Source organism: Comamonas trifloxystrobinivorans (assembly GCF_043359985.1).
Taxonomy (GTDB): domain Bacteria; phylum Pseudomonadota; class Gammaproteobacteria; order Burkholderiales; family Burkholderiaceae_C; genus Comamonas; species Comamonas trifloxystrobinivorans.
Genome location: NZ_JBHZGV010000010.1, coordinates 52,507 through 109,596, shown reverse-complemented (window position 1 = coordinate 109,596; position 57,090 = coordinate 52,507). Strand labels below are relative to the sequence as shown.

Below are 57,090 nucleotides of genomic sequence, written 5' to 3'. Positions count from 1 at the left end.
ATGCCAGTGGCGGCAAAGAGCTGGACAAAGTTGTCGTTGATGTAGCCACCGAAATAAGCCGGGTCGTCCGAATTGACGGTGGCTACCAGGCCCGCCGCCAGCAACTGCGGCATGTTGTGGTCTGCCAGATCGGGGAAAACCTGCAGCTTCTGGTTCGACAAGGGGCAGACGGTGAGCGGCACGCGCTCGTCTTTCAAACGCTGCATCAGCGCGGTATCGTGCACCGCCTGTACACCGTGGTCTATGCGCTCGGCGTGCAGCAAGTCCAACGCACCCCAAATGTAGGCGGGCGGCCCTTCTTCGCCTGCGTGCGCCACGCGGCGCAGGCCCAAGTCTTTGCAATGCGCAAACACGCGGGCAAATTTTTCGGGCGGGTTGCCCACTTCGCTGCTGTCCAGACCGACGCCGCTGAAGTAATCGCGGTACGGCAGCGCTTGCTCCAGCGTGGCCCAGGCATCGGCCTCGCTCAAATGGCGCAGAAAGTTCAGGATGAGTTGCGAGCTGATGCCCCAGCGCTTTTGCGCATCTTGGCAAGCGCGGTGCAGGCCCAGAATCACATGCTTGATGTGAACGCCGCGCGCAGTATGGGTTTGCGGGTCGAAAAAGATCTCGGTATGCACCACATGGTCGGCCACCGCTTTTTCCAGGTAAGCCATGGCCATGTCGTAAAAATCTTGCTCGTGCAAGAGCACGCTGGCACCGGCGTAGTAGATGTCGAGAAAGCTCTGCAGATTGGTAAATGCGTAGGCGGCACGCAGGCTTTCCACATCGGCATAGGGCAAGGCCACCCCGTTGCGCTGCGCCAGCGCAAAGATCAGCTCGGGCTCCAGCGAGCCTTCGATGTGCATGTGCAGCTCGGCCTTGGGCATGGCGCGCAGCAGCGCCGGCAGGCGCTCGGCGGGCAGTTGGTAATCGTGGGGCAAGGCCGTCATGGTGGGCTTTCTGGTAAGGGATGGTTGCCAGGCAGTGCTGCCGAGGCTACCAGCGCTGCGCACAGAGTCAAGTGCGCATCAGTGAATGAAAAAGGGCCGCAGCTGCGGCCCTGGTTTACGCGAGTTTGGCGATGTCGCTTTTGCGCTTATTTCGCGCCGGGCACCTTGCCATCCACGCCCTTGACGTAGAAGTTGATGCCACGCAGGAAGTCGTCATCGGCCGTCTTGCCCTCTTCCACCACGGCCTTGCCGTCCTGGCCGAGGATAGGGCCCTTCCAGATGCTGAAGGTTCCGTCTTTCAGGCCCTTCTTGACTTCTTCGACCTTGGCCTTGGCGTTGTCAGGCACGTCGGCGGCGAGCGACACGATGTCGATCGCGTTTTCCTTCACGCCCCACCAGGTGTGCTGGCTGGTCCACTTGTTGCCCAGCACGTCGTTCACGACCTTGCTGTAGTAAGGCGTCCAGTTGATGATGGCCGAACCCAGGTGGGCCTTGGGGCCGTAGGCGGTCATGTCCGAATCCCAGCCGAAGGCGCGCTTGCCGTTTTCCTCGGCGGTTTTCAGCACGGCGGGCGAGTCGGTGTTTTGGAACAGAATGTCCGCGCCGCCATTGATCAGGCTGGTGGCAGCTTCGGTTTCCTTGGGCGGAGCAAACCATTCGTTCACCCAGACCACCTTGGTGGTGATGTTGGGGTTCATCGATTGGGCGCCCAGCGTGAAGCTGTTGATGTTGCGCAGCACTTCAGGGATTGGCACCGAGCCCACCACGCCCAGCGTGTTGGACTTGGTCATCGCGCCAGCGATGATGCCTGCCAGGTAAGCGCCTTCGTAGGTGCGGCTGTCGTAGGTGGCAACGTTGGTACCTTGCTTGTAGCCAGTAGCGTGCTCGAACTTCACGTTCGGGAAATCGGGCGCAATGCGCTGGATCGGCTCCATGTAGCCGAAGCTGGTGGCGAACACCAGCTTGTTGCCGTTGGCAGCCATGTCGCGGAAAACGCGCTCAGCGTCGGCGCCTTCGGGGATGCTTTCAACAAACGAGGTCTGGATCTTGTCGCCAAATTCCTTCTCGATGGCCTTGCGCGCCTGGTCGTGCGCGAAGGAATAGCCACCGTCACCCACCGGGCCGACGTAGCCGAAGGCGATCTTCAGGGGCTCGGCAGCGGGAGCCGCGGCGGGAGCGGGCGCAGGCGCTGGGGCCGGTGCGGGTTCTTCCTTCTTGCCGCAGCCCACCAGGGCGGCGCTGGCCAGGGCGGACAAGGCTGCGATCTTGAGCAGCGAACGCTTGTGCATGGAGTGCATAGAAAATCCTCGGTTGCGTGGTTGTTATCGGGGAACGGAAAACGGGGAAAACGGAGAGACAGCTGCGTCAAATATAGGCACAAAGCGGGCGGCTGGCTAGCGCAGCTGCGCCGCCCGAGCAAAACAGGCGCCGCAGCGCCTGTGCGTCAGAGCGCTTATTGCGCGCCGGGCACCTTGCCTTCGATGCCGTTGACATAGAAGTTGATGCCACGCAGGAAGGCGTCGTCGGCCACCTTGCCGGCTTCCAGCACTTGCTTGCCGCTGTTGTCGGTGATCGGGCCGGTCCACACGGCAAAGCTGCCGTCCTTCATGCCGTCACGCGCCTTGGCGACCTTGTCCTTGATCTCTTGGGGCACGTCGTCGGCGATCTTCTTGAGGTCGATCGCGCCTTCCTTCACGCCCCACCAGAAGTTGCCGGTCTGCCACTTGCCGGCCAGCGTGTCTTCGACCACCTTGGTGTAGTAAGGCGTCCAGTCGATCACGGCCGAGCCCAGGTGGGCCTTGGGTGCGAAGGCGCTCATGTCGCCATCCTTGCCAAAGGCACGGGCACCGCGCTCTTCGGCGGTCTTGAGCACGGCGGGCGAGTTGGTGTTCTGGTACATCACGTCCACGCCGCCATTGATCAGGCTGGTGGCAGCTTCCGATTCCTTGGGCGGTGCGAACCATTCGTTCACCCACACCACCTTGGCCTTGATCGACGGATCAATGCTTTGCGCGCCCAGCACAAAGCTGTTGATGTTGCGCACCACTTCGGGGATAGGCACCGAGGCCACCACGCCGACGGTCTTGGTCTTGGTCATCGCGCCGGCGACGATACCGGCCAGGTAAGCACCTTCGAAAGTCTTGGTGTCATACACGGCCACGTTGTCGCCGGTCTTGTAGCCGGTGGCGTGTTCAAAGCGCACGTCCTTCAAGTCAGCAGCGGCTTTTTGCACAAACTCCTGGTAGCCAAAGCTGGTGGCGAACACCAGCTTGTTGCCTTGGCCGGCCATGTCGCGCATCACGCGCTCGGAGTCGGCCGATTCGGGCACGCTCTCGACCATCGAGGTTTCGATCTTGTCGCCAAACTTTTCCTGGATCGCCTTGCGGCCCAGCTCGTGCTGGAAAGTCCAGCCGCCGTCGCCAATGGGGCTGACGTAGACAAAGCCGATCTTCAGCTTGTCAGCGGCCGGTGCGGCAGCGGCGGGCGCTGGCGCGGGTGCCGGGGCAGCGACTTCTTCCTTCTTGCCGCAGGCGGTCAGTGCGGCGACGGAGACGGCCGACAGGCCGATCAGCTTGATCAGCGTGCGCTTGCTCGAATGGCTCATTGCAAAATTCCTCATAGTCAAAAATATCAAAAGCGCCGGGCCGTGGTTATGGTGCTTTAGGAGCCCGGATAGAAAGGTTTGCCCAGCGATGCGGGCATGTTGACGCGAATCCAGGTGGGATTGCGCGACATGATCGCCAGCACCACGATGGTTGCCAGGTACGGCAACATCGACAGCAGCTGGCTGGCAACTTGCACGCCGCTGGCCTGCAAATGGAACTGCAGCATGGTCACCCCGCCAAACAGGTAGGCTCCCAGCAAAACGCGTGCCGGGCGCCAGGTGGCAAAGGTGGTGAGCGCCAGCGCAATCCAGCCGCGGCCCGAGACCATGTTCTCCACCCACAGCGGCGTGTACACCACCGAGATGAAGGCACCGGCCAGGCCGCACATGGCGCCGCCAAACACCACCGCCAGCAGGCGGATGCGGCGCACCGGATAACCCAGCGCATGCGCGGACGAAGGCGACTCGCCCACCGAGCGCAGCACCAGGCCGGCGCGCGTGCGGTAGAGAAAATACACCATGGCCACGGCCAGCAGCATGGTGAGATAGACCAGCGGATGCAGGCTGAACAAGGCCTTGCCAACCACGGGCAGGTCTTCGAGCAGCGGAATGCCGTATTTGGGCGATGGCGGCATTTTGGCCTGTACATAGCCGATGCCGACAAAAGCCGAGAAGCCCACGCCAAACAGGCTGAGCGCCAGGCCGGTGGCGTACTGGTTGGTGTTGAGCCAGATCACCAGCCAACCAAACACCAGCGCCAGCAGCGCGCCAGCGGCCATGCCGGCGGCAAAACCCAGCCAGGTGCTGCCGGTGTGCACCACGGTGGCAAAGCCGGCAATGGCGGCGCACAGCATCATGCCTTCAGCGCCCAGGTTGACGATGCCGGCTTTCTCGTTGATCAGCAGGCCAAGCGCGGCCAGCGCCAAAATGGTGCCGGCAGTGAGGGTTGAGCCCAAAAGCAGTGCATAGGCGTCCATCACTGGCCTCCTTTCAGTGCCGCTGCGGGCTTGGCCCAGCGCACGCGGTAGGCGATCAGGGTGTCGCAGGCCAGCAGCGTGAACAGCAGCATGCCCTGGAAAACGCCGGTCAGGGATTTGGGCAGGCCCAGGCGCGATTGCGCCAGCTCACCACCGATATAGAACATGCTCATCAATACCGCCGAAAAAACCATGCCCACCGGGTGCAGGCGGCCGACAAAGGCCACGATGATGGCCGCAAAACCATAGCCCATGGGCACATACGGCGTGAGCTGTCCTACCGGGCCGGCTACTTCCAGCGCGCCGGCGAGGCCCGCGCAACCGCCCGAAATCAGCAGCGCCGTCCACAGCGCGCGGCGCGAGCTGAAGCCCGCATAGCGTGCTGCAGCCGGTGCCAGGCCACCCACTTGCTGGGCAAAGCCGGCCTTGGTGCGAAACAGAAATACCCAAAGCAGCGCCGCACCCACCAGAGCGATGATCACGCCAATGTTCATGCGCATGCCTTGCACGAGCTTGGGGATTTGCGTGACGCGCTCGAACATCTTGGTCTGCGGGAAGTTGTAGCCCATCGGGTCTTTCCAAGGCCCGTAGACCAGGTAGCCCAAGAACAGCGTGGCCACGTAGACCAGCATCAGGCTGACCAGAATCTCGTTGGCATTGAACTTGTCGCGCAACAGTGCCACCACGCCCGCCCAGGCCATGCCGCCCAGCACGCCAGCGAGCAAGACCACGGGAACGATCCAGCCGCCCGTCGTTTTACCTGCCATCAGCGCCACGCCGCCAGCGGCAATGGCGCCCATGACGAACTGGCCCTCTGCGCCAATGTTCCAGACGTTGGAGCGAAAACACACCGCCAGACCCAGCGCAATCAGCAATAGCGGCGTGGCCTTGACGGTGAGCTCGGCCAGCGCGTTGGCCGATTTGATCGGTTCCCAGAAAAACGCCTGCAGGCCGCGCACCGGGTCTTTGCCCAAGAGCGCAAACAAGGCAATGCCCAGCAGCACGGTGATGACCAGCGCCAACAGGGGTGAGCCCAGCGTCCAGGCGCGCGAAGGCTGCGGCCGTGCTTCAAGCTTGAGCATGGGGCACCTCCGCGGCATTCGTTGGCCACAGGCCGCTCATCCATTCGCCGATTTGCGCCACCGAAGCATCGGCCCGCGCCACCGAAGGCGAGAGGCGGCCATGCGCAATCACATGCAGGCGATCACTGATCTCAAACAATTCGTCCAACTCCTCACTGAGCACCAAGACCGCGCAACCGGCATCGCGCAAGGCCAGAATCTCGCCCCGAATCTGCGCCGCAGCGCCCACGTCCACGCCCCAGGTCGGTTGCGAGACGATGAGCAGGCGCGGCTTAGCATCGATCTCCCGGCCCACAATGAATTTCTGCAAATTACCACCCGAGAGCGACTGCGCCGCCGAATGCGGCCCGCCCGCCTTCACGCCAAAACGGCTGATGATGCTGCGCGCCATGCTGTCGAGCTGGCCCATGCGCAACCAGCCGGCGGTGCCGAGCATGTCGTTGCGCGTCAAGATCAGGTTGTGCGCCAGACTCATGCTGGGCACGGCGCCTCGGCCCAAGCGCTCTTCGGGCACAAAGTGCAGTCCCAGCGCACGGCGCTTGCCCGGACCCAAGCGCCCGGCGGCTGTGCTGCCGATCTGCACCATCTGCGGCTCGGCGCGCGTGTCTTCGCCCGACAGCGCGTACAGCAGCTCTTTTTGGCCATTGCCGGACACGCCGGCAATGCCCACCACTTCGCCCGCACGCACTTGCAGCGAGATACCGTCGAGCTCCACACCAAACTGGTCTTGGCGCGGCAGGCGCAGTTGCTGCACGGTCAGCACGGCGGCACCAACCTGGCTGGGGCGCAGCTCCAGCTGCGGCGGCTCGGCGCCGATCATCATGCGCGAGAGCGAGGCATTGCTTTCATGGCTGGGGTTGCATTCGCCCGTGACCTGGCCAGCGCGCAGCACCGTGCAAGCCGTGCACAGGGCGCGGATTTCGTGCAGCTTGTGGCTGATATAGAGAATGCTGCAACCTTCGGCCGCGAGCTTGCGCAGCACGACAAACAGTTTTTCCACGGCCTGCGGTGTGAGCACCGAGGTGGGCTCGTCCAAAATCAGCACACGCGGCTTGGTGAGCAAGCCGCGAATGATTTCCACCCGCTGCATCTCGCCCACGCTGAGCGTGTGCACCGGGCGCAGCGGATCGACTTCGAGGCCATATTCCTGCGCTACCGCACTGATTCGCTCGCTCACTTCTGCCAGCGACAACTGCTTATCTTGGCCCAGCCAAACGTTTTCGGCCACCGTCAAAGTGTCGAACAGGCTGAAATGCTGGAACACCATGCTGATGCCCAGTTGGCGCGCCTCTTGCGGGTTGCGGATGTGGACGGGCTGGCCGTCGACCAGAATCTGGCCTTCATCCGGCTTGACCGAGCCGTAGATGATTTTCATCAGCGTGGACTTGCCCGCGCCGTTTTCGCCGAGCACGGCGTGGATCTCTCCAGCCCGCACGCTCAGCGAGACTTGTTGGTTGGCTACCACCGACGGGTAGCGCTTGGTAATACCGATCAGCTGTAACCGTGGCGCAGCCTCGCCTGCGGTTGTCGGAGTCGGGGTCTGTGCTTTCATGGGCCGCAATTGTCTCTCAGAATGTTACGAAGCTGCCGAGAAAAACTCAGTGAAGTACTCACTCACATGGGTTTCAATCCTGCCTGCGGCAAGCTTCGCAAAGACTGTGCCGTTTTTTTGAGGGTCTCACGCAACCAGCCCACCGCGTCCGAAGCATGGGTACGCGGGTGCCACAACAGGTAGTACTCCAGCGGCGGCAAAGCCAGCGGGCAAGGCAAGATGGTGAGGGGCAAGCTGTCGGTAAAACGCTCGCAGAACTGGCGCCCGGTGGTGAGCACCAACAAGGTGGAAGCCACCATGGCGGGAATGCTGCTGAAATGCGCGCAGCGCGCGCTGATGCGGCGCTGCAGGCCCAACGCGTCAAGCCGCGCATCAATAATGCCGCGCGCGCCGGGGAAAGTGGGCGTGGGCGCAATATGCTCGGCCTCCAGCCAACCGGCCACATCCCAGCCGCGCCGCACCGCCGGATGCGCGTTGCTGACCAGGCTGACCACCTCGTCGCTGAACAGGCTGGCCATGTGCAAATCGTCGGTCGGCTGCAACCAGTTGCCCACCACCAGGTCGATCTCGCCATGCGCCAGTTGCGCGTGGTAATGCGTCTCGGACGAGAGTGGCAATATTTCGACCATGCACAAAGGCGCCTCGGTCTTGATGCGTGCCATCAGCGCAGGCAGAAACAGCGGGTCCAGATAATCGCTGGCGGCAATGCGGAAACTGCGATCGGCGGTGCGCGGGTCAAAACTGCGCACATCGGAGAACAAGCCTTCGGCGGCCCGCAAGATGGCACCGGCCGGCTCCAGCATGCGCTGACCGGCATCAGTCGGCACCATGCCCGCGCCCGAGCGCACCAGCAACGGATCGCCCGCCAATTCGCGCAGACGCTTGAGCGCGGCCGACACTGCCGGCTGGTACATGCCCAGCCGCAATGCAGCCCGCGAAACACTGCGCTCGGTGAGCACGGTGTGCAGCACGCGGATCAGGTGCAGGTCAACTTTGTCAAACAGGTTGTGGTCGCGCATGGAGGCTGACAGTGCGGGCGGGCCCGGCCGGAATGGGTTCGTGGCAATGCAAGCGGCGCAGCTTACCAGCAACCGCTGCGGCCGCCATCCCGGCTTTACCCATGCTCACGCCGGCGCGGTTCGGCATCGGCCGCCTCGTCCGCCCAGCGCCAGCAATTGCCGCCCTGGCGTTTGGCGGCATAACAGGCCAGATCGGCCGCCCGGATGATGTGCTGCGCCTCGCCCCAGGCAGCCTCGATCTGCAGCAGCCCAATGCTGACGGTGACCATGAAGTGCTTGCCGCGCAGCTCGGGCTGCCAGTTCTGCAGCGCCTCGCACAGTTGCTGCGCCAGCTCTTGCGCCTTGTGCCGGCTGCACTGGCGCAGCACCAGCGCAAACTTGTCGCCCGCCACGCGCGCCGCAAAACCTTGAAACGGCTGCAGCAATTGCAACTGGCGCGCCACCTGCTGCAGCACGCTGTCGCCCTGCGCATGGCCGGCCAAGGCGTTGATGGACGACATATTGTCGACATTCACATAGAAAAGCACCGGCGCGCTGGGCGATGAGCCGTCCAGCCCTTCGCGCTGCGCTTGCAGCATGGCCATCAGATGCCGGTGCAAGCCGTCAAAATTGGGCAGCTGGGTGAGCTGGTCCACAGCGCTGACGCGGCTGGCCGCCACACGCGCCTGGCCGGCCCGCACAAAGCACCACAAATAGTCCGGCGCCACGCCGGACACGCGCACCAACTGCACGGTCACCATCAGCGGCGAGCCCGATTGGTGGTGCAGCATGACGCTGGCCTCGGCGCTGCCGTGGCGTTGCAGATCGGGCTCGACCTGGCTCCAGAGCGCGGCCAGATCGCCTTCCTGGCGCGCCAGCAGCTGCACCGACTGGTCCTGCAAATCGGCCCGGCTGTAGCCCAGCAGATGGGCCAGCGCCTGCGACACCAGCACAATGCGCTCGCCCTTCAAGAGCATCAAGGAGAAGCGAGCCTGCTCCAGCACGGCGTCAGACAGCTGGGTTTGCTGGGCCAGCAGCCCTTGCAATTGCTGTTGGTGCTGCTGCAGGTTCTGCAAGTGCAGGCCCAACTGGTCCAGCTCATCGCCACGGGCTTGCGCGGCTTGCGAGCCGTTGGGCCCGTCCAACAACGCAGCTTGCTCGGCCAGCAAACGCAGCTTGCGCGTGTGCTGCCACAACCAGAGGCCAGCGGCCAAGGCCAGCAGCCAGGGCGCGGCCAAAGCCCACCAGGCACCCCGCTCCCAGCCATGCCACCAGGGCATGGCCGAGCGCTCGACCACGCGTACCACCAGCCAGCGCGCCGATGGAATTTCGGCCACGCTGATCAGATGCGGCGCACGCCACCAGGCCTGTACGCTACCGGCCACACTGCCGGCGGGACGCTCGGCCCACAAACGCATGGCTTGCGCCAGCGTCGCCTCGTCCTGCGCCAGGCCCAAAATACGCGTGGGCTCGGGGTGCGAGATGACCAGCCCGCTGGTGCTCAGTACCACCAGTTGCGAATGCGCTTGCGCCGACACGGCTAGCGACAGCGGCAACAGGCTTTGCGATTGCAGGCGCAGCACGCCGGCCATGGCTCCCTGCACCGAGCCATCTTTATTGCGCAATGGCATGCCCAGCGCAATGCTGGGCCCACCCTGGGTGGATTTGAAGGGGTCAGACACCTGGGGCTTGCCGTCGACAATCACCCGCCGCAGCAGATCGCGCTCGGCCGGATCGGCCTGGGTAGCCGCTTCGGAGCCGGTCCGGAAGTTGAGCCGGAAGACCTGGCTGTCCCGGGCGAACACCAGGCTGTCGAAATAGCGGGTGGCGGACAAACCCTGGTCGAGCAGCCATTCCAGCGTGGGCTGCGAATCCAGCGCCCACGGGGCGGCGGCCTCGGCCACCGTGCTGAGCACTTTTTGGCTTTGTTCCAGCTTGCTGCCAATCAGCTTGGCCAGCAGCTCGGTCTCTTCGGCCTGCTGGCTGCGCAACTGCTCCAGCGCAGCGCCCTGGTTGGCGCGCATCACCAGCCAGGCCGACAGACCCGCAGCCAGCAGCACCAGCAGCGGCACTACCAACAAAAGTTGCCAGGCCCAAGGGCCTGGCAAGGCGCGGTGCGGCTCGGCACCGGGCGCCAGAGAGGAGGACAGGCTGTTGCGCACCACGCCGTTATGCGTTCTGTGCCAACAAGTGGAGGCCTGAGAAAGAGTGGCTACAAACAAACATGGCGCAACCTTCATCAAATGAATGCTTGCGCCATGTTGCGGGGTTCAGCCGGTTTCGGCTATCGGGAAAAGGCCGTAAGGAAAAGACCTTGGTTGTAGGACCAGTGCCTGACCTGTGCGTGGTGCAGGCGTGGGGGCGATTGCTTGTTTTTTTGCTGGCCTGAGCAGCGAAACTCAGGCCCGGGCCAGCTGGCGCAGCGATTCAGGCTGCGGCAGGTGCAGGCTTTTGCCCAGGCCACTGAGCAAGCCCTGGTCGCGCAATTGGCGCAGCACGCGCGAGAGGGTTTCTGGCGCAATGCCCAAGGTAGCGGCGATCTGGCGCTTGGACTGGGCCAGTTGCACCATGAGGCCACCATCGGCCGGCTCGGCGTGTTGCAGCAGCCACTGCGCGCAACGCGCCACCGCATCCTGGGCCACGCGGCTGACGGCCAAGCTGGCTTGCTGGCAGTAGCCTTGCGCCATGCTGGCCACCAAACCCTGGGCCGCTTTGGGCCACTGCAGCAAGCTGCTGCGCAACTGATCCACCGGCACGGCACGCCACTGCACCGCCGTTTGCGCCACCATATCTACCGCGCAGGGTTGGCCGGCCAAGGCAGGGGCAGCATCCAGCCAGCAAGGCGCTTCCATCACGCCCAGCAAATGCCTCAACCGCCCCTCTTCCTGCACGCCAAAAGCCACCGTGCCTCTTTCGAGGTACAGCACATCCCGCAGCGCCTGGTGCCGCTGGCGCACCACAGCACCCACCGGTGCACTGGTGCTGACATAGTTATCCAATGAGAGCAAGTCGAGCATGGGCAGAACTGTGCCGCGACTACCGCTTTGTTGCATTGAGCTAAATCAATTCAGCCAGCCGATAAGCCTATGCAGCCAGACAAAGGCACTTCAGTGGTGCTGCTGCATGAACGCCACAGTTCTGCAGTTTTGCACGCAACTTTCTTGTTTTGGCACAGCTTTTGCTGGTCGTAGGCTGGCATTCACTTCATAATTGCCCTCACAAACAAATTCCAACACTTGTAACGAAAGACTGCTATGAACAACAAGAAATTGCTGGCTCTGGCTGCTTTGGCAGCTTGCGCCGCTGGCGCCCACGCACAATCGTCGGTCACCGCCACCGGCCTGGTCGACATGTATGTCGGCTCGATGAAAGCCCCTGGCGACGATGGCCGCAGCAATGTCGTCGGCAGCGGCGGCATGACCACCTCGTGGTTCGGCTTCAAGGGCACGGAAGACCTGGGCGGCGGCCTCAAGGCCAACTTTGCACTGACCGGCTTCATGCGCGCCGACACCGGCACCCCTGGCCGTTTTGGTGGCGACAACTTCTGGTCGCGCGACGCGCTGGTGTCGCTGTCGGGCGGCTTTGGTGCCGTGACGCTGGGCCGCACCGTGGCGCCCAACTTCATCCCCACCATCTCGATGAACCCATTTGGTGATTCGTTCACCTTCTCGCCCCTGGTGCTGCACCAAAACGTGTCGCTGTTCAACAAGAGCGGCTGGCAGTCGTCCAACCCGTCGGACACGGGCTGGAGCAACCAAGTCATCTACAGCACGCCTAACGTGGCCGGCTTCAGCGGCAACCTGCACTACCAGTTTGGCGAACAAGCTGGCAAGGGCGGCAAGAACAACATCGGTCTGAACGCCACCTACGCCAACGGCCCGCTGGCCGTGACCGGCTTCTACGAAAACGTGGACATGTCCAACCCGGTGCCCACCGTGCTGGATGAGAACCACAAGAACTGGATGCTGGGTGCCAGCTACGACCTGACCGTGGCCAAGCTCTACGCCACCTACGGCCAGACCACCGGCAAGGACACCGATTACAAGATCAAGACCGCCAGCCTGGGCGCCACCGTGCCTTTGACCGCCAACAGCCGCATCCTGGCCGCCTACGCCCACAGCAAGCTGCAAGACAGCGAAGCCAAGCGCGATACCGTCTCGGTCGGCTACAACTACGACTTGTCCAAGCGCACCGACGGCTATGCCATCGTGATGTACGACAAGGTCAAGAGCTTTGGCAGTGGCACCAGCTTCGGTGTCGGCATGCGCCACCGCTTCTGATCGGCTGATGGCTCGCTGAGCCATCTCGCCCGCGCTGGCCAAACTGGCGCGGCAAAAAGCAATGCCTCCGTTCGGAGGCATTGCTTTTTGAGCAGTTGCCGCTTTCAGCTCAAGGTGCGGTGGAGGCCCCGCTCTCGAACCAGCGTTTGACCAGCTCACGCTCTTGCGCGTTCAGGCTGTCGGGATTGCCAAAAGGCATTTTCTTGAGCACCACGACCTGTTGGTAGATTTGCTGCGTGTGCTGCGCCACCTCGCCCGCCACATCGAGCTTGACGTTCTTTTGCGCCAGTCCGCTGGAGCTGTGGCAAACCACGCAATGCTGGGCAAACACTTTGGCCACCTGGCTGTACGGCACGGCATCGGCCGATGCCGGCTGCGCCGCCACGGGTGCGGCCGCTGCCGCTTGCGGGCCGGGCTTGAGCCAGGCCATCACCCCCAGCATCACCGCCACGCCAATCACGGCGTAAGGCCAGGGATGCTTGTTGCGCCCGAGCTTGAAGCCATGGCGCAGCACAAAGAACTGGCGGATCGCGGCGCCGGCAAACATCATGAAAATCAGCACCAGCCAGTTGTACTTCTGGTTGTAGAGCCAGCCGTAGTGGTTGGAGAGCATGGCAAACAGCACCGGCAGCGTGAAATAGGTGTTGTGCACGCTGCGCTGCTTGCCGCGCTTGCCGTGGATGGGATCGACCGGGTCACCATTCTTGAGCGCGCGCACCACGGTGCGCTGGCCGGGGATGATCCAGAAGAACACGTTGGCGCTCATCGAAGTGGCGAGCATGGCACCCATCAGCAAAAACGCTGCCTGGCCGGGGAAGATGTGGCAAGCCAGATAGGCTGCAATGCAGACCAGCACCAGCACCAGCGCGCCGACAATGCCATCGCCGTTCTTCTTTTGGCCGAACACGCGGCAAATACCGTCATAGAGCAGCCAGAACACCACCAGAAAGCTCAGCGCCGTGAACACGGCCAGCGGTGCGCTCATGGCATTGGGGTTGGCGGGGTTGACCAGGTAGATATTGGCGTTCCACAGGTACGACACCGTCAGCAGCGCAAAGCCCGACAGCCAGGTGGTGTAGCTCTCCCAGTAGAACCAGTGCAGGTGGTCGGGCAGCTTGGGCGGCGAGACATTGAACTTGACCGGGTGGTAGAAGCCACCGCCGTGCACGGCCCAGAGCTCGCCGCTGACGCCTTGTTTCTTGAGGTCTTCGTCTTCGGGCGGCGTGAGGCTGCTGTCCAGAAACACAAAGTAGAACGACGAACCGACCCAGGCAATCGCAGTGATCACATGCAACCAGCGCAGCAACAGGTTCGCCCAATCGAGGATATAGCCTTCCATCGCACCCATCCTTGGCAGCGTGGGGGCTGCCAGTGCGGGTGGCGCGGCACCCGGCCGCCGCCATCCCGAGCCAGCTGCTCACCACTGCGGGCGCTCTGAGCAGCCAAGCGGTCGCGCTCCACAGCAATCAAGGGCTTGACGCCTGGGCACCGCTGCGACCATTTTGTAGACGCAAAGTGTATGCAATTTTTGCCGACTGCGGGTGGCTGGCACACCACCAATACGCTAGAAAAAACCCTGATGCAGTGCAGCAGAGTGCAGCTTTCGCCTGGGTGCAATGGCCGCGGGCAGTCTATCGCCAGCTCACACCGACCTCATCCTCAGCTCACCGGACTTGCCCACAATCGCCCACATGTTGCGCACTTCGACTTCGCCCATGCGGCTCTGGCCGAGCATGGTTTTTTGGACATTTCTGCTGCTGTATCTGGTTGGCATTTATGTGCTGGCCGCTACCGCCTCCCTGTACGACAACTACCAACCAGGAATCGAGGCTCTCAAACGGTGGCTGCAGCCAGGGCTGTTGCTGACCGCCGCATTGGCGTTTGCTTGTTTCGGCAAATCTTTGGAGACCGCGCAATCGGCCCAACGGCTGGCCTTGGCTGCGTTAGCAGCGTGTGGCTTGCTGCTGCTCGTCATTTCGCAGCATGAAAGCAGTCACCGAATCGGCCATGTATGGCCCGAGCAGCGCACGCTGGGCAGCACCTTGATGCGGGCACTGTTTCAGCCCTCGTTCTCAGGGCGCTCCAAGCTGACGACCACGGTCAGCGGCCTGTGGGCCTTGCTGGTGCTTCTGGTTGCGAGCTGGCGGACCAGACGCTTGCGAAAGCAAGCACAGGAACGCCCACCTGGCCCTGCGGCGCACTGAGCCGCTTTTCATCAACACCGCAAATACTGCAACAACTGCGCCGCCACGGCCACCGCAATCACTTCGGGCGCTTTGCCGGTAATGCCGGGCAGGCCGATCGGGCAGGTGATGCGTGCAAATTCATCGTCGCCAAAGCCGCGTTCGGCCAGGCGGTGCGCAAAGCTGGCGCGCTTGGTGGCGCTGCCGATCAGGCCGACCAGGCCCAGGTCGTTGCTGCTGCGCAAGCGCTGCAAGCAGGCTTGTGTCAGCTGCAGGTCTTGCTGGTGGTTGTGCGTGAGGATGAAAACGCTGCAGCCTGCCGGTAAATCGGCCACCGCTGCCTCGATGGGGTCGGAATGCTCGGCCACCACGTTGGCAGGCAATTGCGCTGGGAACACGGCTTCGCGGCTGTCCACCCAAATCAGCTGCAAGGGCAAAGGCGCCAGCACTTGCACCAGCGCCGCGCCCACATGGCCGGCGCCAAACAGGGCAACGGGTGCCAGCTGTTCAGCCAGTTTGTGCTGCAACTCGGCCCGGTCTGCAGCCTGTACCAGACGCAAGCGCAAATGCACCACGCCACCACAGCACTGGCCCAGCTTGGGGCCCAGCGGATAGCGTTCGCGCTGCTCGGCGGTGCCCGCAGCGAGCATGCGGCGCGCCTGCTCGGCCGCCAGCCATTCGAGCTGACCGCCGCCGATGGTGCCGATCTGGCCACTGGCAAACACGGCCATCCAGGCTCCCGGCTCGCGCGGAGCTGATCCCTGTGTAGACTCTACCTCGACCAGGCAGGCGGTTTCCGCCGCCAGCCGGCCCAGCAGTTGCTGCAACGCACGCATCTCGCCCCCGTTTTATTTGAGCGCAGCGCACCCGCCGCGCTGCATGCTTTCGTTTCTACCATGACTGAACGCCCTACCAACGCCTGGCAACGCTTCTGGCAAAAACTGATTGGTGACAGCGCTGCGCCCGGCACTGCTGCCGAACCATCGCACAGCGAGCAAGCTGCTGAGCCAGCCGCTGCTGCACCACAAGCACCGCTGGTTTTGTCGACGGCTCGCAATGAAGAAGAATACCGCCGCGAATGCGCGCGCCACCTCTACGAGCGCTATGCCAGCCGCATTTACCAAGGCCCGTTGCCGCCCATGCTGTACGCGATTGGCAGCCTGGAGCTGTACCTCGACGCGCAAGGCCAGATCCAGGGCCTGAACTGGTTGCGCGAACCCAGCCATGCGCCGGAGGTGGTGCAGCAGATTGAAGACATGGTGTACGACGCAGCGCCCTTCCCGGCCGCGCTGCGCCTGGCGCAAACCATTTATACCGAGACTTGGCTGTGGGACGAAAGTGGCCAGTTTCAGCTGCATACACTGACCGAAGGCCAGCTCTGAAACAGCGCCAAACGACGCAATGACGCCAATTTACAGCGCCGAAGCGGTAGACCCGTCACCGCGGTAGAGCCAGGGCACATCCATCAATTTGGCGCCCAAGGTACGCAATGCCGTATCGCGGCCCAAAGCCACCAGACCGCGAGCATGGAAGATGTCCCCGTTGCGGATGGCGCGCGCTTGCACGCGGGCATTGCGTTGCCAGCGGTTGAGCGCGTAGCGGCGCAGGCGCAGAGACAAGTCGAGGTCGTGCATGGTCAGGGCGCGTTGCAGCTCGGCCGCGTCTTCGATGGCCATGCCTGCTCCTTGCGCCAGATAAGGGCGCATGGGGTGTGCGGCATCGCCCAGCAAAGCCACCAGGCCGTGTGCCATTTCGTGCGGGCCTGCTACCGGTACGCGGTCTGCCAGCGGCCACAAACGCCACTGCGCGCCTGCGCTGGCCACGGCTTGCACCAGATCGAGCAATTGGCGGTGCGCGCCGGCCAAATGGCGCTGCAGATCGGCGGCATTGGCCTTGTGGTCCCAGGTTTCCAGATCGTCCGGCGCTTGGCCTTCGACAATGATGACCAGATTCTGCAACTCGCCCCGGCGCACCGGGTACTGCACGGCATGGAAGCGCGGCCCCATCCAGGCAGTGATGACCGTGGTGCGCAGCGCCGGCGGCAGTTGGGCCTGCGGCAGCAGGGCGCGGTAGGCCAAATGGCCGGTCACACGCGGCGGCGCATCGTGCAGCATGCGCAAGCGGGTGCGGCTCCAGACGCCGTCCGCGCCAATCAGCGCATCGCCTTCGATTTTTTTGCCGTGCTTGGTGGTGATGGTGACCACCTCGCCGTTGTCCTCGTGGTAGTCGACCGGGTGTTCCAGGTTCAGGTGCACATCAGCGCGCTGTTGCACGGCCTGCAGCAAGAGCTCATGCAGATCGGCACGGTGGATGGTGGCGTAGGCGGCGCCGTAGCGCTCTACCGCGTCGGCACCCAGCTCCAGCTGGGCCAATACTTCGCCATTGCTGGCGTTGCGCGATACCAAGGCTGAAGGAAAAGCCGCCACGTTTTGCAGCGCCTTTTGCAAGCCCCAGGCCTGCAGGCGGCGCACCACGTTCGGCCCCAGTTGCACGCCGGCACCTACTTCGCTGAAGGCGGCAGCACGTTCAAAGAGCCGCACTTCCGAGCCCGCCAGGCTGGTGGCCAACGCGGCGGCCAAGCCGCCGATGCCGCCGCCAGCAATCAGAATCTGTTCTTGCATACCGCCATTGTGCCCAGTTTGCACAGCGACAAAAACCTCAGCAGCAAGTGACTGTCAAATCGCGCCGCAACGCGCAAAGCCGTGCAGGCGCTCGAACTCGCTGATCGGCACCGGGCGGCCGAAGTGGTAGCCCTGAAAGCGCTCGCAGCCGTTGCTGACGAGGAAGTCGACCTGGTCGGAGTTTTCCACGCCCTCGGCCACCACTTCCAGCTCCAGGTTGTGCGCCAGCGCCAGGATGGTGCGCACGATGACGGCATCGTTCACGTCGCTGAGCACGTCATTGACAAAGCTGCGGTCGATCTTGAGCTGGTCGAGCGGCAGGCGCTTGAGGTAGGCCAGCGAGGAATAGCCCACGCCAAAGTCGTCGAGCGAGAAGCCCACGCCGCGCTCCTTGAGCTCGCGCATGCGGCCCACGGTTTCGTTCACATCGCCGAGCAGCAGGTTCTCGGTCAGCTCCAGCTTGAGCTTGGCGGGGTTGGCGCCGGTTTCTTCGACAATCGCCAGCACTTCGTCGACAAAGCCTTTGTTGCGGAACTGGCGCGGGCTGACGTTGACGGCAATCGTCAGGCAGGCCGTCGACGCGCTTTTCGCCCACTGGGCCAGTTGGTGGCAGGCAGTGCGCATGACAAAGCTGCCCAAATCAACAATCAGGCCGGTCTGCTCGGCCAGGTCGATAAACTCGATCGGCATGATCAGCCCGCGCGCCGGGTGGCGCCAGCGCACCAGCGCACCAGCGCCTCGGCGCCCAGCAACTGGCCGCCGCCGTTCATCACCGGCTGGTAGTAGACCTGCAGCTCGCCGCCATGGATGGCGTGGCGCAGATCAGATTCGAGGTGCGCGCGCGCATTGACCAGGGCCTGCATCTGCGGGTCGAAGAAGCGCTGCGTGTTGCGGCCGGCCGATTTGGCCTCGTACATGGCCATGTCGGCACGCTTGAGCAGCTCTTCGGCGCTGTGCACTTCGTCGTCACCAAACACGGTCACGCCGATGCTGGGCGTGCTGTAGTGGGAGCTGCCGTCCAGCGTGAATGGCTGGTTGAAGCGGCTGATCAGGTGCTCGACCACGCCGCGCACATGGCTCTCGGCCTGCTCGCGCACGCCGCCCAGGTGTTCCACCAGGATGACGAACTCGTCGCCACCAAAACGTGCCACCACATCGCCGCTGCGCACGCTGGCAATCAGGCGCTTGCCCACTTCGCACAGCAGGCGGTCGCCTTGCTGGTGGCCGAGCGAATCGTTCACGTCCTTGAAATTGTCCAGGTCGATGAACAGCAGCGCCGCATAGCTGGCGCGCAAACGGCAGGAGCGGATCGACCATTCGAGCCGATCCATCATCATGCGGCGGTTGGGCAGGCCGGTGAGCACATCAAAGAACTCCAGCCGCTCGATCTCTTTGCGCGCCTGGCTGCGCTCGGCCAGATCGCGGCAGATGCACAGCAGGCCGGTGACTTCGCCGCTGGCCGAGCGGATGGCCGATTTGGTGATTTCGAAGCGGCCCTGGTAGCCGTTGTCGGCAAAGCGCAGACTGGCTTCGTAGACCACCGGCGTCATTGAGCTGCGGGCACGCAGATCGGTTTCCACCTCCGACGGCAGGCGGCTGTCCAGCCCCAGATCGGTGGTGGTGCGGCCAATGATTTGTGCGTGGCTCAGGCCTACCAGGCGCTCAAAAGCCTGGTTGCAGTGCAGAAAGCGGCCATCCACGCCCTTGAGCACTACCAGATCGGGGATGGCGCTGACCAGCGATACCAGTTGCGACTGCTGCTCCTGCACGCGGCCCGCCATGAGCTTTTGCATGGAGACATCGTGCGACAGCAGCAAGAAGGCGTGCTCGTCAAAGCCTTGCGGCGCTACCATCAGGTCGGTTTGCAAAAAGCGCTGGCCGTGCGGGGTTTGCAGGCATTGCTCGAAAGCCAGCGATTCGCCAGCGCGCAGGCGCTCCATCCAGTCGGCCGCCTGCTCACGCAGTTGCGGCGCGAGTGCTTGCGTCCAGGGCTGGCCGGTGAGGCTTTTCACGCCCAGCCAATCGAGTTGCGTCTGGTTGGCATGGACGATGGCGCCCGAGCCATCGACCCGCACCATGCCAATCGGCGCCTGCTCCAGCCATTCCGCCCCCTGCAGGCGCTGCGGGTGCGCCGAAGCCCAGCCCACCAAAGTGTGCCGCACCGACGCCATCAACAGCACCAGCGCCACAATCGACAGCGCATAGCACCAAGCCACATGCATGAGCGCCGTGGCCCAGGGCTGCCACGCGGGCGCGGACTGCGCCCATTGCGCCACTGCAGCCAGCGCCAGTGCAGCCACCAGGCTGAGCACCGGCCAGCGGCTCGAGCGCCCCACCAGCCCACGCGCTGCCACCCAGGCCTTGGCGCCGCACAGCAGCATCCAGACCGGCAAACCATAGTGCAGCACCCACTCCAGCTGCACCAAACCACGCGCCACAATGGCCACCACCAGGGCCAGCGCCGCCAGCATCACCAACACACCGGCATTGCTGCGCAGTTGCAGGCTGCTGGAGCGCTCGGTGCTCGAGGCCAGGCCTGCGCGGCCTGCGTGGCTCGCATCTATTGAAATAATCAATAAAGTTATTGAAAACAGTAGATTAACTGCTATCACCGGCCACACCAAGGGCCCGGCGTAGCTGCTTGTGCTTACCGGCAATGCCGCCAGCACGGTGTACAGCGCCAGCACCACCGCGCTGCACACCCACAAGGGACGCCCAACAGGCGCACCGCCAGCCGTGCTTTGCAGCAGCAAGCGCGCGCCCCAGCCAATGGTGGCCAAGGCAGCCAGCAACACCAGCAATTGCAGCCACACGGCCAAAGCAGCAGCAAAGCCGACGCCCTGCGTATCGGCCGCCATCAGCCCGGCCAGCAGCGCGCCACCGCCCAGCAGGCACAGCACCACCCGCGTGTGCGTTTCGCGCAAACGCCGTCCAAGCGATAAAGGGGTGTACGGGCGAGCCATCGGAGCCGTCAGGTAAAAAAAGGTAAACGAGTGTTTCGGTATTTGACCAGCAATTGCCAGCAAAAGCAAACGGGCCCTGCAGAACAGGGCCCGTTGCGGCTGCCAGGCTAGCAGTTGCTTACAGCAGCTGGCGCAGCACAAAAGGAAGTATACCGCCCTCCTTGTAATACTCGACCTCAATCGGCGTGTCGATACGCAACACCAACTCGGTCTCGCTGCGGCTGCCGTCGGCGCGTTGGATCACCAGTTTGGCCTTGCTGCGCGGTGCCAGCGACGGATCGGGAATCACCTCGATCTGCTCGTCGCCCTGCAGCTGGAGCGTTTCCCAGCTCTCGCCCGCCTTGAACTGCAGCGGCAGCACCCCCATGCCCACCAGGTTGGAGCGGTGGATGCGCTCAAAGCTGCGCGCCACCACGGCCTTGATACCCAGCAGCTGCGTGCCCTTGGCCGCCCAGTCGCGACTGGAGCCGGTGCCGTATTCCTCGCCAGCAAACACCACGGTGGGTGTGCCCGCGGCCATGTAGCGCATGGCCGCGTCATAAATGAAGAGCTTGCGGCCCTTGTCCTCGCCCGGGTTTTGGTAGATGGTCAGGCCGCCCTCTTCGCGCGAGCCATCGGGTTTGGCCGGCAGCATCTGGTTTTTGATGCGCACATTGGCGAAGGTGCCGCGCATCATCACCTCGTGGTTGCCACGGCGCGAGCCGTAGCTGTTGAAATCGACCTTTTTCACGCCATGCGCCAGCAGCCACTGGCCAGCGGGCGAGGTCTCTTTGATCGAGCCGGCCGGCGAGATGTGGTCGGTGGTGATCGAATCACCAAACAAGGCCATCACCCGGGCACCGCGCACCGCATAGCCGTCAGCCGCTGCGCTGCTGACATGCTGCTCCAGCGCGAAGTTCTTGAAGAACGGTGGCTCGGCAATATAGGTGCTGGACGGCCAGTTGTAGGTAGCACCGGTCACGCCCTTGATCTTTTCCCAGAGTTTGCCGGGCTCGGCGCTGACCTTTTCGTAGTTGGCGCGGAAGGCTTTGCCGTTCATGGCGTACTTCATGAGCTTTTGCACTTCGTCCGTGCTGGGCCAAATGTCGCCCAGGAACACATCGCGGCCATCCTTGCCCTTGCCCACCGGCTCAGTCATCAAATCCTTGCGCACGTTGCCGGCAATGGCGTAGGCCACCACCAGCGGCGGGCTGGCCAGAAAGTTGGCGCGGATATTGGGGTGGATGCGCGCCTCGAAGTTGCGGTTGCCCGAGAGCACGGCCGCACAGACCAGGTCGTTTTGCTGGATGGCGGCATTGAACTCGGGCAGCAAATCGCCAGCATTACCAATACAGGTGGTGCAGCCATAGCCGGCAATGGCAAAGCCAAGTTGCTCCAGATAAGGCAGCAGGCCCGATTCCGTCAGGTACAGAGTCACCAGGCGCGAGCCTGGGGCCAGCGAGGTTTTAACGTGCGGCTTGACGCTCAGGCCCGCCTGCACTGCCTTTTTGGCCAGCAAGCCCGCGGCCAGCATGACGCTGGGGTTCGAGGTGTTGGTGCAGCTGGTGATGGCGGCAATCAGCACATCGCCATTGTGCAGATCAATATTGCGGCCCTCGATGCGCTCAACCGCATGGTCGGCCGCCTGGATGCTGGCGGCCGGGTCATCAACCGCCGGCTTGTTGGACACCATTTCAACGGCATTGCGCGGCGCACCGGCGGCCACCGGCTTGGAATCGCCCGGCTCGGAGATCTCGCCCGAGCCGTTGATGTGCACGTGCACCGGCTGCCCCAGCTTTTCCAACGGCAGGTTGAAGCCATTCTCTGCTGCGGGCGCGGTGAACAGCTCGGCAAACTTGCCCGCCACCTGGCCAATTTCGATACGGTCTTGCGGACGCTTGGGGCCGGCGAGACTGGGCGCCACGGTAGACAGATCGAGCGACACCACGTGCGAGTAATCGATATCGCCCGCCTGCGGCACGCCAAACAAGTCTTGCGCCTTGAAGTAGGCTTCAAAGGCTTCGATCTCGGTCTTGGTGCGGCCCGTGCCCTCGAAGTAGTCGATGGTTTTCTCATCGACCGGGAAAAAGCCCATGGTGGCACCGTACTCGGGCGCCATATTGCCAATAGTGGCACGGTCGGGCACCGAGAGGCTGCGCGTGCCCTTGCCGAAGAACTCGACAAACTTGCCCACCACTTTTTCGCGGCGCAGGATTTCGGTCACCGTCAGCACCAAGTCGGTGGCGGTCACGCCTTCGCGCAGCTTGCCGGTCAGCTCAAAGCCCACCACATCGGGCGTCAAAAAGTACACCGGCTGGCCCAGCATGGCCGCCTCGGCCTCGATACCGCCGACGCCCCAGGCCACTACACCCACGCCATTGATCATGGTGGTGTGGCTGTCGGTGCCGACCAGCGAGTCGGGGTAGTAGACCGCATCTTTGGTCTTGTGCACGCCGCGCGCCAGGTATTCCAGGTTGACCTGGTGCACGATGCCAAAGCCCGGCGGCACCACGCCAAAGGTGTCAAAGGCCTGCATGCCCCATTTCATGAACTGGTAGCGCTCGTTGTTGCGCTCGAACTCCAGCTTCATGTTCAGATCAAGCGCGTTTTTGCTGCCGTAGTAATCGACCATGATCGAGTGGTCCACCACCAGATCTACTGGTACCAGCGGCTCGATGGCCTTGGGCTTTTTGCCCAGACGGTCAGCCGTGCTGCGCATGGCCGCCAGATCGGCCAGCAAGGGCACGCCGGTAAAGTCTTGCAGCACCACGCGCGAGACAACAAAAGGAATCTCTTCGCTGCGCTCAGCACGCGGCTTCCAGTTGGCCAGTTGCTCCACATGCTCGGGCAGCACGCGCTGGCCATCGCAGTTGCGCAGCACCGATTCGAGCACGATACGCAGCGACACCGGCAAGCGCTTGATATTGGGATATTGCTTGGCCAGGGCCGGCAGCGAATAAAAACTGCCTTTGCCAGCTTTGCCCAGCTGCACAGATTTCAGGGTGGATGCAAAAGCGTGTTTGCCTTGCACGGGGGTACTCGACTTCATCGTAGCTCCTGTTTTCAAACGGCATTACCAACCAGCCATCGGCTTGCGCATGTTCACGAACCACCGTGCAAGAACAAGCTTCGCACGGGGGATTCATCAACATGTTCTCAGTGCAGTCTACTCCGGAGCAGCGCTATTTGTATGTCATCCGGGATAGACAAGCCGCACCCGCCGCCCAAGACCTTGCCAGCAGCGGCCACAGCCATATGCACGCTTTTGGCGCCAGGCATTTGCCTGAGTTTCTGCCTATCTCGATTTAATCAGTAATTAGAGCAATAAGGCTATCGATATATCAATAGTTACCATAGCAACCGACTATGAAAAGCACGAACCTTGTAGCACCCCGCTTGCTCCATATGCTTTTTAGAGGCATAAAAAAACCCGCCGAAGCGGGTTTTTTTGGGGGAAACAGGCATTAGATGGCGAATTTCTCGCGGTCTTGGCCGTCAATCCACTTGGGAGCCTTGCCACGGCCGGTCCAGGTAGCGCCGGTGGCTGGATCGCGGTATTTAGGAGCCACTTTGGCACCCGTGCCAACACCACGGCCGCCACGTGCAGGAGGAAACACGTCTTGCTCGCTCAGGCCATATTCGGCCACCAGGCTACGCACCTTGTCCACCACGTTCTTGAGTTCGTTCTTGCGAATCTCTTCACGCTGGGCTTGCAGGGCGGCCAACTGGGCGTCGATTTCCTTCAAAGTAGTCATGTTTGCGAATCCATTTAATGTTTTTGACCGCTGCAGTATAACCAAAATCTGAAATCAGCCAATGCCCGAGACACTATAGACACATAAAGAAAAAGTAAATTTGTATTTAGTTGATACAACGTGCCGGTTCCGAGCCTTTAGTAATCGGCGTCGCCCAAATCAGGGCGTGCAATTACCTTGTCGACGCGTTTACCCTCCAGCGCCGTCACCTCAAAAACCCAGCCAGCGCAATATATCTTCTCGCCCACCGGTGGCATATGGCCCGATTCCGCCATCAACATACCCGCCAAGGTGTTGTAACGGCCCTTGTCTTCGTCAGGTAATTCCTTGATCTCCAGGCGCGACTTCAGCTCTGATACCGGCATCAAACCATCGAGATACCAGGATCCGTCTTCGTTCTGCACAGCCCAGGCTTCGCTGGCGGCGCCGGGTTTAAGCTCGCCTGTAATGGCTTCGAGCAAATCGCGCGGCGTGATAATGCCTTGCACCACGCCATATTCGTCCACCACAAATATCATGCGGCCGGCACGGGCACGGAACTGCTCCAGCAATTCAAAGCCGCTGAGAGTTTCTGGCACATAGTTAGCCGCCACCGCCAGATCAGCCACCAAGGTGCTCTTGGGATCGGCCACATCCAGCATGTGCGCCACGCGAACCAGGCCCACCACGTTGTCCAGCGACTCGCGGCACACCGGGTACCAGGAGTGCGCGCCCTTGCCGCCGGCGGCACGCACCTCGTGCAAGGCTTCAGCCACCGTCAGGTGCGCATCGAGCCACTGCACATCGCCACGCGGCACCATCATCGAGATCAAGGGGCGGTCGTCCAGATGGAAGACGTTTTGCACCATTTGGTGCTCGTGCTGCTCGATCACGCCGGCGTCGCGGCCTTCATCGAGGCTAGCGACGATTTCTTCTTCAGTCACCGCACGGTTGGATTCGTCCTTGATGCGCAGCAGGCGCAACACCGCCTGGGCCGAAATGGCCAGCAGCCAGACAAAGGGCTTGGCGACCTTGGACACCCAGGTCAGCGGCAGCGCGATCACGCGCGACGAGGCTTCTGGGTACATTTGACCGATGCGCTTGGGCACCAGCTCGCCAAACACGATGGTCATGAAAGTAATGACGATAATCACCGTCGCCGTGGCGACCACCGAGGCGACCGAGTTGGGCACGCCCACCGTCATCAGCCAATCTGCCAGACCTGCGCTGAAAGCAGCCTCGCCAAAAATGCCATTGAGCATGCCAATCGAGGTGATGCCCACCTGGATTGACGAGAGAAACTGGGTAGGATTGTCGAGCAGATCCAGCGCCGCTTTGGCGCCCTTATCGCCGCTTTCTGCCATGGCCAGCAAGCGTGACTTGCGGCTGCTGGCCAGCGCCAGCTCCGACATGGCAAAGACGCCGTTGAGCAGGGTCAAAAGCGCGATCAAGAGTACGTCTAACAAAATAGTTCAAAAGTAGTTCAACAAGCATGTCACTGTACTGTATTGGAGATATCCAGGGATGCGATGGCGCTTTGCAGCGCCTGCTCGAGACCATCGATTTCTCGCCCAGCCGCGACACCGTCTACCTCGTGGGCGACCTGGTCAACCGGGGGCCGGATTCGGAAAAAACCCTGCGCCGCTGCATGGCTTCGGGCGGCAGCATCAGGGCTCTGCTCGGCAACCACGACCTGCACCTGCTGGCTGCTGCCAACGGTCGGCGCAAATTCTCCCGCCGCGACACCTTGCTGCAAGTGCTGGAGGCACCCGATGCAGCGCAGCTGCTGCAGTGGGTGCGCGAGCAGCCCTTGGTCCGCACGCACGAGCTGGGCGGCGAAACCCTGCTGATGGTGCACGCCGGCGTGCACAAAAACTGGAGCCTGGCCGACACGCTGCGCTATGCACGCGAGGTGGAAACCGTGCTGCAAAGTCCTGATCTACCTCAGTTTTTGCAGGCCATGTACGGCAACGAGCCAAACCAGTGGAGCGAGCAACTGGGCGGCATGGAGCGCTTGCGCGTCATCACCAATGTGCTCACCCGCATGCGTTTTTGCGCGCCCGATGGCAGCATGGACTTTGACAGCGCCGAAAGCGCCGCCGACGCCCCGCCTGGCCTGATGCCCTGGTTTGATCTACCGGGCCGCGCCGCCGCCAACACCACGATCGCCTTTGGCCACTGGTCCACGCTGGGCGAGCTGAACCGCCCGCATCTGATCGCGCTCGATACCGGCTGCGTCTGGGGCGGCTGCCTGACGGCCGTGCGCTTTGGCGCAAACCTGGCGGAACGGGAGCTGATCCATGTGCAGTGCGAGCAAGCACAGCAACCCGGTTAAGCCTTACCCAGCGAGCAGATACAAAAAAGCCTCTGAACCATGCAGAGGCTTTTTTCTTGGGTTGGCGGCAGAGAATCAGGATTCGCTGTTGCCGTTGCTAACAGGCATGGGTTTGAACAGCGCTGCCACCTTGCGGCGGGCCTTGGTGCTGGCAGCACCGCGGGCGGGCACCGGCTTGGCGCTGGCATCCCAGGCAGCGGGCTCGGCAGCCTTGGCTTCGTAAGGCTTGTCAAAGAACGGATCGCGCGAAACAGGCGCCGGGCGGTAGCGCTCGCGGCGGTCTTGCGGCTCTTCTTCACGGCTGCGGTCGCGGCTGCGCGTATCACGGCGCTCGCGGTGGCCGTCGTTATAACGGTCGCGGTCGCCACCGCCACGGCTGCGCTCTTCCAGCGCAAACGGCTCGACGTCGATTTTCTTCTTGGTGAGCTTTTCAATATCGCTCACATGGCGTGCATCAGCGCCCGTCACCAGCGTTACCGCCAGGCCGGATGCGCCAGCGCGGCCGGTACGGCCAATGCGGTGCACGTAGTCTTCGGCGTTGAAGGGCACGTCGAAGTTGAAAACCGCCGGCACGTCCTTGATGTCCAGGCCACGGGCGGCCACATCGGTACACACCAGCAGATCGACTTCGCCTTGCTTGAAGGCTTCCAGCGCCTTCAAGCGCTCGTCCTGGCTTTTATCGCCGTGCAAAGCGGCAGCCCGCAGGCCGTCGCGCTCCAGCGAGCGCGTCAGACGGGCGCAGCCGAGCTTGCTGTTGACGAAAACGAAAGCTTGGCGGATCTGGCGGTCGCGCAGCACCTTGACGAGCACGCGGCGCTTGTCGTCGTCGCTGGCACTGAAAAAGCGCTGCTCCACCGTGGACGCGGTTTCGTTGGGGCGCGCCACCTCGATCGTGATCGGGTCTTGCAGGTAGCTGCCGGCCAGGCGCTTGATCTCGGGCGAGAAAGTGGCCGAGAACAGCAAGGTGGTGCGCTTTTTAGGCAGGTACGACAGGATGCGCTGCAGATCGGGCAGGAAACCGATGTCGAGCATGCGGTCGGCCTCGTCCAGCACCACGTATTCCACCTGGTTGAGCACGGCGTTCTTGGCTTCGATGTGGTCGAGCAAGCGGCCAGGCGTGGCCACCAGCACCTCAACGCCTTTTTTCAGCTCGATGGTCTGCGGCTTCATGTCCATACCGCCAAACACCACGGTGCTGCGCAGCTTGGTGTGCTTGGCAAACTGGGCAATCTGCTGGGCCACCTGGTCAGCCAGCTCACGCGTGGGCAGCAGCACCAGAGCGCGCACCGGGTGGCGGGCTGGCGAGGCAGAGCTGTTTTCGTGCGCCATCATGCGCTGCAGCAGCGGCAGCGAGAAGGCGGCCGTCTTGCCGGTACCCGTTTGGGCCGCGCCCATGACGTCTTTGCCCGTCAGCACCACAGGGATCGCCTGGGCCTGGATAGGCGTCATGGATTCGTAGCCCATCTCGGCGATGGCTTTGGCCAAGGGCTCGGCCAGATGTAGGTTGGAGAAAGAATTTGTCATGTAAGCCCCCTATTGTCGCACTCTGGACAAATCGTTGCTGCGCTTAACCCCGTACCCGCTTACGGATTGGGGCCGGGTTTTGCACGCAAGCGTGCTACGGCGTATGGGAAAGCCAGGGCCGATGCTGAAGCGGGTCGCTGTCCAGCGCAGGCTCGTGCGCCAAAATGAAAAAGCTGCCAGCGCTCTTTGCAGCCGCGTTTCCCTCGAAACACGCCTTGCATCGACCACTGGCAGCCAAGATCCTCAGGCTGGGTGAACAGCCATCCGCTTACAAACTGCCCGCGTTGAAGGTGTCGCAAGACTGCACGCTGCCCGTCTTGTAACCTTGGGTGAACCAACGCACGCGCTGCGCGCTGGAGCCGTGGGTGAAGCTGTCGGGGCGCACCACGCCGGTCGATTCGCGCTGCAGCTTGTCGTCGCCAATCTGCTGGGCGGCGTTCACGGCCGATTCAATATCGCCCTGCTCCAGCCAGCTCTTGGCCTGCTGCGAGTGGTTGGCCCAAATGCCGGCATAGCAGTCAGCCTGCAACTCCAGGCGCACCGAGAGCGCGTTCTGGTCGCGCTCGCTAATGCGGCCGCGCATGCCGTCCACCTTGCCCGAGATGCCGAGCAGGTTCTGCACATGGTGACCTACCTCATGCGCCACCACGTAGGCGCGGGCAAATTCGCCGGGTGCGCCGAGCTGGCGGCTCATGGTGTTGAAAAAGTCCATGTCCAGATAGACCTTGTAATCGGCCGGGCAGTAGAACGGGCCCATGGCCGCCTGGCCGGTGCCGCAAGCCGTGCGGGTAGCGCCGGTGAACAGCACCAGGCGCGGCGCCTGGTATTGCGCGCCGCTCTTGGCAAAAATATCGCCCCACACGTCTTCGGTCGATGCCAGCACCGTTTTCACAAAACGGCCGCCCGCGTCGTTGGACGCTGCCTGTGGCGCAGGCGCACTTTGCGGTGCCGACGAGCCGCTGCCCGAGAGCACGCCAATGGTGGTGAGCGGGTTGATGCCGAACACGCCCCAGCCAATCAGCGCGATCACGATCGTGCCAATGCCGATGCTGCGCCCGCCAATGCCAAAGCCGCCGCCTCCGCCGCCACCCTGGCCGCGCCGGTCTTCCACGTTCTCAGACTCGCGATTGCCTTCCCATTTCATCGTCTCTCTCCTTGCGCCGCTCTGACGCCACCTATATCTTGTTGAGCTGCCCGCTACAGTAGCGCAATTGTGGCCGCTGTGCCTGTTGCGCAACGCGGCCGCGCCGTGCCTGCGGGACAGCATTTCACCCAATTGAACAAAATTTGCAAATCGCTAACAGACGCGGCGCGTCCAGCTCTCGCGCCGGTAATCACAAAAAAAGCCATCCGCTACGGGGATGGCTTTTGCTGGTTGCCGGCGGCTATCAGGCCTTGGGCAAAGTCACGCCGTGCTGGCCCTGGTACTTGCCGTTGCGGTCCTTGTAGCTCACCTCGCACTCCTCGTCACCCTTGAAGAACAAGACCTGCGCGCAGCCTTCACCGGCATAAATCTTGGCGGGCAGCGGCGTGGTGTTCGAGAACTCCAGCGTCACATAGCCTTCCCACTCGGGCTCGAACGGCGTCACGTTGACGATGATGCCGCAGCGCGCATAGGTGCTCTTGCCGAGGCAGACCGTCAGCACATCGCGCGGAATGCGGAAATACTCCACGGTGCGGGCTAGCGCAAAGCTGTTGGGCGGGATGATGCAGTAATCACCTTCGAAATCGACAAAGCTCTTTTCGTCGAAATTCTTCGGATCGACCACGGTGCTGTGGATGTTGGTGAAGACCTTGAACTCGCGCGCGCAGCGGATGTCGTAGCCGTAGCTCGATGTGCCGTAGCTGATGATCTTCTTGCCATCGACCTGGCGCACCTGGCCGGGCTCAAACGGCTCGATCATGCCGTGCTGTTCTGCCATGCGGCGGATCCACTTGTCGCTTTGAATGCTCATGTCTAAAACTCCTGGGCGGTGATTGTAGCGAATGGCTTGTGATCACCGAGCGCGAGGGTCTACTATCGTTTTCATAGCTGGCGGGGCTTGCACGCCAGTTGAGGAACCCCACTCCAGCGGCAGAAATCAAGCTTGGGTGGCGATGTGCGTCTGCTCGACCAGGCGGTCGTCGCCCAGGATGACCATGCCAAAGAGCAGCTCGTCGAGGTTGCGCGCCTGGTCGGCCTTGCGCGCCAGCAGCGGCGTGGCACGCGGGTTGAGCACCACAAAATCGGCCTCGCAGCCCGGTTGCAGGTTGCCCACCACGCCTTGCAAGCCCAGCGCCCGCGCCGCGCCTGCCGTGTGCTGCCACCACAAATGCTGCGGCGACAGGCTTTGGCCCTGCTTGGCATGGCCTTCGCGGCCCACCACATAGGCGGCCTGCATGGTGCGGAAAGGCGAAAAGCTCATGCCGCCGCCCACATCGCTGGCCAGGCCGTAGAGCATGTGTGCCTCGTCGGCCTTTTGGTAATCGAAATAGCCGCTGGAGAGAAACAAATTGCTGGTAGGGCTTACCGCGGCGGCGGATTTTGTCTCGCGCATCAGCTGGCGGTCGGCCGCATCGAGCCAGATGCAGTGCGCATACACGGCGCGCTCGCGCATCAAACCGAAATCGTCGTACACGGCCAAATAACTGCGCGCCGCCGGGAAAAGCTCTTTCACCCAGGCGATCTCGTCCAGGTTTTCTGCCACGTGCGACTGGATCCACACATCGCTGTACTTGGCCGCCAGCTCACCCGCGCCGCGCAACTGCGCTGGCGTGCTGGTGGGCGCAAAGCGCGGCGTGATCGCGTAGCCGAGCCGGTCCACGCCATGCCAGCGCTGGATCAGGGCTTCGGTATCGACCAGGCTTTGTTCGGTATCGTCGCGCACGCCGTCCGGGCTGTTGCGGTCTTGCAGCACCTTGCCGGCGATCAGCCGCATGCGGCGCTTTTGCGCGGCCGCCATGATCGCGTCTACCGATGCCGGGTGCGAAGTGGCAAAGGCCAAGGCCGTGGTCACACCGTTGCGCAGCAACTCATCGGCAAAAAAATCGGCCACGCCATCGGCATAGGCCCGATCGTGAAAGCGCGATTCGTGCGGAAAAGTGTAGTTCTCCAGCCAGGGCAGCAAGCCGCTGGCGGGCGCACCGATCACATCGGTCTGCGGGTAGTGGATGTGCATGTCGACAAAGCCCGGCGCAATGATGCGGCCCGGCAGGTGCTCCACCACCACCTCGCCGCCCGGCTGGCCCAGGTACTGCTTGTGCAAAGCCTGCCAACTGCCTGCGGCCAGCACGCGCTCGCGGCCGTCGCTGCCGGGCGCGGTGGCCAGCAGGCCGTCTTCGTCGTACAGCGCCTGGCCGTCGTCGTTGAAACGCAGGAGAGAGGATCGGTAAATATGCATGCGGCAAGCTTAACCGCGCTGACCCGGCGTTTTATACGGTTGCGCTTATAGAGCCCACATCGCTGATTACTCGCCGCTCAGCGCAATCACCACGGCCGAAGGCTCTACCTGCACTTGCACGGCAGCACGTACGCGCAGCGAAGTGGCTTGGCGGCTAAAGCCGACCAGCTGCACACCAGCGTCCACGCTCACCGCCAGCTCTTGCACCGCGCCGCCGCGCGTGGCACGGGCCACAGTGCCGCGCCAGCTGTTGGCGGCTGGCGGCTCTGCACAATCGGCTGCAGTAACACTCACCGCCGTGGCCTTGCACATGGCCAGCACCGGCAAGCCGGGCCGCAAGCCCAGCAACTGGGCGCTCTCTTGGGTGATGTGCGAGCGCACGACAAAAGCTTGCGCGCCCGCTTCAGCACCATGCATTTGCACCACCACCAGCGGCCCGCTGCGGCTGACCTTGGCCACCACACAAGGCCATTGGTTGCGCATGCTGGTAACCACCTGCAAACGTGCCAGCGTGGTGGCCACTGAAATAACTGCCGGCCCCGCATCACTCTGGCGCGCCTGAGCCTGCTGCAACTGTGCTTGCAACTGCTCGCGCGCCTGGCCCATGGCATCGGCCGCTTCCAGCAGCAGCAAGGCATCGGGCGTCAGCAAAGCACCACCGCCGCCTTTGCCGCCCACGCTGCGCTGCACCAATTGCACACCGGCCAGATTGGACAGCGTATCGAGCGCCTGCCAGGCCGCCTTGTAGCTGATGCCCACCTGGCGCGCAGCCTCCGAGATGGAGCCGCAGACCTGGATGTGGCGCAGCACTTCGATGCGGCGGTCGGAGCGCTTCTCGGCGAGCGCAGCGGCTAGCGATGCTTGGCGATTCATGGCGCGCATCTTCGCACGCTTTGTGCGGCCATCGGCCCAGGCGCTTGGTCGGTCCGGCAAATCTGGCTACACTCGCTATTCCATTTAAGAATAGCGAAACTTGCCATGAAAGCCTTGCGCCTTGCCCCTCTCGCCCTTTGCCTGTTGACCGCTTTCGGCAGCGTTGCCCATGCCGATGAGGTAGCCGTGGCAGTGGCCGCCAACTTCACCGCGCCCATGCAAAAAATTGCTGCGCAGTTTGAGAAAGACACCGGCCACAAAGCCGTGCTGTCGTTTGGCGCCACCGGCAAGTTCTACGCCCAGATCAACAATGGCGCGCCCTTTGGCATCTTGCTCGCTGCCGACGACAGCACGCCCGAAAAGCTGGCCAAGGAAGGCAAGGGCGTAGACGCCAGCCGCTTTACCTACGCCATCGGCCAGCTGGTGCTGTGGAGCAAGCAAGCGGGCTATGTGGATGCGCAAGGCGCCGTGCTCAAAACCGGCGATTACCAGCACATTGCCGTGGCCAACCCCAAGCTCGCGCCCTACGGCCAGGCCGCCATGGAGACGCTGAACAAGCTGGGGCTGTCAGCCCAGGTCACGCCCAAGATCGTGCAGGGCGAGAACATCGGCCAAACCTACCAGTTCGCCGCCAGCGGCAATGCGCAACTGGGATTTGTAGCGCTCTCGCAGGTGATGGAAGACGGCAAGCTGCGCGAAGGCTCGGCCTGGGTCGTGCCCAAAACCATGCACGAGCCGATTCGCCAAGACGCCATCGTGCTGAACAACGCCAAAGACAACGCCGCCGCCAAAGCGTTGATGGAGTACCTGAAAGGCGAAAAGGCCCGAGCGATCATCCAATCCTACGGCTACGCATTCTGAATGCCAGACAATCGCAACAGCCACTGAATTGCGTTCTGCCCACAGCGTCCGCGCAAGCCCTGCGCGGACGTTTTCTCAGCCCACTGCCCACACCAACCACACGCCGCCACTGTGAGCCCTCCCCTCCTCAGCCCTGACGACTGGGCCGCCATCTGGTTGACGCTGGAGCTCGCCAGCGTCACCACCGTTTTGCTTTTGGTACTGGCCACACCGCTGGCCTGGTGGCTGGCGCATACGCGCTCGCGCTGGCGCGGTCCGATTGGCGCCGTGGTGACGCTGCCGCTGGTGCTGCCGCCCACAGTAATCGGCTTTTATCTGCTGGTGCTGATGGGCCCGAATGGCCCCATCGGCCAGCTCACGCAGGCGCTGGGTCTGGGCCGCTTGCCTTTCACCTTTGCCGGGCTGGTGGTGGGCTCACTCGTGTATTCACTGCCGTTTGCCACGCAACCGCTGCAGCGCGCTTTTGAGGCGCTGGGCGCTCGCCCGCTGGAAGTAGCGGCCACCTTGGGCGCCAGCCGCATCGACCGTTTCTTCAGCGTGGTGCTGCCGCTGGCGCGGCCAGGCTTTGTCACCGCCGCCGTGCTGACCTTTGCGCACACGGTGGGCGAGTTCGGCATTGTGCTCATGCTGGGTGGCAATATTCCAGGCCAGACGCGCGTGGTCTCGGTGCAAATCTACGACCACGTAGAAGCCATGGAATACGCACAAGCCCATTGGCTGGCTGGCGGCATGGTGGTGTTTGCCTTTGTGGTATTGGTAGCGCTGCAGTGGCTGCAGCCGCGTGACAAAAACCATGCGAGCCCGCTATGAACGATACGCACAGCAAAAACGGCATTGCCGCGCGCCTGCGCTTGCGACGCGCTGATTTTGTGCTTGATGTGGATGTGCACTTGCCCGGCCACGGCGTCACTGCGCTGTTTGGCCCCTCGGGCTGCGGCAAGACCAGCGTACTGCGCAGCCTCGCCGGGCTGGAGCGCGCTGAAGGCCGGGTCGCCGTGCATGGCGAAATCTGGCAGGACGACGCCAGCCGCCACTGGCTGCCCACGCACCAGCGGGCGCTGGGCTATGTCTTCCAGGAAGCCAGCCTGTTCCCGCACCTGAGCGCGCAAGACAATATCCGCTACGGCCTGCGCCGCACGCCTGCCACGCGGCAACGCGTGCAGTTGGAGCAGCTGGTAGAGCTGCTCGGCATTGGCCCGCTGCTGCCGCGCAAACCGGCCACTTTGTCGGGCGGCGAGCGCCAGCGCGTAGCCATTGCCCGAGCGCTGGCCACCAGCCCGCGTGTGCTGTTGATGGACGAGCCCTTGGCTGCGCTGGACGCCGAACGCAAGGCCGAGCTGCTGCCTTATCTGGACCAGCTCAGCGAGCAGCTCGCGCTGCCGATTCTCTACGTCAGCCACTCCATCGAAGAAGTGAGCCGCCTGGCCGACCAGGTGCTGCTGCTGCAAGCCGGCCGCGTGGTAGCGCAAGGCCCGGTGGCCGAGCTGCTGACGCAACTCGACTCACCCCTCGCCCAAGCCCTGCCCGATGCGCAGCAGGCCAGCATCATCGAAGGCAGCGTTTGCGCGCACGATGCGCAAGACCATTTGTGGAGCATGCAGATCGGCCAACAAAGCCCGCTACAACTGCACTGGACAGAAGCCGCCGCGCACTATCAGCACGGCGAACGAGTGCGCCTGCGCGTACTGGCCCGCGATGTGAGCCTGTCGCTGCAGGCGCAAAGCGGCAGCTCCATCCTCAACAGCTTGCCCGCCGTCGTGAGCGCCGTGCACGCCAGCGCGCCCGGCCAGGTATTGGTGCAATTGCAGCTGCAACACGCATCCACAGCCGCTCGCGCGGAAGCCCAGCCACAACTGCTGGCACTGGTCTCCGCCCGCTCATCCCGCCTGCTGCAGCTCGCGCCTGGATTGGCCGTACATGCGCAGCTCAAGGGCGTGGCGGTGTTGCGCTGAACGCTTTTTGGCGCGCCAGAAAACAAAAAAGCCCGGATCGCTCCGGGCTTTTTGCTGTGAGAGGAAAGCCGCTTACTTGGCCAGCACCACTTCCACACGGCGAGCAGCCGCATTGTTGCCAGCGTTTTCCACGGCTTCGGGCTTCTTGAGCTCCAGCTTGTCTTCGCTCACGCCCAGGGCCACCAGCGCGTCGCGCACGGCAAAGGCACGTTGCTTGGCCAGTTCGGCGTTCTTGTCGGCGTCGCCGGTAGCGTCGGTGTAGCCCGAGATCACGCCACGTTGGCCGGCCTTGATACCTGCCACCACATCGGCCAGGGCTTCGTTGCCGCCAGGAGCCAGCTCGGCCTTGCCGGTAGCGAAGAAGAACTTGACCACACCGTTTTCGATCAGCACGCGGGCAGCATCGTCGCCAGCGGCAGCGGCAGCGGCAGAACCGGCAGCGCCAGCGGTAGCGCCTGCAGCAGCGCCATTTGCGGCGCCAGCAGCTTGGGCATTGGCATCAGCCGTTGCACCAGCCGCTGGGGCGGCGGCAACGGGGCCTACCGATGCGCGGCTAGGCTCACCGGTCTGCACCTTGGCGGCAGTGACTGCGCCCTTGGCCGACTTGGCACCGTGGATGCCCTTATAGGCACCAAACCACAGCACGCTCAGCACCACCAGGGTGATCAGGGCAAAAACCAGGCCCAAGGCAAAGCGCTCGTCACTGTCATTGTTTTGCGAGGAACTCACTGTCAAACTCCAAGCACCACAGGGTGCATTAAGACAAAGAAAAGGGAAAGAGAAACTGGGCCGCCCGCCCCTTTTGCCAGCGCCGCAGCGCCAGCCGTCAGCCAGGGCACAACGGGTCGAGCGCGATTGTAACCAGATCGGCAGGCCGGCGCTGTTGCCACAGCGTCCCGATCTGGCTCAATAACAGAGCCCGGCTAGGGGTCAGACCGGAGATGGCCTGGCCTTCAAACTGCAAAAATAGATAGCAGGAAACGCTGATGAGGCGCGCAAACCCTAGTACTTACCCTTGTTTTTCAGGCTGTCAGGAAAAAATATTTTTATTTCCTGATCGTCCATGCAACAAGTCACGCAAGAAACCAGGTTGCGATTCGTAAAATCAGTGCTTTTTCACAATGCGTACGCCCGCTTACCGGCGAGCAAGCGCAGCTTCTCGGAATAGCCATCCATTGGAGACACCATGCAGGCTTTACTTGCCCTATCCAGGGCCATCGACAGGCTCAATGCCTTCGTCGGCAAATATTCCATCTGGTTGATATTTGCCGCCACCTTCATCAGCGCCGCCAATGCCATCGTTCGAAAAGCGTTCGACACCAGTTCGAACGCTTTTTTGGAGGTGCAGTGGTATTTGTTTGCCTGGTCGTTTCTGATCGCCGCTGGCTACACCTTGCTGCACCGCGAGCATGTGCGCATTGATGTGGTCAACTCGCGCCTGTCGAAAAAGGCGCAGGTGTGGATCGACATCATCGGTTTCGCCTTCTTCCTGACGCCGCTGTGCCTGACCATTCTCTGGCTGTCGATGCCGGTGGTGATCCAGATGTACCAGTCGGGCGAAGTCTCGGGCAACCCCGGTGGCCTGATCCGCTGGCCCGTATGGGCTGCCATTCCCGTGGGTATTACTTTGCTGCTGCTGCAAGGTATCTCCGAGCTGATCAAGCGCATTGCCTTCCTCAGCGGAGACGGCCCCGATCCAATGGGCAAGCTCAGCGACAAGAGCGCCGAGGAAGAGCTGGCCGAGGCCCTGCGCGCCGAAGCCGAACTCAAACAACAACAACAAGCCCTGGCTGCCCAGCAAGCCAGTGCTGGCAAAGCCTGAGCGGTAGCGGGAGACACTGATGGAATTTCTCACTACCAACTACGCCCCGATCATGTTCGCGGGCCTGATCTGCTTTTTGCTGCTGGGCTTTCCGGTGGCGTTCAGCCTGGGCGCTGCCGGCCTGATGTTCGGCTTTCTGGGTATCGAGCTGGGCGTATTCCCCAGCTCGGTGATGGCCTGGCTGCCCCAGCGCCTGATCGGCATCATGGCCAACGACACCTTGCTGGCCGTGCCCTTCTTCACCTTGATGGGCCTGATTCTGGAGCGCTCGGGCATGGCCGAGGACTTGCTCGACACGGTCGGCCAGGTGTTCGGCCCGATCCGCGGCGGTTTGGCGCTGGCGGTGATTTTTGTGGGCGCGCTGCTCGCAGCTACCACCGGCGTGGTGGCCGCTTCGGTGATCTCGATGGGCCTGATCTCGCTGCCCATCATGCTGCGCTACGGCTATGACCGCCGCCTGGCATCGGGCGTGATTGCCGCATCCGGCACGCTGGCGCAGATCATTCCGCCATCGCTGGTGCTGATTCTGATGGCCGACCAGCTGGGCAAGAGCGTGGGCGACATGTACAAGGGCGCCTTCATCCCCGGCTTCATGCTGATGGGCCTGTATGTGCTGTGGGTCATGACGCTGGCCGTCTTCAAGCCCAAGATGGTGCCGGCCCTGCCACCAGAGGCACGCATTTACCGCGAAGCCAATGGCAGCGGCGGCTACACCTCGCTGGTGGTGGTGATGGCCATCTCGGCCGCAGTCTCGATCTTCCTTGCCAGCCACATGGCTGACATCCACACCTGGTGGGAAGGCAAGCTGGTCACCGACGTGGCCACCGACGAAAAGATCGTCACCGCCATGTGCGGCGGCACCTTCATCGCCTTCGTGATTGCCTCGATCAACAGCATCTTCAAACTGGGCCTGCTGTCCAAGCTGGCCGAGCGTGTTACCTTTGTGCTGATTCCGCCACTGCTGCTGATCTTCCTGGTGCTGGGCACCATCTTCCTGGGTATTGCCACGCCTACCGAAGGCGGCGCCATGGGCGCCATGGCCGCGCTGATCATGGGCTTTGCCCGCAAGCGCCTGAACATGAGCCTGCTCAAGCAAGCGCTGGGCTCCACCACCAAGCTGGCCAGCTTTGTGATGTTCATCATGATCGGCGCCACCACCTTCTCGCTGGTATTCCAGGCGGCCGACGGCCCCAAGTGGGTGGAGCACCTGCTGACCAGCCTGCCCGGCGGCCAGACCGGCTTCCTGATCGTGGTGAACATCATGATCTTCTTCCTGGCCTTCTTCCTGGACTACTTTGAGCTCTCGTTCATTGTGGTGCCACTGCTCGGCCCGGTGGCGGAGAAGATGGGCATCGACCTGATCTGGTTCGGCGTGCTGCTGGCCGTGAACATGCAAACCTCGTTCATGCACCCGCCGTTCGGTTTTGCACTGTTCTTCCTGCGCTCGGTGGCGCCCGACAAGCAGTATGTGGACCGCGTGACACACAAGGTGATCGAGCCGGTGACCACCATGCAGATCTACAAGGGCGCCGTGCCGTTTGTGTTGATGCAGCTGGTCATGGTGGGTACCTTGATCGCCTTCCCAGGCATCGTGACTGGCGCGCTCGACAAAAAGGTCGAGGTCGACATGAACAAGGTCAACGCCGAGATGATGCAGCAGCTCAACGACTCTGGCGGCGGCTATGGCGACAATCCATTCGCCACACCGGAGAGCAACGACACGCCGGCCGATGCGCCAGCCGCAGGCAGCGACGGCGCAGCACCCTCGCCCGCTCCAGCGGCCGAAGGCGGCTACGGCTCGGACGACCCGGCCAAGGCCCTGCAAGAATCGCTGGGCACCGAGCCAGCGGCCAAGTAAGCGCACTTGCCCCAAAACCAAGCCCCGGTTCGCCGGGGCTTTTTTCATCTTTCATTCCAGGTGGGCCTGGACCTGGTGCCTGTTTTTACAGAGCATTGGCGGCCGACTGGTGAGGCTCTTGTTGGCACGACACGCAGGCTATTGACCGCCCAAGTACGGAGCTGGCCAGCCAGGACAAGACCCGACCAGCTGCGGCCAGCAATGCCGCCAGCAGCAGCTAAAAAACTACCAGCCAAAGACAGCAAGCAACGAGAAACCGAATCGCGCTCCCGCAATGCCGGGATGGCCATGAAAAAAGCCGCAGCGAACTGCGGCTTTTTTGAGGCGATGCCAAGCCTTTTCCAGGCCTGGCGAGCCGCTGCTTTAAGGCAGCTTGGCTTGTGCCATGTACTGGTTGAACGGGTACTCCGAGAAGCGGTTCCACAGGATCTGGTCCTTTTGGAAGGCGCGCATGTCCTGGTGGATCTTCTTAAACTCGGGCGACTTGGCTTCGTGCTCGGCGAACACTTCCATCGAGGCCTTGAAGCCAGCGTCCATCAGTTCCTTGGGGAAAGGCTTGAGCTGGGTCTTGTTGGCCACCAGGCGCTTGATGGCCTGGGGGTTCAGCACCTGGTACTTGGCGGTCATGTCGGCAGCAGCCACGCGGGTAGCGGCATCCAAAATGGCCTTGTTCTCGGGCGAGAGCGCGTTGTACTTCTTGATGTTGATGAAGAACTCCAGATCGGCCGAACCTTCCCACCAACCGGGGTAGTAGTAGAACGGAGCGACCTTGTTGAAGCCCAGCTTTTCGTCGTCGTACGGGCCAACGAACTCCACCGCATCCAGCGTGCCCTTTTCCAGCGCCTGGTACACATCGCCAGCAGGCATGTTTTGCGCCACCACGCCCAGCTTGGCCATGGCCTCGCCGAACACGCCGCCGCCCAGACGCATCTTCAGGCCCTTCAGATCGGCCACGGTCTTGATTTCCTTGCGGTACCAGCCGCCCATCTGGGTGGTGGTGTTGCCGGCCGATGCGGTCTTGAAGTTGTACTTTTCAAAGAAAGCGTCGAGCAGCTTGCGGCCATTGCCGTGGTCTTTCCAACCCGACATTTGCAGCGTGGTCAGGCCAAAAGGCACAGCGCAGCTGAAAGCGAAGATCGGGTCTTTGCCGGTGAAGTAGTAAGCGGCGGTTTGCGCCATGTCGATGGTGTCGCCTTGCAGCGCATCGACCACACCGAAAGCGGGCATCAGCTCGCCAGCGGGGTGCACGGAGATTTCGAACTTGCCGCCGGACATGGCCTTGACGGCGGCGGAGAGCTTTTCAGCGCTACCAAAGATGGTGTCCAGCGACTTGGGAAAGCTGGAAGCCAGGCGCCAGCGCACTGCCGCCTGGGCATGCACGGCAGGGGCCACACCAGCGGCCAATACGCCAGCAATGCCAGCATTTTTGATAAGGGAACGACGGTCCATCTCTGTCTCTCCGTTTGATTGTTAAAAGCAGCAGACGCCTTGATGTGGGCGCCGCTCACCGTTTGTTGCAGCCGCTATCGTGCCACAGCCGCGAACCTGTTTTCGGTCTGCAAATTGTAGAAATGGTTGCACAGGTGACTTGAGGGGGTTTTCCCGCAAAACGGCGATCCGATTATGGCGGTTTTGCGCCACACCAAATGCTGTTTTCGTCGAAATACCGCACAGGGTTTGCAGCAGGTTCAAAGCGTCATGAAAAAAGCCCGGCACATTGGCCGGGCTTTGGGGCGATGAAGGGTATTGCGCTTGCAGGGCACCCCGATGGGGGCTCAGGCCGCTGCGCTCGCGGCGGCCGCCTGGCTGCCAAAGCGCTCGCTGATGGAGCGCTGAATACCGGCAGCATCCAGGCCTTGCAACGCCATCAGCTTGGCCGGGTCACCGTGTTCGATGAACTCGTCCTTGAAGCCCAGTTGCAGCACCGGCACCTCCATGCGCATGGCCTGCAAGGTTTCCAGCACGGCGCTGCCTGCGCCGCCCATGACGCAACCGTCTTCCACCGTCACCAGCGCATCGTGGGTTTGCGCCAATTGCTGCAGCAGCTCGGTATCCAAAGGCTTGGCCCAACGCATATTGGCCACCGTGGCGTTGATCTGCTCGCCCACTTGCAAGGCCGGGTAGAGCAAGGCACCAAAAGCCAGAATCGCAATGCGCGGCTTACCGGCCACGGCGGGCTGGGCCTGACGGCGGATTTCGCCCTTGCCAAACGGCAGCGCATCCAGTGTTTCCAGCGGTGCCACGCCAGCGCCGCTGCCACGCGGGTAGCGCACGGTGACGGGGTGGTTCTGCTCAAAGGCGGTGCTCAGCAGTTGGCGCGTTTCGCGCTCGTCGGCCGGGCAGGCCACGCTCATGTTGGGGATGCAGCGGGTAAAGGCGATGTCGTAATTGCCGGCGTGCGTAGCGCCATCGGCACCCACCAGGCCAGCGCGGTCCAGCGCAAACACCACGGGCAGGTTTTGCAGCGCCACGTCGTGAATCAACTGGTCGTAAGCGCGTTGCAAGAAGGTGGAATAGATAGCCACCACCGGCTTGAGCCCTTCGCAAGCCAGGCCGCCAGCAAAGGTGACGCTGTGCTGCTCGGCAATGCCCACGTCGAAATAGCGCTTGGGGAAACGCTTGTGGAACTCGACCATGCCCGAGCCTTCGCGCATGGCCGGCGTGATGCCCACCAGGCGCTCGTCTTTCACCGCCATGTCGCACAACCAGCTGCCGAACACCTGGGTAAAGGTTTGCTTGGGTGGCGTAGCCGGCTTGACCAGGCCGATGGCCGGATCGAACTTGCCCGGGCCGTGGTAGGCCACCGGGTCGGCCTCGGCCAGCTTGTAGCCCTGGCCTTTTTTGGTAACCACGTGCAGAAACTGCGGGCCCTTGAGCTGGCGAATGTTCTCCAGCGTAGGGATCAGCGAATCCAGATCATGGCCGTCGATCGGGCCGATGTAGTTGAAGCCGAACTGCTCAAACATGGTGGCCGGCACCACCATGCCCTTGGCTTGCTGCTCGATGCGCTTGGCCAGCTCCAGCAGCGGCGGCACTTGCTTCAAGACGCTCTTGCCCACACCGCGGGCCTTGGCGTAGAACTGGCCGCTCATCAATTGCGCCAGGTAGCGGTTGAGCGCGCCCACCGGCGGGCTGATGCTCATGTCGTTGTCGTTCAGGATGACGAGCAGGTTGGCATCCGACACACCCGCGTTGTTGAGCGCTTCAAAGGCCATGCCGGCCGTCATTGCGCCGTCGCCGATGATCGCCACGGCCTGGCGGTTGCTGCCCTGCAGCTTGGAGGCTTCGGCCATGCCCAGCGCGGCCGAGATGCTGGTGGACGAGTGCGCCGTGCCAAAGGCGTCGTACTCGCTCTCGCTGCGCAGCGGAAAGCCCGAGATGCCGCCCAACTGGCGCAGGCTGCCCATGCGGTCGCGTCGGCCAGTCAGAATTTTGTGCGGATAGGTCTGGTGGCCCACGTCCCAGACAAAGCGGTCGCGCGGCGTGTCGTAGACCGCATGCAATGCAATGGTCAGCTCGACGGTGCCCAGGTTGGAGCTGAGGTGGCCGCCGGTTTGCGACACGCTCTCCAGCACAAACTCCCGCAGCTCACGCGCCAGCGTCTTGAGCTCGGCGCGCGACATTTTGCGCAGATCCGCCGGATCGTTGACGGTGGCCAGCAGTGGAAAGTTCTTCGTGGGCATAACAAAAATTAGATGGCTGACTATTGGGCATTGGCACGCGCAACAGCCTGTTTTTCTTCAAAATCGCAGGCGACTATGGTAGCAACTGCCGCAAGCTGCAGTGCTGCGGCGGTGCATTCGCAGTATCAGTGGGAGCGCTTGACCACCATGTCGGCCAGTGCCGCCAGTGCACGCGGCTGCGCCAGGCCCGAGCCAGCCAGCGCGGCTTGCGCCTCGGCCAGCAGCTCGTTGGCGTAGGCGCGGGCGGCATCCAGGCCCATCAGCGAAACATAGGTGGGCTTGTCGTTGTCGGCATCCTTGCCGGCGGTTTTGCCCAGCGTGGCAGAGTCGGCCACCACGTCGAGCACATCGTCGATCACCTGAAAAGCCAGGCCCAAAGCGGCGCCGTAGGTCTTGAGCGCATCCAGCGTGGCACCGGTGATGCCGGCGCAGGTAGCACCCATTTCCACACTGGCTTGCAAAAGCGCGCCGGTCTTGAGCTTGTGCATTTGCTGCAGCTCGGGCTGCGTCAGGCGCTTGCCCACGCTGGCCAGATCAATCGCCTGGCCGCCAGCCATACCGTTGTAGCCTGCTGCCAGCGCCAATTGGCGGCACAGCTTGGCTTGCATGGCATCCGCAATACCGCGGCCTTCGGGCACGAGCAGCTCAAAAGCCAGGGCTTGCAAGGCATCGCCAGCCAGCAAGGCCTGCGCTTCACCAAACTGCACATGGACGGTGGGCTTGCCACGGCGCAGCACATCGTTGTCCATGCAAGGCATGTCGTCGTGCACCAGCGAATAAGCATGAATCAGCTCTACCGCACAGGCGGCACGCAAAGCAGCTTCGGCCTGCGCCGTGCTCAGCGCGCCTGCCGCTTGCGCTGCCGCCAGCACCAGCAGCGGGCGCAGGCGTTTGCCGCCGTCGAGCACCGCATAGCGCATGGGCTGGCCCAGGCCGGCCGGGGCATCGGCGGCAATCCATTGACCAAGGGCCGCTTCCACGCGGGCCAGTTCGTCACTGCACCACTGTGCAAAGTTATCGTGCGCTGCTGTCATTGTTTCTAGTGTTCCTCGCCTGCCCAGGGCTTGAGCTGGCCGTCGTCCAAGAGCTTGATCTGGTCTTGCACCGCTTCGAGCCGAGCGCGGCAGAAGGCCAGCAACACGGCACCGCGCTGGTAGGCCGCCAGCATGTCGGCCAAGGGCAGCTGGCCCGATTCAATACGCGCCACCAGGCTCTCGAGCTCCTGCAAGGCGCTCTCGTAGTTGGCGGGTTCGGGCAAATCAGGCATGGCAATCGCCTGGGGGGCAGTGGCCTTGGGCATGGGCGGGCTCGGCAAGCGGTGGGGCCGCTGGGCTGTGAATGGAAACCGCTGATTTTAGGCGCTCTGCGCAGCCGCCTGGGCGCAGGTGCTGTCAGCAATCCTGCCAGCGACAGCCTGGGCCGCCTTTTTTCTGCAAAAACCAGCACTAAACACAAGCTTTACAAGCACCTGCAGCTATCAATTTGTTAGAATCCACCGCGCTGAACTGCCGCCCTTGGAGGCGCTGGCCTGAGCCAGCCGCTGCCAATTCACGCATAAAGCAAACGGGAATAACCCCACTGGATATAATCCCATTCCTCGCGAAACCGGCCATCCTTTGTTGTTGCTGCCGGTTTTCATTTTTTTGAATTCGTGCGCACGCGCACCCTCCCTGTGGGGAGTCTTTAGGTCAGGTCACCCATGTCTGATTTAAGTCTTCAACTGCAGCAGGCCGCAAGCCAACTTCCAGTTTCAAGCTACTTCGATCAAGCGCTGTTTGAGCGCGAGATGCAAACCATCTTCCAGCACGGCCCCAAATATGTGGGTCACCAGCTGGCGATCCCCGAGATTGGCGATTACTACGCCCTTCCGCATGAAAAGGAAGGGCGGGCGCTGGTGCGCAACGCCAGCGGCCAGGCCGAGCTGATCTCCAACGTCTGCCGTCATCGCCAGGCGGTGATGCTCAAGGGCCGCGGCTCGCTCAACCACCAGCAAAAAGGCAGTGCCGGCGGCAACATCGTCTGCCCGCTGCACCGCTGGACCTACAGCCCCAGCGGTGAGCTGCTGGGCGCGCCGCACTTCAGCCACGACCCCTGCCTGAACCTCAACAACTACCGCCTGCGCGAGTGGAACGGCCTGCTGTTCGAGGACAACGGCCGCGACATCCAGGCCGATCTCGCCCGCATGGGCCCGGCCGCCGCCTTGAGCTTTGACGGCTTTGTGCTCAACCACGTGGAAATGCACGAGTGCAACTACAACTGGAAGACCTTTATCGAGGTCTATCTGGAGGATTACCACGTCGGCCCCTTCCACCCTGGCCTCGGCAACTTCGTCACCTGCGATGACCTGAAGTGGGAGTTCGGCAAAGAGTACTCGGTGCAAACCGTGGGCGTGGCGCCGAGCTTTGGCCAACCGGGCTCGGACATCTACAAGAAGTGGCACGAGGTGCTGCTGAACTACCGCAACGGCCAAATGCCCGAGCACGGTGCGATCTGGCTCACCTACTACCCGCACATCATGGTGGAGTGGTACCCGCATGTGCTGACGGTATCGACGCTGCACCCGATCAGCGTGGACAAGACCATGAATGTGGTCGAGTTCTACTACCCCGAGGAAATCAGTGCCTTCGAGCCCGAGTTTGTGCAGGCGCAGCGCGCGGCCTACATGGAAACCGCGATCGAAGACGACGAAATCGCCGAGCGCATGGATGCGGGCCGCAAGGCCCTGTTCGAGCGCGGCGACAACGAAGTGGGCCCCTACCAAAGCCCCATGGAAGACGGCATGCAGCACTTCCACGAGTGGTATCGCGGTATGATTGGCGACGCTGTACCGGCCCGCTGACAGGCCGGCAACCCTGCCCTGACAACTATCAAAACCATAGCTGCTAGCGCTTGACATTCAAGCACTAGCAGCTTTTTTTCATTACAAAGTCTCTCCGATGCAAGCCCTGTGGATGGTGGCCGCCGCCTTTTGTTTCGCGCTCATGGGGGTGTGCATCAAGTTCGCATCGGTCTACTTTGGCGCGCAAGAAATCATCTTCTACCGCGGCCTCATCAGCATGGCCTTGCTGTGGTGGCTGGCCAAGCGCAGCCATGTCAGCCTGGGCACCAAATACCCGCTGATGCACACCTGGCGCAGCTTCATCGGCGTCATCTCCATGGGTTTCTGGTTCTACTCCATCGGCAAACTGCCGCTGGCCACCGCCATGACGCTCAACTACATGAGCAGCCTGTGGGTTGCGGCCTTTGTGGTGGGCGGCGCGCTCATGGCCTGGCGCCCCAAGGCCGAGGGCGACCAGCCAGCGCTCAACATCCCGCTGGTACTCACCGTCATCACCGGCTTTGCCGGCGTGCTCTTGATGCTGCGCCCCAGCATGGATGCCGACCAGCTGTTTGCCGGCATCATCGGCCTGCTCTCCGGCTTGCTCTCGGCCTTTGCCTATATGCAGGTGGTGGCACTGTCGCGCATTGGCGAGCCCGAGCAACGCGTGGTGTTCTACTTTGCGCTCGGCTCGGCCGTAGCCGGCGGGCTGGTAATGGTGTTCACCGGCGCCTCGCCCTTCCCCGGCTGGCCGGCGCTGTGGCTCATTCCCATCGGTATTCTGGCCACGGGCGGCCAGCTTTTCATGACCATGGCCTACGCCAGTGCCACCACGCGCCGCGCCACCTTGGTGGTGGCCAACCTGCAGTACTCGGGCATCGTCTTTGGCGCGCTGGCCTCGATCGTGGTGTTTGGCGACCACATTCCGACCATCGGCTGGATCGGCATGGCGCTCATCGTGGGCAGCGGCATCGTCGCCACCGTGCTGCGCAAACGCTAGCCCGGTAGGGCCGGAAGCTGAAGCGGGCAAGCGGCTTTCGCAGCGGCGGTGCGCTGCTCCATAATGGCTGCCAGAAAATTTGGAGCAAGCCATGACGACCACTACGCCCTACACCACCTTGATCACCGTGCCGCAGCTGCAAGCCCTGCTGCAAAACCAGGCCGCCAACGTCATGGTGTTCGACTGCAGTTTCGAGCTGGCCCAGCCGCTCGCCGGTGAGGCGCAGTACGACGAAGTGCATATTGCCGGCGCCCTCTACGCCAATCTCGACAAAAACCTGAGCGCGCCGCACGACGGCACCGGCAAGGTCATCAACAATGCATCGGGCGGCCGTCACCCCCTGCCCACACGCGAGGTGTTCGCCACCTGGCTCTCGCAAATCGGCTTTCGCAACGACATGCAGGCCGTGGTGTATGACCGCAACGGCGTCAACTACGCCGGCCGCCTGTGGTGGATGCTGAAATGGGCGGGCCACGATGCCGTCGCCGTGCTCGATGGCGGCTTGCAAGCCTGGCAAGCCGCCGGCGGCGCGGTCGAAAGCGGCAAGCCCACCAGCCACTTCCAAAGCAATTTCGAGCTGAACCCGCCGCTGCGCGAGCTGCGCACCGCCAACCAGGTGCAGCAAGCGCTGGGCAGCGCGCAAACCGTCATCGACGCCCGGGCGCCCGCCCGCTATCGCGGTGAAGTGGAGCCGCTCGACCCGGTGGCCGGCCACATTCCAGGCGCGCTCAACCGCCTGTTCAGCACCAATATCGGCGCCGACGGCCGCTTCAAACCCGCCGCCGAATTGCGCGCCGAGTTCGATGCCCTGCTCGCCCAACGCGACCCGGCAACAGTGGTGCACCAATGCGGCAGCGGCGTCAGCGCCCTGCCCAACCTGATCGCCATGGAGCTTGCCGGCTACGCGCCCACCGCGCTGTTTGCCGGCAGCTGGAGCGAGTGGTGCAGCGATGCATCGCGCCCCGTGGAAAAGGGATGATTTTTTTCTGTGCTTGCTGCTGGAGCTTGGAGCTCAGCGGCAAGCTAGTGACGCAGCTCTCGCAGGCTGCTGGCTGTTGGCTGTTGGCTGTTGGCTGTTGGCTGTTGGCTGTTGGCTGTTCAGGATGTCCCTCCCCACCCCTTTCAGCCAGCGTCCCGGAAAGATTCGCTACGCGAAGCTTTCGGGGACGCTGGATGTAGGGCACGTTTCTTTGCTTACTTTCTTCTGGGCCGGCACACCGGACGTGCAGCAAGAAAGTCGGTCGCCTGCCGGGGCGAGACCCGGCCAGCAGCTGCATGCAATGCCCGCTAACGCCAGTTAAACAACCAACCTGTGAAAAGCAGCAAGCAGATTCGCGCTGCCGCGCTTCGGCGAAGAAGCTAAACAGCGATGGCGTTGTCAAGCGCCATGACTGCAACGCTTACTCGCCAAACCCCATCGGCAACGGCTTGACCACGCCGTTCAGGTTCATCTTGCCGTCTTTGACCATCAGGCTGCTGGTCAGGAAATCGCCCTCCACGCGGACATAGCCCATGCCGGTGACCATCTCCACCATGGCGTCTACTTCTTCCGGCCCCACTTCCTGGCCGCTGGCCTTGGCGATATTGGCCAGCCAGGCCTTGGGCAGGCGGGCGCTGGCGTTGAGGGCCGAGCCCTTGAGCAGCGCTGGCATCCAACCCGTTTCGGCCACTTGCTCGGCCGAAGGTGCCTTCAGCACCTCGGCGCCGTACTCCACTTCGCCGGCATTGCCCTGGTAGCTGGCCTTGAGCTTCATCTGGTAGGCGGGCAAAGCGGCCACCAGCTTGGGCGCGTTCTTTTCCATCAGCGCCGCCATCTGCTCTTCCGAAGGCTCCAGCGCTTTGGCCAAGCCGCCGCTGCGGTAGCCTTCCAGCAGCATTTGCTGGAAGCTGCGCAGCGCGTCCAGATCCAGGCGCTGGATCTTCTCTTCATAGCCCAGCGACTCGAACGCCAGCGGGCCAATGCGGCCCACGCTCTTGACGTGGTTGCTGATGCTCAAGGTCTTGGCATCCGCTTCCATGGTGGTGTCGGCGGTGATGTCTATGAACTCGGCTACGGTCTCAGGCTGGCCATCCGCCTTCTGGTTGATCACCTGTGCGCTCGCCACCTGCATTTGCATCTTGCCCGGGCCCACGCCCCACAGTCCATCGATCATCACGGTGTTGAAAGAGCCGCCCATGCCCTTGACGGCAATCGTCATCTGCTCAGCGGGCGTTGCTGCGGCAACCGCAGCCTTGGCCTCGCTGGCCGCTTCTTCGTCGTCTTCTTCCAGCTCCAGATCCAGCTCATCTTCGGCAGCGGGCTTGGACAAGCCGGCAATCACCAGCTCCGGCCATTTGAACTCGCCACGGATCGTCTTCTGGTCACTGGCCAGCGACACGTCGTATGCCATATCCGCCCAACGCACCGTAACGCCCTTGTCCGCCGCCTCACCCGCTTGCAAGGCAAAGAGCCAATCGCTGCTGCCGCTGTAGTGACGCACGCCCGTCAGGGTAGGCATGCTGGCTTTGGCGAAAGGCTGCTTAGCCTGCTCGTCCAAGCCCTCCAACGCAAAGCGCGATTCCACCACCGCAGCAGCCAGTTTGCCGCCGGCTAAGGGGCCGTGGCGAATATCACTGTTCATCACCAAACGCATGGGTTTGGACGGCGTGGCAGGCGCTGCAGGCTTTGCCTCACCGCCATCGGTTTCTGCAGCATCCGTCTTGGCGGGTGGAGGCGTCCACTCCAGCACCCACTTGGCTTGCGACGAGAAAAAGCCCTTCTCGTAGCTCTCCGTGACCACCGCTTCTTTGCCCACGGCATGGCGCAATTCGGCCGCCGCTTCGGCAAAGGCCTTTTGCGTCTGGTCGCCGCTGTACCAGGTTCCCGCGCCATAACCCGCCACCACCAACGCGACCGCAGCCGCCACCCAGGTCATCTTGCTCATCCGCCCATCCCCTCAGTCTATAGATTGATTTACCGCACAAAATAGCGGCAAATAATAGCATGCAGCTATCAAGTGACGCGACTGTATGGCGTCGCGCCATCGACAGCGCTTCTTCGCCTGTGGACGAGTGCGTTTGTGCTTCGCGCAGATGGAGGCCGGTCATTGGTCCGCAACGCCTCACCGAGCCATAAAAAATGCACCCCGAAAGGTGCATTCTTGACTGGCAAAAAACACTCAACCCGTATTACGCAAAGCCGCGGCGATCCCGTTGATCGAGATATGGATACCGGTTTTCACGCGCTCGTTGTCCTCGCCATTGCGCCAGCGGCGGATCAGCTCCACCTGCAGGTGGTGCAGCGGATCGATGTACGGGAAGCGGTGGCGGATGGAGCGCTCCAGCGCCGGGTTGTTGGCCAGGCGGCTCTGCTCGCCGGTGATCTGGGCCAGGGCTTCGGCGGTGCTTTGCCATTCGGCCTCGATCGCCTGGAACACGCGCTTGCGCAAGCGCGTGTCCGCCACCAGCTCGCTGTAGCGCGATGCCAGCGCCAGATCGCTCTTGGCCAGCACCATGTCCATGTTCGACAGCAAAGTGCGGAAGAACGGCCACTGGCGGTACATCTTTTGCAAGAGCGCCCATTGCGCTTTTGGCGTTTTGCCGCTTTGGCTGACAAAGGCCTGCACGGCCGAGCCAAAGCCGTACCAGCCTGGCAAGGTGAGGCGGCATTGGCCCCAGCTGAAGCCCCAGGGGATGGCGCGCAGGTCTTCAATACGCTGGCTGGCCTTGCGCGATGCGGGGCGCGAGCCAATGTTCAGCTCGGCAATCTCGCGGATCGGCGTGGAGCTGAAGAAGTAGCTCTCAAAGCCCTTGGTGCCGTAGACCAGTTCGCGGTAAGCGGCCATGCTGGCGGCCGACAAATCAGCGGCCGCGTCCAGAAATGCCTGGCTGGCGGGCTTGGTCGGTTGCAGCAAGGTGGCCTCCAAGGTGGCGGCCACCAGAGTTTCCAGGTTGCGGCGGCCGATCTCGGGGTTGGCGTATTTCGAGGCGATGACTTCGCCCTGCTCGGTAAGGCGAATCTGGCCGCGCACCGTGCCTGGCGGCTGCGCCAAGATGGCCTGGTAGCTGGGGCCGCCGCCACGGCCCACGGTGCCGCCACGGCCGTGGAACAAGCGCAGTTGCACGGGTGCAGCCTTGCTCAGCTCGTCGAACAGCGCCACCAGCGAAATCTCGGCCTGGTACAGCTCCCAGTTGCTGGTGAAAATGCCGCCATCCTTGTTGCTGTCGCTGTAGCCGAGCATGATGTCCTGCTCGGCACCGCTGCGCTGAATCAGCTGCGCAATATGCGGCAGCGAGTAATACTCGCGCATGATGGTTGCCGCGTTGCGCAGGTCTTCAATGGTTTCGAACAGCGGGCTCACGATGAGAGCAGCTTGCGACTGGCCGTCGTCAATGCGGCCGTTGAGCAGGCCCACTTCTTTTTGCAGCAGCAGCACTTCGAGCAGGTCGCTCACCGCTTCGGTGTGGCTGATGATGTAGTGGCGGATGGCATCGCGCCCGTACAACTGCAGCGAAGCCTGGGCGCGCTCGAAGATCGCCATTTCGCTTTTGCATTTGTCGCTGTACTGCGCGCCCACCACACGCAGCGGGCGGGCATCGCACAACAGTTTGATGAGCAAGGCGCGCTTGGCCGCTTCGCTCAAACCGGAGTAATCCGCCTCAAGGCCAGCGGTGGCCAGCAGTTCGGTCAAGACGGCTTCGTGCTGGTCCGAGCTTTGGCGCAGATCGACCGTAGCCAAGTGAAAGCCGAACACTTGCACGGCGCGAATCAGCGGCGACAGGCGCTGCTCAGCCAAGGCGCGGCCATGGTTGTCGCGCAGCGAATCTTCGATCACGCGCAGATCGGCCAGCAGCTCGTCGGCTTGCAAATACGGGTTCTGCGGCGCCACGGCGTGGCGTGCTGCGTCGCCGCCGCTCAGGTTCTTCAAGGTAGCAGCCAGGCGTGCGTACACGCCGATCAAGGCGCGGCGGTAAGGTTCATCCTCGCGGTGCTGGCTGGTATCGGGCGAACGGGCGGCCAGTGCTTGCAGCGCCGATGCGGTGCCCGCCAAGCGTTGCGACATGGACAGCTCGCCGCCCAGGTAGTGCACTTCCGTCAAATAGTGGCGCAGCACCAGGTCGGACTGGCGGCGCAGCGCCTCTTGCAGGCTTTTGGCGGTGACGTTGGGGTTGCCGTCGCGGTCGCCGCCAATCCACTGGCCCATGCGCAAAAAGTTGGCCAGATCGCGCTCACCCAGCTCACGCTCCAGCTCGGCATAAAGCTTGGGGATTTCGGTGAGGAAGGTGGCCTGGTAGTACGAGAGCGCGTTGTCGATCTCGTCCTCGACCGTCAGCTTGGAATAGCGCAGCAAGCGCGTTTGCCACAGCTGGGTCACTTGCGAGCGCAGCTGCAGCTCGTTGTCGGCCAGTTGGCGCGGCGTGAGCGTGTCTTTGCTGCTGTTGAAGAGCTGGGCGCGCTGCACGATGTCGTCGCGCGCCACCAGCAAGGCGGCAATGGCGCGCTCAGCATCCAGAATGCTTTTGCGCTGCACCTCGGTTGGGTGCGCGGTGAGCACCGGCGACACCAGGCTGTGCGCCAGCGTATCGGCCACCGCCTTGACGGGAATGCCCGCCCAGCGCAGCCGCGCCAGCGCCACCTCAATGCTGCCCTCTTGCGTGTTGCCAGCGCGCTCGTGCACTTCGCGGCGGCGGATATGGTGGCGGTCTTCAGCCAAGTTCGCCAGGTGCGAGAAGTAGGTGAAGGCGCGGATCACGCTCACCGTCTGGTCGCCCGACAGGTTCTTGAGCAGGGACTTGAGCGATTTCTCGGCATCCTGGTCGTCGTTACGGCGGTAGGCCACCGACAGCTGGCGCACCTGCTCGATCAGGTCAAACGCGGCCTGGCCCTCCTGCTCGCGAATCACATCGCCCAGAATGCGGCCCAGCAGGCGAATATCCTCGATCAGCGGCTGGTCCTTGTCGGCACGGCGGCTGATGGTTTGCGTCGCCGATGCATCGGCGCTCTTGGGTTTGCGCGCTGCAGTTTTGGCAACTGCGTTGGTGTCTTTTTTGCTGGCAGTGGTCATGAACGGAGGGAAACAGAGAGAGAGGGATGGAAACAGGGCAAAACCATGCGCTGGCTGTGCGCGTGCAAAGCGGAATCCGCACTGTGCTCATCACAGCGCCGCACATGCTAGCATCGAAGATTGCTTTTTGTGACTTGTTTCGAGCCGCTTTTTTGCGCTTATCGCTGGTAACTCGGCGGTAACCGCCTTCCGCCTGCGGCGCTATGTCCATGACCTCCTTATCTCTGACCATCGCCACCCGCGAAAGCCAGCTTGCCCTGTGGCAGGCCGAACATGTGCAGCAGCTGCTGCAAAAGCTGGGCCACCAGGTGCAGTTGCTCGGCATGACCACGCGCGGCGACCAGATTCTGGACCGCACCCTGTCCAAGGTGGGCGGCAAAGGCCTGTTCGTCAAAGAACTGGAAACCGCACTGGAAAACGGCACAGCCGATTTGGCCGTGCACTCGCTCAAAGACGTGCCGATGGAGCTGCCCGCCGGCTTTGCGCTGGCCGCCGTGCTGGAGCGCGAAGACCCGCGCGACGCCTGGGTTTCGGGCCGCTACGCGCGCCTGGAGGATTTACCGCAGGGCGCTGTGGTGGGTACCTCCAGCCTGCGCCGCCAGGTACTGCTCAAGGCACTGCGGCCCGATCTGGACATTCAGCCCCTGCGCGGCAACGTGAACACCCGCCTGCGCAAGCTCGACGAAGGCCAGTACGACGGCATTGTGCTGGCCGCCGCCGGCCTCAAGCGCCTGCAAATGCACGAGCGCATCCGCTACGAATTCGACACCGACACCATGCTGCCCGCAGCCGGCCAAGGCGCGCTGGGCATCGAGATCCGCGCCGACCGGCAAGACCTGGTGGAGCTGTTCGCCGGCATGGCGCACAGCCGCACCTGGCAAACCGTCACCGCCGAGCGCGCCGTCAGCCGCTGCATGGGCGGCAGCTGCTCCATGCCGCTGGCCGCGCACGGCGAATGGCAGGGCAACACCTTGCACCTGCGTGCCGCCTGGGGCGACGAGCAAAAGCCCGATGCCGCCCTGGTACGCGCCGCCGCCAGCGCCACCGTCACCGATCTGGCCAGCGCCGACGCACTGGGCCTGCAAGTAGCGCAACAACTGCAAGCCGCTGGCGCGCAAGTGCGCCGCTGAGCATGGCCCTGCCGCGGCTGATCGTCACCCGCCCGCAACCCGAGGCCGACCGCTGGGTCGAGCAACTGCGGGCCCAGGGCGTGCAGGCGCAAGCGCTGCCGCTGATCGAGATCGGCCCGGCCAGCTTGCCGGCTGACCAGCAAGCCACCGCCCAAGCCCGCGCCCAATGGCAGCGCTACGGCGCCATCATGCTGGTCAGCGGCAATGCCGCGCAGTATTTTTTTGACGCCGCCACTGCACAGGCGATCAACCGACAAGCGCCCAGCGCCCAGCCCACCCGCGTCTGGAGCCCTGGCCCCGGCACGGCCCGTGCTGCCATGGCGCAAGGTGTGGCAGCAGAGTGGATCGACCAGCCTGCGCCCGGCGCAGAGCAGCTCGATTCCGAATCGCTCTGGGCCCAAGTGGCAACACAAGCACCTGCCATGGCTGCAGCCGGCCAGCGCGTGCTCATCGTGCGCGGCGCAGACGATGGCAGCCAGCAAGCCGGTGGCAATGGCCGCAACTGGCTCGCCGCGCAATTACAAGCAGCCGGTGTGGGCGTGGATTTTGTGGCCGTGTATGAGCGCCAGCCTCCCGCCTGGACCCATGCACAAACCGCTTTGGCGCAGGCCGCGCTGGCCGATGGCAGCGTCTGGCTGTTCAGCAGCTCGCAGGCAGTGATGCATTTGCGCAACAAATTCGGCGATTCTGCTCTGACCGGCCGGGCCGCGCTGGCCACGCATCCACGCATAGCCCAAGCGGCGCAGCAGGCTGGTTTTGCCCCTGTCAAGCCATGCCGTCCAGCCCTGGCAGACGTCCTGGCGTCGTTAGAATCAGGGCTATGACGCCGCCAGAGCAAGCCCCGGCTCCTCTTTCCTCGACTGCCACGCCAGCCAGCACTTCCCCCGTCACCGACAGCGCCGCCGCCACTGCGGCCGCAACGGCCACGGGCGCCACCGTGCCCGCCAACCGCAGCCCCGCCTGGGTCTGGACCTCGGTCGTCCTGGGCGTGGCCGCCACCGTGGCCGTGGTCAGCTCGGTCATGCTGTGGCAACGGCTGAACAATATCCAGCAGCAACTCGCCCTGCAAAGTGCCGATTCGCGCGGCCAAGCGGTAGAAGCACGCACCTTGGCCCGTCAGGCCGAAGACGCATCGCGCGACACCGCATCGCGCATGTCGGTGCTCGAAGCCCGCGTGGGCGAAGTAGCGCTGCAACGCGGCCAGCTCGAAGAGCTGATGCGCAGCCTCTCGCGCAGCCGCGACGACAACTTGGTGGGCGACATTGAAGGAGCGATCCGCTTTGCCTCGCAACAAACCCAGCTCAGCGGCAGCCCTGATCCGCTGGTCTCTGCGCTCAAAACCGCGCAGCAGCGCGTAGCTGCGTCGGCCCAGCCACGCCTGGCCCCGCTCGAACGCGCCATTGCCCGCGATCTGGACCGCATCGCCGTCAGCAAATCGCTGGACACTGCCGGCCTGTTGGCCCGTCTGGACGATTTGCTGCGCCAGGTCGACGAGCTGCCGCTGCAAAACGATGTAGCCACCAATACTGGCCGCCGCACTGCCCCGGCTCGCAAGCCCAGCAACAGCCACAGCCACAATGGCGCCAACAAAGACGCTGCCAGCAAAGACGAGGCCGAAGAAGCCGCGCCCAGCTGGTGGTCTACCGCGCTGGGTACAGTTTGGAACGCCGTGCACGACGAGGCCCGCAGCCTGGTACGCGTGCGCCGCATTGATTACCCGGACGCCGTGCTGCTCTCGCCCAGCGAAGCTTTTTTCCTGCGCGAAAACCTCAAGCTGCGCCTGATGAACGCGCGCCTGGCCTTGCTGGCGCGGCAAATGCCGGCCTCGCGCAACGACCTGGCATCGGCCGGCGAAGCCATCCACAAATACTTCGACACCAGCGCCCGCCGCACCCAGGCGGTGGCCCAGCAACTGCAACAACTGCAGCAAGCCATGCGCGACGTCGAAATCCCCCGCGCCAGCGACACCCTGGCAGCCCTGGCCACTGCGGCCGCAGGACGCTAAGCCATGCGCGCCGCTCTCTGGTTGATTGGCCTGTTCTCGATTGCGGTGGCCGCCGCCTTGTTTGCCGGCAGCAACCAGGGCAGCGTCACCTTGTACTGGCCGCCCTACCGCATCGACCTGTCGCTGAACATGGTGGCCGTCTTGTTGCTGCTCTCGTTCTTGCTGCTGTACGGCGCGCTGCGCGGCATCAGCGTCATGTTCGAGCTGCCCCAACAAGCGCGGCGCTGGCGCGTACAGCAAAAAGAGCGCGCCATGCACGGCGCTGCGCTCGATGCTGTCACCCAACTGCAAGCCGGCCGCTTTGTGCGTGCCCGCAAGGCTGCGCTGTCTGCGCTGGCCCAAGAAAAAGCCCTGCACGAAGCGGGCGAAGACATGCCCTACGGCCTGCAACTGCGCGTGCTCTCGCATGTGCTGGCCGCCGAAAGCTCGCACGCGCTGCAAGACCACAGCCAGCGCGATCAGCACTGGGAACAAGCCATGCAAGAGGCCGCCAGCGCCGACGCCAAACGCCTGCCCGAGCTGCGCGAAGGCACACAACTGCTGGCCGCGCAATGGGCGCTGGACGACCACAATGCCCACGCTGCGCTCGACCACCTGGCCCAGCTGCCGCAAGGCGCTGCGCGCCGCACACTGGCATTGCGCCTCAAGCTCAAAGCCGCACGCCAGCTGCAACAAGCGCTCACCGCGCTGGACACGGCCCGTTTGCTGGCCAAGCACCGCGCCTTCTCTGCGGCGGCGGCGCAAAGCATCATCAAGGGCTTGGCGATGGAGCTGATCAACGACGCCCACGACCCCGACCAGCTCCAGCAAGCCTGGCGCAGCCTCGACAACAACGAGCGCAGCATGCCAGAAATCGGCATCCACGCCGCACGCCGCCTGCGCCAGCTCGGCGGCTCGCCCGCCCAGATGCGCGACTGGCTGCTGCCCGCCTGGGAACGCTTCACCGCCGGCAGCAAAGGCCTGCCCAGCCTGCAAACCGAACGCCTGGTGCGCGTGCTCGAAGACAGCCTGGAAGAGCTGGACGCCGACTGGCTGGCCCGCATCGAAGCCGCTCAGCGCCAACGCCCGCACGACGAATACCTGCAATACCTGGCCGGCTGCGCCTGCCTCGAACGCCAACTCTGGGGCAAAGCCCAGCAATGGCTGCAGCAAGCCGCGCCCTCGCTGCACGACCCGCTGCTGCGCAACCGCGCCTGGCAACACCTGGCCCACCTGGCCGAAGCCCGTGGCGACGACACCGCTGCCGCCCAGGCTTGGAAGCAGGCGGCATTGGCTGGCGCTGGCGTCTAAAAGCTGCGCACGCGCAGCCGCGCCAACAATCGCTTAACGTCTGTTTGCTCTGTGAGGACTTCTGCACTTCGCGCAGACGCTAACCGCACCACGTCTGTTGCAAGCCGTTCCAGCAAGAGCCCTGATCGCGCTCCCGCGATCCCAAGCAGCTCCTTTATTGCTCAATATTCAATCGAGCAATCAGCTTCTCTCTGGCTTCTACCGCTTGCAAAGCTTGCTGCCCCAAGCTTTGCGCCACGGCGTTCACCAAGGCTTCGCACAACAAAAAGTAGGCTACCAGGCTGTTGCTGATAAAGCTGGATGCATGCGGCACAAACAGTGCGTGCTTTGCCACCGTGGCCAAAGGTGAGGCGCGGTGATCAGTCAGCGCCACCACGCACAAGCCCTGCTCTTGCGCTACCCGCGCCACCTCGGCCACCATGCGCGTATAAGGCGCAACGCTGGTGACCACCAATACATCACCGGGCGCCAACTGCGCCAAACCTTCGGCGATAGCGCTTTGGCTTTGGCCCAGCTCGCCCACATCGCTGCGCAGCAAACCCAGGCTGTAACCCAAATAGGCCGCCACAGTGTGCATTTGGCGCTGGCCAAAAACGCTCACGCGCCGCG

At 63.1% G+C, this 57,090-nt stretch carries 46 protein-coding genes (2 of these 46 cut by a window edge); 16 read left to right on the top strand and 30 right to left on the bottom strand.

Translation table 11 applies throughout. From position 1 onward, the window contains the following. From ACFIQF_RS13605 to ACFIQF_RS13565, 9 genes are all read right to left on the bottom strand, one after another. Positions 1-932, bottom strand: partial view of an adenosine deaminase gene (locus ACFIQF_RS13605; RefSeq protein WP_393943611.1) — the 5' portion only. It extends 115 nt beyond the left edge of the window; the window shows 932 of its 1,047 coding nt (coding positions 1-932); the start codon lies at positions 930-932; its stop codon lies beyond the left edge, outside the window. Between the two features lie 146 nt (positions 933-1,078). Then, entirely contained in the window at positions 1,079-2,230 is a 1,152-nt protein-coding gene (locus ACFIQF_RS13600; protein ID WP_393943609.1) for a BMP family ABC transporter substrate-binding protein, read from the bottom strand. A 155-nt stretch (positions 2,231-2,385) separates the two neighbouring features. Further along, the gene (locus tag ACFIQF_RS13595) at positions 2,386-3,537 is read right to left on the bottom strand and encodes a BMP family ABC transporter substrate-binding protein (RefSeq protein ID WP_393943607.1); all 1,152 of its coding nucleotides are present in this window, start codon (positions 3,535-3,537) and stop codon (positions 2,386-2,388) included. Between the two features lie 56 nt (positions 3,538-3,593). Then, positions 3,594-4,514 (bottom strand): ABC transporter permease, encoded by a 921-nt coding sequence (locus tag ACFIQF_RS13590; RefSeq protein WP_393943605.1) that lies wholly within the window; start codon positions 4,512-4,514, stop codon positions 3,594-3,596. Then, positions 4,514-5,596: an ABC transporter permease gene (locus ACFIQF_RS13585; RefSeq protein ID WP_393943603.1), complete on the bottom strand. Its 1,083-nt coding sequence runs from the start codon at positions 5,594-5,596 to the stop codon at positions 4,514-4,516. Before ACFIQF_RS13585 ends, ACFIQF_RS13590 begins: the two co-directional genes overlap by 1 nt. Next, positions 5,583-7,148 (bottom strand): ABC transporter ATP-binding protein, encoded by a 1,566-nt coding sequence (locus ACFIQF_RS13580; RefSeq protein ID WP_393943601.1) that lies wholly within the window; start codon positions 7,146-7,148, stop codon positions 5,583-5,585. The genes ACFIQF_RS13585 and ACFIQF_RS13580 overlap by 14 nt, the downstream gene beginning before the upstream one ends. A 62-nt stretch (positions 7,149-7,210) precedes the next feature. Then, complete coding sequence (locus ACFIQF_RS13575; protein ID WP_393943599.1) at positions 7,211-8,167, bottom strand: LysR family transcriptional regulator; 957 nt, start codon at positions 8,165-8,167, stop codon at positions 7,211-7,213. A gap of 95 nt (positions 8,168-8,262) precedes the next feature. Beyond that, on the bottom strand, positions 8,263-10,311 hold the full coding sequence (locus tag ACFIQF_RS13570; protein WP_393943597.1) for a sensor domain-containing diguanylate cyclase: 2,049 nt from the start codon (positions 10,309-10,311) through the stop codon (positions 8,263-8,265). Between the two features lie 234 nt (positions 10,312-10,545). Beyond that, a complete protein-coding gene (locus ACFIQF_RS13565) occupies positions 10,546-11,163 on the bottom strand; it encodes a Crp/Fnr family transcriptional regulator (protein WP_393943595.1) in 618 nt (205 codons plus the stop codon). Between the two features lie 237 nt (positions 11,164-11,400). Between ACFIQF_RS13565 and ACFIQF_RS13560 the strand changes: the two genes are divergently transcribed. Further along, the gene (locus ACFIQF_RS13560) at positions 11,401-12,426 is read left to right on the top strand and encodes a porin (protein ID WP_393943593.1); all 1,026 of its coding nucleotides are present in this window, start codon (positions 11,401-11,403) and stop codon (positions 12,424-12,426) included. Between the two features lie 109 nt (positions 12,427-12,535). Here ACFIQF_RS13560 and ACFIQF_RS13555 read toward each other — a convergent pair whose 3' ends face one another. Further along, a complete protein-coding gene (locus ACFIQF_RS13555; protein WP_393943591.1) occupies positions 12,536-13,765 on the bottom strand; it encodes a urate hydroxylase PuuD in 1,230 nt (409 codons plus the stop codon). A 352-nt stretch (positions 13,766-14,117) separates the two neighbouring features. Here ACFIQF_RS13555 and ACFIQF_RS13550 point away from each other — a divergent pair, with 352 nt between their 5' ends. Further along, positions 14,118-14,630, top strand: a complete 513-nt coding sequence (locus tag ACFIQF_RS13550; protein WP_393943589.1) for a hypothetical protein — start codon at positions 14,118-14,120, stop codon at positions 14,628-14,630. A gap of 11 nt (positions 14,631-14,641) precedes the next feature. Here ACFIQF_RS13550 and xdhC read toward each other — a convergent pair whose 3' ends face one another. Then, positions 14,642-15,445 carry a xanthine dehydrogenase accessory protein XdhC gene (gene xdhC, locus ACFIQF_RS13545; RefSeq protein WP_393943587.1) on the bottom strand — a complete coding sequence of 268 codons (804 nt, stop codon included), beginning with the start codon at positions 15,443-15,445 and terminating at the stop codon, positions 14,642-14,644. Positions 15,446-15,505: 60 nt separating this feature from the next. On the opposite strand from xdhC, the gene ACFIQF_RS13540 reads away from it, so the two are divergent. Then, positions 15,506-15,991 carry a hypothetical protein gene (locus tag ACFIQF_RS13540; protein ID WP_393943585.1) on the top strand — a complete coding sequence of 162 codons (486 nt, stop codon included), beginning with the start codon at positions 15,506-15,508 and terminating at the stop codon, positions 15,989-15,991. 30 nt (positions 15,992-16,021) lie between these two features. On the opposite strand, the gene ACFIQF_RS13535 is transcribed toward ACFIQF_RS13540, so the two are convergent. From ACFIQF_RS13535 to ACFIQF_RS13510, 6 genes are all read right to left on the bottom strand, one after another. Further along, on the bottom strand, positions 16,022-17,230 hold the full coding sequence (locus ACFIQF_RS13535) for an FAD-dependent monooxygenase (protein ID WP_393943583.1): 1,209 nt from the start codon (positions 17,228-17,230) through the stop codon (positions 16,022-16,024). 54 nt (positions 17,231-17,284) lie between these two features. Then, entirely contained in the window at positions 17,285-17,920 is a 636-nt protein-coding gene (locus tag ACFIQF_RS13530) for a putative bifunctional diguanylate cyclase/phosphodiesterase (protein WP_393943581.1), read from the bottom strand. Between the two features lie 2 nt (positions 17,921-17,922). Next, on the bottom strand, positions 17,923-20,154 hold the full coding sequence (locus tag ACFIQF_RS13525; protein ID WP_393943579.1) for a putative bifunctional diguanylate cyclase/phosphodiesterase: 2,232 nt from the start codon (positions 20,152-20,154) through the stop codon (positions 17,923-17,925). 157 nt (positions 20,155-20,311) lie between these two features. Then, the gene (locus ACFIQF_RS13520) at positions 20,312-23,221 is read right to left on the bottom strand and encodes an aconitate hydratase (protein ID WP_393943577.1); all 2,910 of its coding nucleotides are present in this window, start codon (positions 23,219-23,221) and stop codon (positions 20,312-20,314) included. 415 nt (positions 23,222-23,636) lie between these two features. Further along, the gene (locus ACFIQF_RS13515) at positions 23,637-23,927 is read right to left on the bottom strand and encodes an H-NS histone family protein (protein WP_393943576.1); all 291 of its coding nucleotides are present in this window, start codon (positions 23,925-23,927) and stop codon (positions 23,637-23,639) included. A gap of 137 nt (positions 23,928-24,064) precedes the next feature. Next, positions 24,065-25,318 (bottom strand): hemolysin family protein, encoded by a 1,254-nt coding sequence (locus ACFIQF_RS13510; protein ID WP_393943832.1) that lies wholly within the window; start codon positions 25,316-25,318, stop codon positions 24,065-24,067. A gap of 80 nt (positions 25,319-25,398) precedes the next feature. On the opposite strand from ACFIQF_RS13510, the gene ACFIQF_RS13505 reads away from it, so the two are divergent. After that, positions 25,399-26,241 (top strand): symmetrical bis(5'-nucleosyl)-tetraphosphatase, encoded by an 843-nt coding sequence (locus tag ACFIQF_RS13505; RefSeq protein ID WP_393943574.1) that lies wholly within the window; start codon positions 25,399-25,401, stop codon positions 26,239-26,241. A gap of 75 nt (positions 26,242-26,316) precedes the next feature. Here the strand turns inward: ACFIQF_RS13505 and ACFIQF_RS13500 are convergent, their stop codons facing one another. From ACFIQF_RS13500 to ACFIQF_RS13480, 5 genes are all read right to left on the bottom strand, one after another. Beyond that, positions 26,317-27,765: a DEAD/DEAH box helicase gene (locus ACFIQF_RS13500; protein ID WP_393943572.1), complete on the bottom strand. Its 1,449-nt coding sequence runs from the start codon at positions 27,763-27,765 to the stop codon at positions 26,317-26,319. A 268-nt stretch (positions 27,766-28,033) separates the two neighbouring features. Next, positions 28,034-28,909, bottom strand: a complete 876-nt coding sequence (ypfJ, locus tag ACFIQF_RS13495; protein WP_393943571.1) for a KPN_02809 family neutral zinc metallopeptidase — start codon at positions 28,907-28,909, stop codon at positions 28,034-28,036. A 244-nt stretch (positions 28,910-29,153) separates the two neighbouring features. Beyond that, the gene (dcd, locus tag ACFIQF_RS13490; protein ID WP_393943569.1) at positions 29,154-29,720 is read right to left on the bottom strand and encodes a dCTP deaminase; all 567 of its coding nucleotides are present in this window, start codon (positions 29,718-29,720) and stop codon (positions 29,154-29,156) included. 126 nt (positions 29,721-29,846) lie between these two features. Next, the gene (guaD, locus tag ACFIQF_RS13485; RefSeq protein ID WP_393943567.1) at positions 29,847-31,145 is read right to left on the bottom strand and encodes a guanine deaminase; all 1,299 of its coding nucleotides are present in this window, start codon (positions 31,143-31,145) and stop codon (positions 29,847-29,849) included. 66 nt (positions 31,146-31,211) lie between these two features. Continuing rightward, positions 31,212-32,018 (bottom strand): TOBE domain-containing protein, encoded by an 807-nt coding sequence (locus ACFIQF_RS13480; RefSeq protein ID WP_393943566.1) that lies wholly within the window; start codon positions 32,016-32,018, stop codon positions 31,212-31,214. A gap of 105 nt (positions 32,019-32,123) precedes the next feature. Here ACFIQF_RS13480 and modA point away from each other — a divergent pair, with 105 nt between their 5' ends. The 3 genes from modA (at position 32,124) to modC (ending at position 34,831) form a co-directional block, all read left to right on the top strand. After that, positions 32,124-32,879, top strand: a complete 756-nt coding sequence (gene modA, locus ACFIQF_RS13475; protein ID WP_393943565.1) for a molybdate ABC transporter substrate-binding protein — start codon at positions 32,124-32,126, stop codon at positions 32,877-32,879. 111 nt (positions 32,880-32,990) lie between these two features. After that, positions 32,991-33,689, top strand: coding sequence for a molybdate ABC transporter permease subunit (gene modB, locus ACFIQF_RS13470; protein ID WP_393943563.1), 699 nt, complete (start codon positions 32,991-32,993; stop codon positions 33,687-33,689). Next, positions 33,686-34,831, top strand: a complete 1,146-nt coding sequence (modC, locus tag ACFIQF_RS13465; protein ID WP_393943561.1) for a molybdenum ABC transporter ATP-binding protein — start codon at positions 33,686-33,688, stop codon at positions 34,829-34,831. The genes modB and modC overlap by 4 nt, the downstream gene beginning before the upstream one ends. A 72-nt stretch (positions 34,832-34,903) precedes the next feature. Here modC and ACFIQF_RS13460 read toward each other — a convergent pair whose 3' ends face one another. Then, positions 34,904-35,560 carry an OmpA family protein gene (locus tag ACFIQF_RS13460; RefSeq protein ID WP_393943559.1) on the bottom strand — a complete coding sequence of 219 codons (657 nt, stop codon included), beginning with the start codon at positions 35,558-35,560 and terminating at the stop codon, positions 34,904-34,906. A 457-nt stretch (positions 35,561-36,017) separates the two neighbouring features. On the opposite strand from ACFIQF_RS13460, the gene ACFIQF_RS13455 reads away from it, so the two are divergent. Then, positions 36,018-36,653, top strand: a complete 636-nt coding sequence (locus tag ACFIQF_RS13455) for a TRAP transporter small permease subunit (RefSeq protein WP_393943558.1) — start codon at positions 36,018-36,020, stop codon at positions 36,651-36,653. A gap of 19 nt (positions 36,654-36,672) precedes the next feature. Next, complete coding sequence (locus tag ACFIQF_RS13450) at positions 36,673-38,511, top strand: TRAP transporter large permease (RefSeq protein WP_393943556.1); 1,839 nt, start codon at positions 36,673-36,675, stop codon at positions 38,509-38,511. 363 nt (positions 38,512-38,874) lie between these two features. Here ACFIQF_RS13450 and ACFIQF_RS13445 read toward each other — a convergent pair whose 3' ends face one another. The 4 genes from ACFIQF_RS13445 to ACFIQF_RS13430 form a co-directional block, all read right to left on the bottom strand. Then, the gene (locus ACFIQF_RS13445) at positions 38,875-39,960 is read right to left on the bottom strand and encodes a TRAP transporter substrate-binding protein (protein ID WP_393943555.1); all 1,086 of its coding nucleotides are present in this window, start codon (positions 39,958-39,960) and stop codon (positions 38,875-38,877) included. A gap of 326 nt (positions 39,961-40,286) precedes the next feature. Next, a complete protein-coding gene (gene dxs, locus ACFIQF_RS13440) occupies positions 40,287-42,194 on the bottom strand; it encodes a 1-deoxy-D-xylulose-5-phosphate synthase (RefSeq protein WP_393943553.1) in 1,908 nt (635 codons plus the stop codon). 125 nt (positions 42,195-42,319) lie between these two features. Then, positions 42,320-43,228, bottom strand: coding sequence for a polyprenyl synthetase family protein (locus ACFIQF_RS13435; RefSeq protein WP_393943551.1), 909 nt, complete (start codon positions 43,226-43,228; stop codon positions 42,320-42,322). 5 nt (positions 43,229-43,233) lie between these two features. Further along, the gene (locus ACFIQF_RS13430) at positions 43,234-43,494 is read right to left on the bottom strand and encodes an exodeoxyribonuclease VII small subunit (protein WP_393943549.1); all 261 of its coding nucleotides are present in this window, start codon (positions 43,492-43,494) and stop codon (positions 43,234-43,236) included. A gap of 399 nt (positions 43,495-43,893) precedes the next feature. On the opposite strand from ACFIQF_RS13430, the gene ACFIQF_RS13425 reads away from it, so the two are divergent. The 3 genes from ACFIQF_RS13425 (at position 43,894) to ACFIQF_RS13415 (ending at position 46,991) form a co-directional block, all read left to right on the top strand. Further along, positions 43,894-45,033 carry an aromatic ring-hydroxylating oxygenase subunit alpha gene (locus ACFIQF_RS13425; protein ID WP_393943547.1) on the top strand — a complete coding sequence of 380 codons (1,140 nt, stop codon included), beginning with the start codon at positions 43,894-43,896 and terminating at the stop codon, positions 45,031-45,033. A 97-nt stretch (positions 45,034-45,130) separates the two neighbouring features. Then, complete coding sequence (locus tag ACFIQF_RS13420; protein ID WP_393943545.1) at positions 45,131-46,012, top strand: DMT family transporter; 882 nt, start codon at positions 45,131-45,133, stop codon at positions 46,010-46,012. 91 nt (positions 46,013-46,103) lie between these two features. Then, entirely contained in the window at positions 46,104-46,991 is an 888-nt protein-coding gene (locus ACFIQF_RS13415; RefSeq protein WP_393943543.1) for a sulfurtransferase, read from the top strand. Positions 46,992-47,412: 421 nt separating this feature from the next. Here the strand turns inward: ACFIQF_RS13415 and ACFIQF_RS13410 are convergent, their stop codons facing one another. After that, complete coding sequence (locus tag ACFIQF_RS13410; protein ID WP_393943541.1) at positions 47,413-48,936, bottom strand: DUF945 family protein; 1,524 nt, start codon at positions 48,934-48,936, stop codon at positions 47,413-47,415. A gap of 234 nt (positions 48,937-49,170) precedes the next feature. Further along, positions 49,171-52,056: a phosphoenolpyruvate carboxylase gene (gene ppc, locus ACFIQF_RS13405; RefSeq protein ID WP_393943540.1), complete on the bottom strand. Its 2,886-nt coding sequence runs from the start codon at positions 52,054-52,056 to the stop codon at positions 49,171-49,173. A gap of 209 nt (positions 52,057-52,265) precedes the next feature. Here ppc and hemC point away from each other — a divergent pair, with 209 nt between their 5' ends. The 4 genes from hemC to ACFIQF_RS13385 are packed head-to-tail and all read left to right on the top strand — an operon-like array spanning position 52,266 to position 56,481. Next, a complete protein-coding gene (gene hemC, locus ACFIQF_RS13400) occupies positions 52,266-53,186 on the top strand; it encodes a hydroxymethylbilane synthase (protein ID WP_393943538.1) in 921 nt (306 codons plus the stop codon). A gap of 2 nt (positions 53,187-53,188) precedes the next feature. After that, positions 53,189-54,010 carry a uroporphyrinogen-III synthase gene (locus ACFIQF_RS13395; RefSeq protein WP_393943536.1) on the top strand — a complete coding sequence of 274 codons (822 nt, stop codon included), beginning with the start codon at positions 53,189-53,191 and terminating at the stop codon, positions 54,008-54,010. Next, entirely contained in the window at positions 54,007-55,191 is a 1,185-nt protein-coding gene (locus tag ACFIQF_RS13390; protein ID WP_393943534.1) for a uroporphyrinogen-III C-methyltransferase, read from the top strand. The genes ACFIQF_RS13395 and ACFIQF_RS13390 overlap by 4 nt, the downstream gene beginning before the upstream one ends. Positions 55,192-55,194: 3 nt before the next feature. After that, complete coding sequence (locus tag ACFIQF_RS13385; protein ID WP_393943532.1) at positions 55,195-56,481, top strand: heme biosynthesis protein HemY; 1,287 nt, start codon at positions 55,195-55,197, stop codon at positions 56,479-56,481. A gap of 154 nt (positions 56,482-56,635) precedes the next feature. Here the strand turns inward: ACFIQF_RS13385 and ACFIQF_RS13380 are convergent, their stop codons facing one another. After that, positions 56,636-57,090, bottom strand: partial view of a MurR/RpiR family transcriptional regulator gene (locus ACFIQF_RS13380; RefSeq protein ID WP_393943530.1) — the 3' portion only. Its footprint extends 448 nt past the window's final position; 455 of the gene's 903 nt are visible here — the last part of the coding sequence; its start codon lies beyond the right edge, outside the window; the stop codon is at positions 56,636-56,638.

Bases quoted from the DNA above. Each gene is read 5' to 3' on its own strand.
- ACFIQF_RS13530 (WP_393943581.1), bottom strand. From the start codon at position 17,920: ATGCCGATCGAGTTTATCGACCTGGCCGAGCAGACCGGCCTGATTGTT.
- ACFIQF_RS13575 (WP_393943599.1), bottom strand. From the start codon at position 8,167: ATGCGCGACCACAACCTGTTTGACAAAGTTGACCTGCACCTGATCCGC.
- ACFIQF_RS13595 (WP_393943607.1), bottom strand. From the start codon at position 3,537: ATGAGCCATTCGAGCAAGCGCACGCTGATCAAGCTGATCGGCCTGTCG.
- ACFIQF_RS13410 (WP_393943541.1), bottom strand. From the start codon at position 48,936: ATGAGCAAGATGACCTGGGTGGCGGCTGCGGTCGCGTTGGTGGTGGCG.
- xdhC (WP_393943587.1), bottom strand. From the start codon at position 15,445: ATGCGTGCGTTGCAGCAACTGCTGGGCCGGCTGGCGGCGGAAACCGCC.
- ACFIQF_RS13600 (WP_393943609.1), bottom strand. From the start codon at position 2,230: ATGCACTCCATGCACAAGCGTTCGCTGCTCAAGATCGCAGCCTTGTCC.
- ACFIQF_RS13565 (WP_393943595.1), bottom strand. From the start codon at position 11,163: ATGCTCGACTTGCTCTCATTGGATAACTATGTCAGCACCAGTGCACCG.
- ACFIQF_RS13420 (WP_393943545.1), top strand. From the start codon at position 45,131: ATGCAAGCCCTGTGGATGGTGGCCGCCGCCTTTTGTTTCGCGCTCATG.
- ACFIQF_RS13590 (WP_393943605.1), bottom strand. From the start codon at position 4,514: ATGGACGCCTATGCACTGCTTTTGGGCTCAACCCTCACTGCCGGCACC.
- ACFIQF_RS13550 (WP_393943589.1), top strand. From the start codon at position 14,118: ATGTTGCGCACTTCGACTTCGCCCATGCGGCTCTGGCCGAGCATGGTT.
- ACFIQF_RS13395 (WP_393943536.1), top strand. From the start codon at position 53,189: ATGGCCCTGCCGCGGCTGATCGTCACCCGCCCGCAACCCGAGGCCGAC.
- ACFIQF_RS13385 (WP_393943532.1), top strand. From the start codon at position 55,195: ATGCGCGCCGCTCTCTGGTTGATTGGCCTGTTCTCGATTGCGGTGGCC.
- ACFIQF_RS13540 (WP_393943585.1), top strand. From the start codon at position 15,506: ATGACTGAACGCCCTACCAACGCCTGGCAACGCTTCTGGCAAAAACTG.
- ACFIQF_RS13515 (WP_393943576.1), bottom strand. From the start codon at position 23,927: ATGACTACTTTGAAGGAAATCGACGCCCAGTTGGCCGCCCTGCAAGCC.
- ACFIQF_RS13520 (WP_393943577.1), bottom strand. From the start codon at position 23,221: ATGAAGTCGAGTACCCCCGTGCAAGGCAAACACGCTTTTGCATCCACC.
- dxs (WP_393943553.1), bottom strand. From the start codon at position 42,194: ATGCCCACGAAGAACTTTCCACTGCTGGCCACCGTCAACGATCCGGCG.
- modA (WP_393943565.1), top strand. From the start codon at position 32,124: ATGAAAGCCTTGCGCCTTGCCCCTCTCGCCCTTTGCCTGTTGACCGCT.
- ACFIQF_RS13560 (WP_393943593.1), top strand. From the start codon at position 11,401: ATGAACAACAAGAAATTGCTGGCTCTGGCTGCTTTGGCAGCTTGCGCC.
- ACFIQF_RS13555 (WP_393943591.1), bottom strand. From the start codon at position 13,765: ATGGAAGGCTATATCCTCGATTGGGCGAACCTGTTGCTGCGCTGGTTG.
- ACFIQF_RS13415 (WP_393943543.1), top strand. From the start codon at position 46,104: ATGACGACCACTACGCCCTACACCACCTTGATCACCGTGCCGCAGCTG.
- hemC (WP_393943538.1), top strand. From the start codon at position 52,266: ATGACCTCCTTATCTCTGACCATCGCCACCCGCGAAAGCCAGCTTGCC.
- ACFIQF_RS13505 (WP_393943574.1), top strand. From the start codon at position 25,399: ATGTCACTGTACTGTATTGGAGATATCCAGGGATGCGATGGCGCTTTG.
- ACFIQF_RS13430 (WP_393943549.1), bottom strand. From the start codon at position 43,494: ATGCCCAAGGCCACTGCCCCCCAGGCGATTGCCATGCCTGATTTGCCC.
- guaD (WP_393943567.1), bottom strand. From the start codon at position 31,145: ATGCATATTTACCGATCCTCTCTCCTGCGTTTCAACGACGACGGCCAG.
- ACFIQF_RS13390 (WP_393943534.1), top strand. From the start codon at position 54,007: ATGACGCCGCCAGAGCAAGCCCCGGCTCCTCTTTCCTCGACTGCCACG.
- ACFIQF_RS13535 (WP_393943583.1), bottom strand. From the start codon at position 17,230: ATGCAAGAACAGATTCTGATTGCTGGCGGCGGCATCGGCGGCTTGGCC.
- ypfJ (WP_393943571.1), bottom strand. From the start codon at position 28,909: ATGAAATGGGAAGGCAATCGCGAGTCTGAGAACGTGGAAGACCGGCGC.
- ACFIQF_RS13445 (WP_393943555.1), bottom strand. From the start codon at position 39,960: ATGGACCGTCGTTCCCTTATCAAAAATGCTGGCATTGCTGGCGTATTG.
- ACFIQF_RS13510 (WP_393943832.1), bottom strand. From the start codon at position 25,318: ATGTCGGAGCTGGCGCTGGCCAGCAGCCGCAAGTCACGCTTGCTGGCC.
- ACFIQF_RS13480 (WP_393943566.1), bottom strand. From the start codon at position 32,018: ATGAATCGCCAAGCATCGCTAGCCGCTGCGCTCGCCGAGAAGCGCTCC.
- ACFIQF_RS13425 (WP_393943547.1), top strand. From the start codon at position 43,894: ATGTCTGATTTAAGTCTTCAACTGCAGCAGGCCGCAAGCCAACTTCCA.
- ppc (WP_393943540.1), bottom strand. From the start codon at position 52,056: ATGACCACTGCCAGCAAAAAAGACACCAACGCAGTTGCCAAAACTGCA.
- dcd (WP_393943569.1), bottom strand. From the start codon at position 29,720: ATGAGCATTCAAAGCGACAAGTGGATCCGCCGCATGGCAGAACAGCAC.
- ACFIQF_RS13500 (WP_393943572.1), bottom strand. From the start codon at position 27,765: ATGACAAATTCTTTCTCCAACCTACATCTGGCCGAGCCCTTGGCCAAA.
- ACFIQF_RS13450 (WP_393943556.1), top strand. From the start codon at position 36,673: ATGGAATTTCTCACTACCAACTACGCCCCGATCATGTTCGCGGGCCTG.
- ACFIQF_RS13455 (WP_393943558.1), top strand. From the start codon at position 36,018: ATGCAGGCTTTACTTGCCCTATCCAGGGCCATCGACAGGCTCAATGCC.
- ACFIQF_RS13580 (WP_393943601.1), bottom strand. From the start codon at position 7,148: ATGAAAGCACAGACCCCGACTCCGACAACCGCAGGCGAGGCTGCGCCA.
- ACFIQF_RS13585 (WP_393943603.1), bottom strand. From the start codon at position 5,596: ATGCTCAAGCTTGAAGCACGGCCGCAGCCTTCGCGCGCCTGGACGCTG.
- modC (WP_393943561.1), top strand. From the start codon at position 33,686: ATGAACGATACGCACAGCAAAAACGGCATTGCCGCGCGCCTGCGCTTG.
- ACFIQF_RS13435 (WP_393943551.1), bottom strand. From the start codon at position 43,228: ATGACAGCAGCGCACGATAACTTTGCACAGTGGTGCAGTGACGAACTG.